Here is a 53,309-nt window from a genome sequence, read left to right on the forward strand (position 1 = left end):
TTGCCAAAGAACGACTTATGAAACATCATGGTGTCTCAAAAGAAAAGTTTCCATTATATTTAAAAGAACTCGAATTCCGTTATAATAATAGAAAAGAATCTATCTTTAATCTGATAACAAAATATATTACAAATTTGGTGCCAAATCTTTTATAATCACCTATTTATTTATTGCCGACCTTACGCCAACTAGTACATTCATGCAATACATGCACAAGGCTGAACATTGCCTTGCCTTTTCCCCCACACTTATTCCTGCCTGTGCAGGCACGGCAGACAGGCTGATGAAGCAATTGCTATCTCTCTATTCACCCCTAAAAAGTACCTGGCATGATTTTTAACTTGATAATTCCCTGTAGTTTGCTACAGGGTTTCCATATGTCATTCCTGCGAAAGCAGGAATCCAGAAAACTAAAAAACTGGATTCCGTGTCAAGCACGGAATGACAGGATACAGCATAGGAAAATTTATAATATTTGACACCTCATAGCTTGCTGCAGGCGGTTTCATTAAAGCTATACAAGCTTTTTAAATGTCATTTTTCTCACGTGTCTTATATTCCGCTGTCTCTTCACGAATTTCAATTTGTTCGGCAGGAATTTTGACGATCTTCCCATCTCGCCAGATCACAATGGGATCTCCCGTGCGTTTGTGATCGGCAATAGCATGAGCCACAGCTTTCTTTAGCGCCTCTTCGGCACGAAACGCCATCGCCTTACCGGACATATTCTTGCCTGATTTCCCTTCTTTCATGGCCTCACCATATTTGCAGATAATTTTGAGAATAAAGCCGGGTCAATAAGTTCCAAGTCTCCAGCTTCTTCATAAGCGATCATTACAGGATCATCCTTTGAATTATCAAAAATTACCCAAAAATCCAGCAGCGGGCGATAAATATTGAAGAGGTTGGAAAGTCCCCTGTTAAAACGGCGGCGAACAATTTTTTCCGGGACATTGTGACCTCCCCTTCTTACCCGATCAGCGATACGTTCAAGGGCAATATCAACATTATCAATCCAAAGAAAATAAAGATAAATTCGGTAGTCTTTGCTTTTCAAATCAGCCAGAAGACGCACATACGATTTTCCGGCCAAAGTTGTTTCAAATCCGAAGTCACTGCTACGGTCTGCCAGCAAATGAATCTGTTCAAGCATCAGTCTCCCGGCCCGAATCGCGGCCTGCTCCGGCGAAAATGGTGATATCCCTTCAGCAATAAGGTCGGCATTTACAAACTCCAGACATTTTACATAATTGGGGAGAAATTCTTTTGCAAAGGTTGTTTTACCCGCGCCATTTGGTCCGGCGACAATGTATACATTTGGGGACATAGAACTGTTTCCATTAGCAATGACACATGTAATGGACGGTGTGATGACCGTTCATGCAATACATGCACAAAACCGAATATTGCCTTGCCTTTTCCTCACCCTTATTCCTGCCTGTGCAGGCACGGCAGACAGGCTGATGAAGAAATTGCCATCCAGTTTAATTAGCTGACCATGCCGATGGGCTAATTGTTTTTCCGGTTCCCGCACTTAAATCGCTCCAGCTTCTGTTTCTCTAAGAGGTAATGCAGTTACTTCCAGACCGGAGACCCTGTCACAAATACCCTGTCATTGGTCAACAACTTTGCGTTTATAGCGATCGCGGTAGCAGCTATGATTGCATTCCCTCACGCATCCTGCGCTGGAAGCTTACCGGATCTTCGCTAAGCTGAATAACACCGATATGCTTGTTGATGCTCATTGTCTCCCGTTTTTTCTGTCCCTCCAGTATCTTTTCAATTTCAAGCCAGTCTTTGTAATTAATTTGCACCGCCACCGGCCTCATGTGCTCGTCATGAACGATTTTTTTTGAGATCGCACGCATAGTTTCCTCCTGAATATATTATCTTATAAAGTTCACAAAAATTAAGTGAGTTTCAATGGCCTTCGGGTGGATTGTTCCTTCGTTTTTCATCGTGCCGGTAATCCCGCACTTTTGAGTTTTTCTTTGCCAAGTTGCTATTTGTCATTTTTATCACGTGTCTTATATTCCGCTGCCTGTTCACGAACTTCGATTTGCTCGGCAGGAATCTTGACGACCTTCCCATCTCGCCAGATTACAATGGGATGCCCTGCTCTCTTGTGAGCTGCTATGGCTTTAGCGACTGCTTTTACAAGAGCCTCCTCAGCTCTAATTTCCAAAGGAATGTCCGTTAGTTTTTCTTCTATTGCTTTCATCAAAAATTAATCCTGGATACCCCGTGCGGAAGCACGGGGTTCTTTACTTAAGTTCCTCCCGAATTTCATATTTACCCTGAGGTGGACGGGTTAAGGGTTCGCCCTGCCAGGCGCCAGCCGTTTTTTCAAAAAAACCCGGAAGCCAGCCTCGTGCTTCGGGTGTGTCTGCCGCCGGTTCGGATTTCAAGCGTGGCTGAACCACCACGATTACATCCACTTCCTGATCTGTTATGTCCAAGGGCATCTGTATCTTCAAAATACCGTCTTTCCCCACATGGGAGGTCAACTCTATACTTTTCATGATCCATCCTCCGTTACGATTGTTTTTAACAACCCTGCCCTAACATTTCAACATTTAGTCCATAAAGAGTCAGGGTATAACATTTTAACCTATCTCATCAGCAACATTCATGCAATATGTGCACAAAACTGAATATTACCTTGCCTTTTTCCCCCATGCTTATTCTGATGAAGCAATTGCCATTCCTCTAACCCCTAAAAAGTCCCTGGCATGATTTTCAATATTAAGCTATACAAGCTTTTTAAACTGAATCCTCACCGTTTTTCCTTCTTTAACGGCTGCCTGATCGCAAGTACAAATACCTTAAAAATGGTGGTTATATTATCCAAAAAGGTCTGAATGTGTACCGGTTCGTGTTAAATAAACGGCGTTGCTATCTGCCTTCCAGATTAGCAACCAATCAGGTTCAATATGACATTCCATATAACCTGAGTATTTGCCTTTCAAGGGATGAGGTTTGTATTCCTGGGGTAGGGTGTCGCCCGATTGAAGCATTTTAATAACTTTTTGAAGGGATTCTAAATTCTGGTTACGCCTTTTTGCTCGATTGACATCCTTAGAGAATCTTTTTGTCCATATCAGTTTCCTGAAACTCATATACCAATCTTTTCTAACATTTCTTCAACGGTATCAGCTGACTCAAGATTACGATTGTTTTCAATGTCATCCATAGCATATAGCGTTTCCTTATTAGGCAGCCGCAAATCAAACGGAATGCCCCTGTAATTGATAACCTGTTTCAAAAAAAGATTAACTGCCGAGGAGATATTTAATCCGAGACCATTTAATACGACCTCTGCACCCCTTTTAATATCCTCGGTTGTTCTAACATTTATATTTGTATTTTTAGCCATAATTCAAACCCTTACCCTATAAATATTAAAAAAGCTGGATCTATATTTGCTATATGCTGTATCTCAAAATTAACGCATTGTCAATACAAACGTTAACAGCATTAAAAGTAATTGTTTTATTAGAGAAATTCCATGTACACCATACTTATTTATTGCCGACCTTACATAAACAGGTACGTTCATGCAATACGTACACAAAATCTAACATTGCCTTGTCTTTTCCCTACTACATAATTTCAAAAAGCTGGTTGATCGAAATAAAGCGCACCAAGAGATCCCCATAACGCCGCTGATAAGAGAATTTAATATTGGGACTCAGCACGTAATTTTCCCCTTCAGGATATAGAGAGCGAAATACAATAAGATTGGCAGGATCAAAGTGATCGGGATTGATTTTGCATTCAATGGCATCTGCTTGTTGCCCTCGACCTTTAATCACAACAAAATCTATCTCTCGTCCGGATTTATCCCTCCAGTAAAGCAAGTTGCGATTATCAACGGCTGTGCGCAGAGTATCGAGCACCAGATGTTCCCACAAAAGACCTCGATCATCTTCCCGAATAGTGTTCCAACCCTTGACAAACGTGACAAAACCTGTATCAAAGGTATAACATTTGGGTCTGCGCGTAATTTCGCGCCGGCCGCCTCCCTGAAATGGAGGAACTAAGAATACCGCATGGGCAATACTCATGGCTTCTACATGCGCTTTTACCGTAGGTCTGCTTAAATCACTTAAACTAGCCAGATTGGTATAGTCTATAAGACTTCCACTTTGCCGTAACAATAAATGCAGTAATCTTATGAAACCAGTACGGTTGCGGATATTAAAAAGTTCCTGGATGTCCCGGGCATAAAAACTATCCATCCATTCCGAAAAAAAGGCTGCATTCTTCGTTTCCGACAGCAAGGGTTCAGGCAACCCTCCATGGAGTAATCGACGGTCCAGTTCTTTTATATTGAAGTTGTCTGTACATTCACTCCAGAGCACCGGCGGTAAATAGATCATCTGCTTTCGTCCCGTCAGACTATCGCGAAATTTTTTAGTAGCTGCCAACGTAGAAGAACCTGTTGCGAGCACTTTCAGGTGAGTATATACATCTGCTGCAATTTTCAATAAACGGCTCGGATCCTCTAAACGGTGGATTTCATCAAAGATAACGATGGTTCCCTTATCGAGGCTGTCATAGAAAGATTCCGGATCAACTAATTGGCGTCCCACCGAAGGCAGATCACAATTTTGATAGACTGCCTTGGGAAACATCTGGGCTAAGGTTGTTTTACCTACCCGGCGAACTCCGGATAGCCACACAACCGGTCGTCTTTCCCAAGCCTGCTGAATTCGTTGCATCCAAAATATACGTTCAATCATGGGAAACATATTTACCATTTAGACGTCTAAATGTCAAGTATAAATACATTTAAAGTAATCTTTTTTCTTTCAACCGGGGGCTATGGGGTCAAATCTCTCTGTGATTCTGCTGTCCGTGTTGTCTTTCTTAGGTAATATTAGAATATCCCGAAAACTTTTTGTTAGATTCTATCATGTATTGCATTGTAAAATATTGTATGGTATTCTTTTATGGTATTTGATATTCACCCCATCCTTATGAAAGGAGGCGAAAAATGAGTAAATTTGGAATGACCGTAACAGAGCACCTCTTGAGCCAGCAGAGGTTACACCCTGATGCTACCGGAGCCTTCACGGTTCTTCTTTCAGAACTGATCGTGGCGGCAAAGATTATTTCAAAAGAAGCAAGAAAGTCGGGTTTAACGGATATTTTAGGGTTTACCGGTGACATAAATGTTCAGGGTGAGGCGGTAAAAAAACTGGATGAATTTGCTAACACCTCAATTATCAGACGAATGTCTCACCTGGGCCAGTTATGTGCCATGGTATCTGAAGAGAGTGCTGACATTATTGAGATACCAAGCAAGTATCAAAAGGGCAATTATGTCTTAATCTTCGATCCATTGGATGGTTCATCAAATATCGATGCCAATGTTAACATAGGTACTATATTTTCCATTTACAAAAAGGTTACCCCTGGTGAACAGGTTGCAAGCGTCGATGTACTTCAACCCGGATACAGACAGGTGGCGGCAGGGTATTTCCTCTATGGTACGAGCACTATGATGGTATATTCAACAGGAGATGGCCTCCATGGGTTTACCCTATACCCTGCTGTAGGGGAATTCTTGCTTTCCCACGAAGATATCAGGATACCTGAAAAGGGGAGCATATTTAGTGTAAACATGGGTTATGCCAGTTATTGGGACGAAAATGTCAGGGCCGTTGTAGATCATTTTACAAAGGCAGACCCGGAAAAAGGTTTGCCATACTCTTTGCGATATATCGGTTCCCTTGTGGCAGATTTTCATCGTACCCTTCTCTACGGCGGTATTTTCATGTATCCTCCTGACAAAAAGGACCCCAAAAAACCCCATGGCAAACTGAGACTGACGTGTGAGTGTGCCCCCCTGGCTATGTTGGTAAAGCAGGCAGGTGGTATGGCCACAGATGGAGAAAGAGACATACTGGAGATCGAGCCAGGAGAAATCCATCAGAGGGTTCCCCTGTATATCGGTTCTGCAAAGGACGTGAAAACAGTTATGGAAATATTGAAAACAGAGAGGAAATAAGCAGCAAATAATGGAAGATGAACTCCGCACAGTAATAGAGATGAGTAATGCTGGTATAGTAATCCTGGATGGGGATTATAATATCAGGTTTGCAAATAAGAGTGCCTCAGAGTTGACTGGCTATCAGGTAGAAGAGTTCCTGGGAATGAACTTCGTGGACCTATTCAGCGCTGAGAATAAAAAGACCATCAAGGATATGTTAGCAGAATATAAGATGGAAGAGAGCATACGTTCATGTTCTGAGTTAGAGATTCTAACAGCCCAGGGCAACAGGAAGGAAACAGAGGTTTGTATTGCAACTACTAAGGGCAGCGATGGAACCAGGAAGATATATGCGTATCTTCGAGATATTTCTGAAAGGAAGAGGTCTGAAGAAAAGCTAAAGATGACTGAGGAGAAATACAGCCTCTTGTTCGAAAGGGTTCAACAGGGTTTGTTCATAAGCAGCAGGGAAGGTAAGTTTATCGAATGCAATCAGGCGATGCTGGATATGTTAGGCTACGGAGACAAAGAGGAGTTTTTGTCCCTTGATATTGCAAGGGATGTGTACGTAAACCCTGAAGATAGAAGGATTTTCCAGGAACTGGTGGAGAGAGATGGTTCTGTCAAGGAATACGAGGTTGAGTTAAAGAGAAAAGATGGGAAGAAGGTTACTATCTTGCTGACGGGTAATATAAAGAGAGATAGGGATGGAGAAATAACCGGGTATGAGGGGATAAACACCGATATTACAGAGAGGAAAAATATAGAGCATGAACTGCGAAAAGCTAATGATTTTTTTAGGAACCTCATCGATAGCTCGGTAGACGGGATAATTGCTGCTGATATAAAGGGGAATATAGTAATCTTTAACAAAGGAACTGAGAAACTGCTGGGATATAAGGCTTCAGAGGTGATTGGAAAGCTGCACATAACAGGGATATACCCTCCTGGTGTTGCCAAAGATATTATGAGAAAGTTAAGAAGCCAGGAATTTGGAGGTGTGGGGAAGTTAGAGACAACTCAGAGTACTCTGGTTGACAAAAATGGAGAACATATACCCATAAACATCTCAGCTGCCATAGTCTATGAGGATGGGAAGGAAGTAGCGACTGTTGGCATATTCACCGACCTGAGAGAAAAATTGAGGATGGAGAGGGAGCTGCAGGATGCCCAATTACAGCTCCTTCAGTCGGATAAGATGTCTTCCCTGGGGAAACTGGCTGCTGGTGTTGCCCATGAAATAAACAACCCTTTAGGTGGGATTCTGATATATTCCAACCTCCTTATAGAAGAGATGGAGGATAGTGATCCAAACAGGGAAGATTTAAAAAGAATAGCTGAGGAGGCCACCCGGTGTAAAGAGATAGTAAAAAGCCTTCTGGAGTTTGCCCGACAGACCGGGCCAAGAATGGAGCCCCTAGATATTAACCGGTCAATCAACGAAGGTCTCTTCTTTCTGGAAAACCAGGCAGCCTTTCTTAATATCGAAATAATAAAAAAATTAGACCCCACACTTCCTCTAATAGAGGGCAATCCCAGCCAATTAAAGCAGGTTTTTATGAATATTATGGTCAATGCTGCTGAGTCTATGGAAGGCAGGGGGACATTAACCGTAACAACAGCTCTGCGGTCCGAAAACAATTCGGTTTTAATTGAATTTTCAGATACCGGGAAAGGGATACCTCCAGAATATATCTCCAAGATATTCGATCCGTTCTTTACCACAAAAGAGGTTGGAAAGGGAACCGGGCTTGGACTTAGTTTATCTTACGGGGTGATAGAACAACACAAGGGAAAGATAGATGTAAAGAGTAAGGTTGGAGGAGGGACCTGTTTTATAATTGAGTTGCCTGTGAAACATGAGGGTTCAGCCAACTAAAAATCTTGACAAAATAATACCTGTATGGTAATCAGTAAAATGAATAATCATTCAGTGAAAAGGCCATCGAACTAAACATTAGAAAGCCCATAGGTTCCGAAGGGAGATCCTAAAGAATCCCTTCCGATAATAATCACTTCATCCCAAAACATGCCTGAATTAAAGGCTCAGATTCGTAGGCAAAAGGTGTTCTACTGCCGCGTAAAATCATCTGGTTCAGAAAGAGTTGGAATTAGCAGTGCATAATGCCTTAGAAAGGTAAATAAGGAGGAATAATGCATTTTCAGGAACTCTTGGATTCTAAAAAATTCTTGGTAATATCAGAGTTACAACCACCAAAAGGTACCGATTTGACTGAATTTTATGATTATGCTGAGAAGATGAGGGGAAGGATCGATGCAGTTAACGTCCCTGACCTTCAAAGCGCGGTAATGAGGTTAGGTTCACTATCTGCTTCTTACCTGTTAAAAGAAAAAGGATTTACCCCGATCTGCAATATGACATGTCGTGACAGGAATCGGCTTGCCTTGCAATCTGACTTGCTCAATATCTCTGTCCTTGGTATTGAGAACATCGTAATCAGCATGGGAGAGGAGCCTTCTTTGGGTGACCACCCCGATGCTAAGCCTGTCTTCGATTTAACCCCTCTTAAATTAATTTCTGCCATAAGGGACTTACAGAAGGGCTATGATATGGCAAAGAGCGACCTGCATGGAACCCCAAAATTCTGTGTTGGCTCTACAGTCAATTCCAGTGCCCAGAGGGGAGCATTAGACCTTGAAATAAAAAAGATGGAAGAAGAGATAATGGCAGGGGTAGACTTTTTCCTTACAACATCTGTATTTGAATTGAATGCCTTCGAAAATTTCATTAAAAAAGTTGAAGGACTCAAGGTACCAATCATTGCAGGGATAATGATTCTCAAATCAGTTGGAATGGCCAGATTTATGAATAAACATGTAGAGGATGTCTTTGTGCCGGAGGTCTTAATTGAAAGACTGATGAAATCAGCAGATAAACCAAAAACCAGTGTGGAGATTGCCTCTGAATTGATCAATGGATTGAAACCCCTCTGTCAGGGGGTTCACCTGGTCCCATTCGGATGGGAAGACAAGGTGCCTGCAATTATAGAGAAGGCGGGGTTGTATTAGATGAAAGATATGCTTGTAAAGACAGATCATCCTCTGGATGTCCTGATTTCCGAAATAGGCAAGACAGATGTGCTGGCATGCTATCAGTGTAAGAAATGCTCAGCCGGGTGCCCTGTAAGCCCTGATATGGACATTCTCCCCCATCAGGTCATAAGAATGATACAGTTTGACATGAGGGAGAGGCTCCTCAACTCCAGGACAATATGGTTATGCGCCTCCTGTGAAACCTGTACCACCAGGTGTCCCAATGACGTGGATCTGGCAAAGGTTATGGATGTGTTAAGGCAGATGGCAATCAATTCCGGTGAACCACTGGGCGACAGCCATGTTCCCTTTTTCCATTCCGCATTCCTTTCATCTATTCGCAAGAGAGGCAGAATATACGAATTGGAAATGATAGCTAAATACAAATTGAAAAACCGAGAATTCAAAAAGGACATAAAACTGGGGATTATGATGTTTCTAAAGGGGAAACTCAAACTATTGTCCCCTAAGATTAGAGGAAGGAAGGAAATCAGGGATATCTTTTCACAGGTAAAGAAGGGAGTGATCGGATGAAGCTCTCTTATTATCCCGGTTGTTCACTCCATGGAACAGCGAAAGAGTACGATGAATCTACCCGCGCCGTGTTTTGTCAACTCGGTATTGAGCTTATTGAATTAGAGGACTGGAATTGTTGCGGCGCATCATCTGCCCACTCTACTGATGAATTCTTGTCTAATGCCCTTCCTGAGAGGAACATCAAAATAGCTGCCAAAGCCGGTCTGGATCTTCTTGTTCCATGTGCTGCCTGTTATAGCAGGATGCTGACAGCAGGAAAAGAAAATCGTTCCTTTAAACCGGCTGTAAAGATCAGAAACCTTCCTGAGCTGTTAAGGGAAGAGGATAATTTTAACAGTATTAAAGAACAGGTTAAAAGGCCTCTCGAAGGCTTGAAGATAGCCTGTTATTATGGTTGTCTTTTGACTCGCCCACCAAAGATAACAGAGGTAAAGGACTATGAAAATCCACAAAGCATGGATGATCTGGTAGGCATTTTGGGTGGAGAAGCTGTTTTCTGGCCGTACAAAACGGAGTGTTGTGGGGGAAGCCTGGCCATCACACATACTGATATAGTGAAAAGACTGACAGGGAAGATAATAGAGATGGCTATGGAGGCAGAAGCAGATTGTCTGGTTACGGCGTGTCCCATGTGTCATGCCAATCTGGATACCAGGCAGGATGAGATCAGCAGAGATGAAGGAAAGAAATACAACCTGCCTATATTTTATATTACCGAGCTGATAGGACTTGCTATAGATGAGAAGAAATCGGGAAGATGGTGGAAAAGGCATTTTGTTAATCCCATGCCTCTTTTGCTTTCAAAGGGGTTAATATAACGGTAAAAAGTGAACAGTAAACGGATAACGGATAAGGGTGAAAAGATAGTCTAAGGGAAAGATAATGAATAAAGAGGACACAGAGAATTCAGCAGCCAACAAAAAGATAGGAGCCGTAATGGTTGTTGGGGGCGGAATTGCAGGAATACAGGCATCCCTTGACCTGGCAAATTCCGGTTACTATGTATACCTGGTGGAAAAATCCCCTTCAATCGGCGGGGTCATGCCTCAACTGGATAAAACATTTCCAACCAACGATTGCTCCATGTGTATCTTGTCTCCAAAGCTGGTGGAATGTGGAAGACATTTCAATATAGAGATACTTACCAATACACAGGTAGAGGAAGTGCTGGGAGAGGCAGGCAACATGGAGGTCTCTCTGATTCGAAGCCCCAGGTTTGTGGACGAAGACAAGTGTGTAGGATGTGGGGTCTGCGCTGAGAAGTGTCCGGTAAAAGTTAAGAATGACTTCAATGAGGGGTTGGGAGAGAGAAAAGCCATATATATTCAATACCCTCAGGCTATACCTCTGGTATATCAAATAGACAAGGACCATTGCCGTTACTTTATCAAAGGAAAATGCAGAATATGTGAGAAGCTCTGCAAAAATGAGGCAGTAAACTTCGAAGACACAGAAAAAAGGTTCACTCTCAAAGTAGGCTCCATAATACTGGCACCTGGATTTGAACTCTTTGATCCCCAGCTGAAAGGAGAATATGGGTACGGGGTGTACGATAATGTTGTAACGAGCAAACAGTTCGAAAGGATACTCAGCGCCTCTGGACCGTCCATGGGACACCTTGAGAGACCAGGAGACAAAAAAGAACCCAAAAAGATAGGCTTTATACAGTGTGTTGGTTCCAGAGACTTACAGGCGGGAAAGGGATACTGTTCGGGTGTGTGTTGCATGTATGCCATAAAGGAAGCGGTTGTAGCGAAAGAGCACTCAGGTGAAGTGGAACCGACCATATTCTTCATGGATATAAGGGCACATGGAAAGGGGTTTGATGATTATTACAAAAGGGCACAGGAGGAATATGGAGTTAGATTCATACGGTGCATGGTATCCAAAATTGTAGAGATGCCCCGAACCAGGAACTTGAGAGTGACTTATATAAATGAGGAAGGCAAGCCTGTAGAAGAGGAATTTGATATGATGGTTCTTTCAGGTGGTCTTACGCCTTCAAAAGATGCCATGGAAATGGGGAAAAGATTAGGAGTCCACCTGAATCAGTACGGTTTTTGTGAAACCTCACAATTCTCGCCTCTGTCTACATCCAGAGCGGGGATTTTTGTAAGTGGTGTATTTCAGGGGCCCAAAGACATTCCGGAAACAGTGGCACAGGCAAGCGGCAGTGTAGCCTGTGCATCGGGTCTTCTTTCAGAAAGCCGCGGAAGCATGGTGAAAGGGAAAGAATATCCGTTGGAAACAGAAGTAAAAGATATCTTCCCGAGGATTGGTGTATTCGTCTGCCATTGCGGTATCAATATAGGAGGGGTTATAGATGTGCCACATGTAAAGGAATATGCAGGGTCTTTGAAGGATGTGGTATATGCTGAGGAGGGACTATATGTATGCTCACAAGATTTCCAGGAACTTATGAAGAATGCCATTTCTGATCACAATCTTAATAGAGTCGTTGTAGCATCATGTTCTCCCAGAACCCACGAACCTCTGTTTCAGGAGACACTACGGGAGACAGGATTGAATAAGTACCTCTTTGAGATGGCGAATATCAGAGACCAATGCAGCTGGGTACATATGAGACAAAAAGAAGATGCCACAAAAAAGGCAAAAGCCCTGGTAAGGATGGCTGTGGAAAATGCAAGACTGATACAACCTTTAGATGAGCTGCCTCTGGAAATAAAAGATAAAGCTCTGGTGATTGGTGGTGGACTTTCAGGAATGACGGCTGCTCTGAGTCTGGCAGACCAGGGGTATGAGGTTTATCTGGTAGAAAAAGAGGCAAAACTAGGGGGAGTGCTGCATGATGTCTATTACACCCTGGAGGGTGACGATGTTCAATCCCATCTCAGAGAGATTATAGAAAGGGTTGAAGCAAATCCCTCCATTCATATATTCAAGGATACCATGGTTGTCGACTTTAGCGGATATAAAGGAAACTTTGAGACGGGCTTAATGGTTGGACCAGGTATGTTCTACAGAAAACTGGAGCATGGTATTGTTATTGTAGCTACAGGGGGAGAAGAGTATAAGCCAGTGGGGGAGTATATGTACGGAGAGGATGAACGGGTTATGACCCAGCTGGAACTGGAGAAAAGAATCGCAGATGGTACCGCCGGGCTTTCAAACATCAGCTCCATAGTTATGATTCAATGTGTGGGTTCGAGAACAGAAGAAAGGCCATACTGCAGCAGGGTGTGTTGCTCTGAGGCTATCAAGAATAGTTTGAGAATGAAGGAACTGAACCCCAATATGAATATCTGTATCCTTTACAGGGATATAAGGTCTTATGGTTTGATGGAGGAGTATTATACCCTTGCAAGAAAGAAAGGGGTAAAATTCATAAGGTATGATCTCGACTCAAAACCAGGAGTAACTGTTGAAGATGGGGCTCTGAAAGTAGATATAAAAGACCCTGCACTGGGAGAAGACCTGTCATTGTCACCTGACTTAATCGTTTTGAGCAGTGCCATCCTACCAAAAGAGAACGATGAATTAGCCACATTACTAAAGGTCCCTCGAACACAGGAAGGCTTTTTTCTTGAAGCTCATATGAAGCTGAGGCCTGTAGATTTCGGGACCGATGGAATATATGTGTGTGGCCTGGCACATTCACCCAAACTCATAAGTGAGTGTATATCCCAGGCATATGCTGCCTCTGCAAGGGCCAGTACTATCCTTTCCCAGGAAAGGATTCATGTAGGTGGCGTAGTTGCTACAGTAAACGGCGATTTATGCGCTGCATGCCTCACGTGTGTCAGGGTATGCCCGTATGACGTCCCTGTGATAAACGAGGAGGGATTTGCAGAGATTAATATGGCTAAATGTCAGGGGTGTGGGACTTGCGCATCTGAGTGTCCGGCGAAGGCTATAGAACTCCAACACTTCAGGGACGAACAGATACTGGCAAAATGTAACGCATTATTAGAAGAGGCTATCTGATGGAAGAGTTTGAACCCATTCTAGTTGCTTTTTGCTGCCATTATTGAGCCTACTCGGCAGCGGACCTGGCAGGTTCTATGAGATTGAACTATCCTCCAAATGTGAAGATAATAAAGGTTCCATGCACCGGCAAAGTGGATGTAATTCATCTCTTACAGGCATTTGAAAGAGGTGCAGACGGAGTGTATATAGCAGGTTGTTTAGAGGGGGACTGTCATTTCTTGCGGGGTAACCTCAGGGCAAGGAAGAGGGTGGAATATACAAAAAGGCTGTTGGATGAAATAGGCATAGGTGGAGAAAGGCTAGAGATGTACAACATGTCAGCAGCACAGGGGCCGCGTTTTGCAGAAGTCGCCAGAGAGATGACAGAAAGGATAATGACACTTGGGCCAAATCCCATAAGAGCAAAAAAAGGAGACACGGGATAGCGATAAAAACAGAGAGTAATTATAGTGAATGTCTTTCATAAATTGTCATATCCCAACGCGTCATTGCGAGCGTTAGCGAAGCAATCTTGAGAGATTGCCATGTTGTTCGCCTCCGGCTAACTCCTCGCAATGACTACTTTCTTTTGATGTTCACTATGGCAATACTGAGGGGGGGAAGGAATGATTGTAGCAGAGAGAAAACCACTGGAACAGATCTTTTCAATGATTGAAAGATATAAAAGGATATTGATTGTTGGCTGTGGGGAGTGTGTTACCGTTTGTTCTGCTGGAGGAAAAAAGGAAGTGGAGATACTGGCTTCTGCCCTTAATATGGTAAGGAGTAAGGAAGGTATACCTGCTGAAATAAGGCAGGAGACTTTGGAGCGGCAGTGTGATGGAGAATACCTGGAGCAGTTGAGGGGATTCATCGGTGAGTATGAGGTGGTGATATCCATGGCCTGTGGGGCAGGAGTCCAATTCATGGCGGAGAAATACAAAAATAGCCTTGTATTACCTGCCCTCAATACCAAATTTATTGGCGTTACAGAAGAACAGGGGGTTTGGTCTGAACGATGCCATGCCTGTGGTGATTGTAAACTCCATTTGACAGGAGGAATCTGTCCCATCGCCAGATGTTCCAAGAGTCTGCTCAATGGTCCTTGTGGTGGTTCAGCAAACGGAAAATGCGAAATCAGTCCCGAGGTGATCTGCGGCTGGCAGCTAATAATAGAAAGGTTGAGTGACCTGGGGCAATTAGAAAAGTATGAAGAGATAATACCTATAAACGATTGGTCCACCAACAGGGATGGGGGGCCTCGTAAGGCTGTAAGAGAGGATTTAAGACTATGAAATCCGAAAGCAAATTGGAACAGATCTTAACAAAGGGGGAATTTGCGGTTACCTCAGAATGTGGGCCGCCTAGAGGAGCCGATGCAGAGGTCATCAAGAAAAAGGGAGAGGTGTTAAAAGGGTTTGTTGATGGTGTGAATGTCACGGATAATCAGACATCAGTTGTCAGGATGTCCAGCATCTCTTCCTGTGTTATCCTGAAGGGGTTAGGGTTGAATCCAATCATGCAGATGGTAACCAGAGACAGAAACAGGATTGCTATTCAGAGCGATATCCTTGGTGCAGCAGCTCTTGGCATCAGTAACATACTCTGTTTGACAGGAGACCATCAAAAATTTGGTGACCATGCCTCTGCAAAAAACGTATTTGATATGGATTCTATACAACTTGTCCAGACGGTCAAATTGATGCGGGACGAGGGTAAATTCCTGGGGGGAGAGGAACTGAAAGGAAGTCCCAGGATGTTTATCGGAGCGGCAGAGAACCCCTTTGCGGACCCGTTTGAGATCAGGGTTCCCAGACTGGCAAAGAAAATAGCTGCTGGTGTAGATTTTATCCAGACTCAGTGTATCTATAATCTGGAGAAATTCGAAAAGTGGATGAAAATGGTGAGGGATAGAGGTTTGCATGAAAGGGTACATATCCTGGGGGGTGTTACCCCCTTCAAGTCGGTGGGAATGGCAAATTATATGAAAAAATCCGTACCGGGTATGGATGTTCCTGATGAATTAATAGAGAGGATGAAGGCAGCCCCAAAGGAGAAAAAGGCAGAGGAAGGCATTAATATATGTATAGAGACTATTCAAAGGTTGCGAGAAATAGAGGGGATTCATGGTGTCCATGTCATGGCAATAGAGTGGGAAGAGATGGTACCGGAGATTGTTAAAAGGGCCGGGCTTTTCCCCAGACCACATATAGAAAGTTAAAGGTAAATGGTGAGATGTGAAAAGAATTGTTTCCACTTACAGTTGGACGCTTATTTAAATAAGGTAACTATTCAGCCTTTATCTGTATTTTAGACAGCCGAGACGGCTGTCCTACGTCGTAAGTGGTTATACAACACAGTAGGACAGGCGTCTCGCCTGTCATGGATGAATAGAGTTACTAACTAGGAAAGGAGGTAAAATAAGATGGGAAAAATGCCCAAGATTTTAGTTGTTGATGATGATCCTGATCTTGTGGAGTCGGTTAAAATTATGCTGGAGAATAGGAATTATGAGGTAATTGCTGCCTATGATGGAATCGAAGGATTACAGAAGACGAAGGAAGAGTCGCCTGATTTGATTATACTGGATGTAATGATGCCAAATAAAGATGGGTATGCTATGTGTGCTGAGCTAAAGGGTGACCCTAAATACAATAGTATACCAATAATTCTTCTAACAGCTGTCGTTTCTCATATACCTACTACAACTTATACCCAAAGGATGGGTATGGAAATAGAGGCAGATGACTATATTGATAAGCCTGTGGAGCCTTCTGAATTGGTGAGACGGGTTGATGTCCTGTTACAAAAAGGGTGAAAGAGTTTAATGGTTTGGTGTTCACGGTTAACGGTGAACACCAGAAGGCTATGGGGAAAGCCATCACATGTTGAAGGATGCAAATGTCCTGGTCATAGATGATGAGGCTGTTATAAGAGATGGATGCTCCCGGATATTGACAAAGGATGGTTGTAGGGTCAAGGGCGTTGAAAACGGGGAGGCAGGTCTTGACCTTATCACCAACAAGGGAGAATCTTTTGACATCCTTTTATTGGATTTGATGATGCCAGGGATCAGCGGCATGGAGGTACTGGATGCTGTACATAGCATTGACCAGTCCCTGATTATAATCGTAATTACTGGATATGCTACTGTAGAGTCGGCGGTAGAGGCGATGAAAAAAGGGGCTTACGACTTTATAGCTAAGCCCTTCACCCCGGATCAATTGAGGATTGTTGTCAGAAGAGGAGTGGAGAAAAGGGCACTTCAAAGGGAAGCAGAAACTTTGCGAAAGGAGAGAGAAAAGAGCCTCAAGGATATTGCATATGAAAAGAGCAGGATCAGCACGATAATTAACTGTATGGTGGATGGCGTACTGGTGACTGACCGTGATAGTCAAATTGTACTCCATAACCCTGCGGCAACAAGATTATTGGAGATCGAGAGTTTACCAATCATAAACAAATCCTTAAGACAGTGTGTTAAGAATGAATATCTTGTCAAGGCAGTGACTACTGCCTTGAGCACTGAAAGGTCAAAATACCTTGAAATATCTCAGGAGATTACCCCTGGCGAAGGATCAGCCAGGGTCTTTTTGAGAGCGGACACTGCTCCTGTCCTTAACGAGGATGGCGAAATAATGGGATCTGTTACAGTTCTACACGATATAACCCAGGAAAAAGAACTAAACCAAATGAAATCTGATTTTCTATCGATGGTCTCCCATGAGCTAAGGGCACCAATTTCAGCGATACAACAGCAGTTATCCGTAATAGAGGGAGGCATGGCTGGCTTGATTACTGAAAAACAGGGGAAAATGTTGACTCGTGCAAAAGAGAGAACAGGAGGACTTCTCGTCCTAATAAATGATCTTCTCAATGTATCCAAAATAGATTCAGGTATAGTAGTTCAACATAAGGAATCCATATTGTTGAAGGAAATAGTAGAGAGAGCCTATCAATTAATGGAGCCTGAAGCAGAAGTCAAAGGTATAAAAATGAGGCTGGAAATAAGCGACTCACTTCCACCTGTAAACGCTGACAGAGAAAACATGGAAGAGGTGTTTACCAATCTTATGAGTAATGCAATCAAGTACAATGTGGAAGGTGGAGGTGTTGTTATAACTCTGAGGAGCGAAGGAGAGTTTATCCGTACTGATGTGGCCGATACCGGTATAGGCATTCCTGAAAAAGATCTTCCAAGAATCTTTGACAGGTTTTATAGAGTTAAGGACTCCCAAACGAGAACAGTGATCGGTACAGGTCTGGGATTATCCATTGCCAAAGGAATAGTAGAGGCTCATCATGGTACGATAAGTATAAAGAGTAAGGAAGGCAAGGGGACTACGGTTACTGTCCTGTTACCCAAGGGATCCGAATAAACCTGCTCCATCCTGGAGAAGAACCGGGAATCTCTATACAAATCAGGTTATGAAGTTAGCTATAACAGGTAAAGGGGGTGTAGGAAAGACCACTATTACTGCATGCCTCTCTAAAAAATTCTATGATGACGGTTATTCTGTACTAGCCATAGATGCAGATCCAAATGCCAACCTGGCTATGGCTCTTGGGTTTCCTAATCCCAATGATATAATACCCATTGCAGAGATGAGTGACCTGATAGAAGATAGAACTGGGGCGAAACCGGGCACGAGTGGTAGTTTTTTTAAGCTAAACCCTAAGGTTGATGATATACCAGAAAAATACTGGGTAGAGCACAAAGGTATACGGTTGATGATTATGGGTACAGTTAAGAAGGGCGGTGGGGGCTGTGTTTGCCCAGAAAGTATACTCCTGAGGACATTAGTCTCTCATCTCTTGCTTGTCAGAAAAGAAGTGGTTATTCTGGACATGGAAGCCGGGGTAGAACATTTGGGCAGAGCAACAGCAAAGGCCGTAGATATGCTGATAGTAGTTGTTGAGCCAGGGAAAAGGAGTATAGAAACTGCCTGGAGAATAAAAGGGTTGTCAAAGGATATTGGTATAGAGAATATAGGAGTAATAGCCAATAAGGTTAGAAGTGAGGCAGACAGAGAATTTATAAGGAGTGAAATGCAGGGCTTTGACATTTTCGGCTCAGTATATTCGGATCCACGGATAGTGGAGGCAGACCTCAAAGGTATTCCCCCCTTTGAACTAAGTCAAGGGATTATGCTGGAAATGGACAAAGTGATGCAGAGGTTAAAAGGTAAATGAGTGGATGGGTTAAAGGGTAGGGACACACCTTCTAATAAATACGAGATGCAATCATGAAGATAGTTATAGTAGGTCCAGGAGCGATGGGAAACCTGTTTGCCTTTTTTCTGTCGAAGACAGGAGAGGAGATATGGCTTCTGGATAAGCAGAAAGGCAGAGCGGATAAGGTCAATAAAAATGGTTTGATTATAGAGGGAATAAGTGGTAATCATAAGGTACACGTAAATCAAACAACCAACCCGGCAGATATAGGAAAAGCAGACATTATAATCATATGTGTCAAGGCATATGATACCGAAAAAGCCACCGAGGATTCACTGTCACTCATAGGGGAAGATACTATACTCCTTACCCTACAGAATGGTTCTGGCAATATAGAGACCATTTCTAGGATTGTTGGAAAAGAAAAGGTTATGGGTGGAACCACCTCTCAGGGGGCTACTGTTCTTGGATTAGGGCACATAAGACACGCTGGCAGAGGGGAAACAACCATCGGAGAACTGGATGGAAGTCTTTCTTCAAGGGTTAAAAGCATCTCCAATATCTTTAATTCGGCAGGCATAGATACAAGGATTACAGACGATGTTGAGGGACTGATATGGAGCAAACTTTTGATTAATGTGGGAATAAATGCCTTGACCGCTGTTCTTAGATTAAAAAATGGAGAATTGGTTGAATACAGTTGGGCAAGGGAGATCTTAAGAATGGCTGTGGAAGAGGCAGTCTTGGTTGTAAAAGCAAGGGGTATCCGATTGACTTATGATGATCCTATAAAGAGGGTAGAAGATGTATGCAGGGCAACAGCAACCAATGTCTCATCTATGCTTCAGGATATCTTGAGGGCAAAAAAAACGGAGATAGACTACATAAACGGAGCTATTGTTAGTGAAGGTGAAAAATTGGAGATATCGGTTCCTGTGAACAAGACCTTAACAGGGATTGTTAAGACTATCGAGATGAGCTATGAAAATAGATTATAGTTTGTGAAAAGGGTTCGAGGATTCTAGGGTTCCAGGGTTCAAGTAGGGGCAGGGTTATCCCTGCCCCTACTCAAAATTCAAAACAGGGAGTAAGTGATGAGTGACATTCTTTTCAGTTCATGGGGGGGAGTTGTTGTAGACAATAGGGGAAAAGAGCCTGAGAATTATGAAAAAGCTGAAAATGTTTCCCTGCCTGCACAGTTTGCACAGGATGAAGACATTAACGCATTGATAGGGTGGTACGGCTTTATATTGGGAGTACGAGATGTGAATATAGTTGACATGTGCCGGGCTTACTTAACAGCGATACAGAATGAATCCTGCGGGAAATGTTTTACCTGTCGTATTGGCACAAAAGTTTTGGCGGATACCTTAACCAGAATCTGCCAGGGAAAAGGCCAGAATGGGGATCTGGAAGTTCTTTCTCGTCTTGCAGAAGTTATTCGGGAAGGTTCAAAATGCAACATTGGGCAATCTGGACCTGTTTCCCTTTTGGATGCGCTGAAGCACTTCGCAAAAGATTTTGAGAAGGCAATACAGGATAAAAACCCGATTCCAGAAGGGAGTTACAGGTACAAGCTTACTGCTCCGTGTATGGATGCCTGCCCTATTCATTTAGACATTCCCGGCTATATAGAATGCATAAAGGAAGGGAAATTCCAGGAGTCTCTGAGTGTGATTACAAACAAACTACCACTTCCTGGAACACTTGGAAGGGTCTGTGTGAGACCGTGTGAAGAACACTGTCGCCGAACGATTCTGGATGAGCCCATCTCTATAAAGCATTTGAAGCGTTTTGTGGCAGATGATAATCTTGAAAGAAATAAGGGAATATCATTCAAACCAACTCCATCTGAGAATACTGGAAAGGTTTCCATTATTGGTGCCGGTCCAGGAGGGCTGACCTGTGCATATCACCTTGCCCTGATGGGACATGAGGTTACTGTTTATGAAAGACACGGAGAGCCTGGCGGGATGGCGGCGATGGGGATCCCTGATTATCGTTTGCCCAGGGATATACTTGGTTTTGAGGTAGATCAGATACAAAAAATCGGGGTTACTATAAAATACAATACTATTGTTGGAAAAGACGTTAAATTCTCTGACATAGAGAGAGAAAATGATGCTGTGTTTATTGCCATTGGGGCACAAACGAACACAGAAATGGGTATTAAAGGAGAGGATAAGGGGTATAAAGGATTTATTCCTGGTGTCCAGTATCTTCAGGAAGTTAACATGGGAACTGACCCATATCCTGAGGGGAAAAAAGTACTTGTGGTAGGTGGCGGGAATGTTGCCATCGATTGTGTGCGCTGTTCATTTCGAATTGGTAAGGATGATGTAAACCTGGTATATCGCAGGACAAAAAAGGAAATGCCAGCGGATCATGTTGAGATTAGAGATGCAGAAGAAGAAGGTGTAAAATTTCACTATCTAACCAATCCAACTAGAATCCTTACAAAAAAGGGAAAGGTTATAGGTGTTGAGTGTATTCAGATGGAACTGGGAGAACCGGATGAAAGCGGACGCAGGCGTCCTGTTCCTGTTGAGGGGTCTGAATTTGTTATAGACTGTGATATTTTGGTTCCAGCCATAGGGCAGGCGATTGACCTGAAACTGCTGGAGGGTGAGGATAAAGTAGAGACAACCAGAAGAAACACTCTGGCTGTAAACGAATTTACAATGCAGACAAACAATCCAAAAATATTTTCAGCAGGAGACTGCGTAACGGGACCATCAACACTGATTCGTGCCTGTGCAGGCGGTAGAAAAGCGGCAATAAATATAGACCGTTTAATAAATAACAAGGAATTAAAGGTAACCTATGAGGACTGTTTTGATAAATTATTTGAGAAGGTTAAAGTCTTTGATCCCAGAGAAAAGATAGGATTTTTAGGAGGCAGAAAGAGGCTGCATCTGGAAATGCTTTCCCCTGATGAAAGAAAACAGACTTTTGAGGAAGTTGAAAAAGGATATAATCATCTTGAGGCAATGGGTGAAGCAGACCGGTGTCTGAGATGTTATAGAGTTGGAATGGTGGCAGTTTAGTAAAAAACGTAATCGCTTACTGTTTCCCGTTCGCTGACCGACAACCTGTCCACCGCTCACCCCTAACAAACAGCGGACAATTACAACGGTTACAAAAAACATAGAAAGAGGAGTAAGAATGGTTAATTTAACGATTGACGGGAAAGAGCTTACAGTAGAAGAAGGTACTACAATTCTAAAGGCTGCAAGGTTTGCAGGAATCGAGATTCCTACCCTTTGTTATCATGAAAGATTGAATCCCATAGGTTCATGCAGGATGTGTGTGGTGGAGATCGAGGGTTTACCCCATCCAATGACAGCCTGTAATACTCCTGTTACAGAGGGGATTGTAGTGATAACGAATTCTCCCCGGCTTCAAAAAATGAGAATGGAAACCCTTAAATTGCTTTTGGTGAAACATCCCCTGGACTGTCCTGTCTGTGATAAAGGGGGTGAATGTAGCCTTCAGGATATGGTACACCAGTTTGAGGTAGAAGGTGCAGTATACCAAGCTGAAAGAGAAAAGAGAGAGCTTCAATATGCTACTCCCCTTATTTATTACTGGCCAGACAGGTGTATAATGTGTCTGCGCTGTGCTACCGCCTGCAGGGAGATAAAAGGGTTAGGAGCAATCGATATCGATGGTTCAGGTTTTAACACGAGTATAACCGCCGTAAACCCGGATAAGTGCGAATCCTGTGGTGAATGTATTAAGGTATGCCCTACAGGTGCTTTGACAGAAAATTTAAGTGGATATAAAGGGCGTCCCTGGATGCTAAATCGGGTTATGACTACATGTACCTATTGTGGATGTGGGTGTCAGCTTGAGATCAATGTGTTTAATAACAGGATAGTGGGTATAACAACAAAAGATGATATTGGTGTAAATAAAGGCAGTTTATGCGTAAAAGGGCGTTTTGGGTATGAATTTATAGAGAGTGAAGAACGACTTACCAAGCCCCTCATAAAAAAGGATGGAAAGTTTCATGAGACAAGCTGGGATGAGGCACTCGGTCTTATTGCTGAAAAACTCAAAGGGATTAAAGCCTCTCATGGGGCTGATGCCATTGCAGGCCTTTCTTCTGCCCGCTGCACAAATGAAGAGAACTATCTGATGCAGAAGTTCATGAGAGCAGTTATAGGGACAAACAACATAGACCACTGCGCTAGGCTTTGACACTCCTCTACCGTGGCAGGTCTTGCCACAGCATTTGGTAGCGGGGCAATGACAAATCCCATTGCTGACGTTTTTAAATCAGAGGTCATATTGGTAACAGGAAGCAACACTACAGAAAATCATCCAATCTTTGCAAACTACATTAAAGAAGCTGTTTTAAAAAAAGGGGCTAAATTGATAGTTGTTGATCCCAGGAAGATTGATCTGGTTGATTATGCAAGTATCTGGCTTAGACCAAAACCTGGTACTGATGTTGCCTGGATTAATGGGTTACTCCATGTTATCATCAAGGAAAATTTGCATGATGCAGAATATATCAAAGAGAGAACTGAAGGGTTTGAGGAACTCAGGGCTTGTATTGAAAAATATAACCCCGAGTATGTTTCAGAACTAACAGGTATACCATCCTCAGATCTGATTAATGCGGCTCTTACCTATGGAAAGGCAAAACCTACCTCAATAATGTATGCTATGGGTATTACCCAGCATATAACAGGAACTGATAATGTAAAGTCCCTGGCAAACCTTGCGATGCTATGTGGTAACATTGGTATTGAAGGAGGAGGTGTTAACCCCTTACGGGGTCAGAATAATGTTCAGGGGGCTTGTGACCTCGGTGCCTTGCCAAATGTTTTCACAGGGTATCAACCGGTTACCGATGATGAAGTCAGACAAAAATTTGAAAAGACATGGGGGGTAGATAGCTTACAGAGTATAGCCGGGCTTACAGTCACTGAGATGTTTAATGCTGCAGAGGAAGGAAAAGTAAAGGCAATTTACATTATGGGTGAGAACCCCCTGCTCAGCGATCCTGATGTTAATCACATAGCGTACTGCATAAAATCATTGGAATTTTTAGTAGTCCAGGACATATTTTTAACAGAAACTGCAGAGTATGCTGACGTGGTTCTCCCAGGTGTATCTTTTGCCGAAAAGGATGGGACATTTACAAATTCTGAAAGAAGGGTCCAACGGGTAAGGAGAGCAATTCAACCACGAGAAAATGCCAGAGAAGACTACTGGATAATATGTGAATTATCTAAGAGGATGGGATACCACATGGATTATGATAACCCGAGGGAGATTATGGAGGAGATACGCACAGTAACCCCCAGCTATGCAGGCATAACTTATGAACGAATTGAAAAAGAAGGTATTTCCTGGCCCTGTCCGGGTGAAAACCATCCTGGAACGCCAATCCTGCATTTAGAAAAGTTTGCAAGGGGTAAAGGGTTATTTTCTGCCATCGATTACAAAAAACCCGCAGAATTGCCAGATAGGGAATATCCGTTTTTACTTACTACAGGAAGGGTATTAGAGCACTACCATACAGGTACAATGACCCGTAGAGGAAAAGGGCTTAATATGCTTTATCCTGAACTTCTGGCAGAAATAAATCCAGAAGATGCTGTGGGTTTGGGTATCGAATCCGGTGATTTTGTTACTGTAAAATCCCGTCGTGGGGATATTAAGGTAAAAACAATAATTAGTAAACGCCCTGATAGGGGAGTCATATTTGTTCCCTTCCATTTCAAAGAGTCGCCAGCAAATATATTGACAATAAATGCTGTTGATCCTATTGCGAAGATACCGGAATACAAGGTATGTGCTGTTAGGGTTGAGAAGGTTAGTTGAAAAACAACAAAAACAACAAAAACTCTTGACAGCAGATTGCCCGTATGCTAAATTGAATGAACAATCATTCATAATTTCATGAGGATTCAATTGGTCAAGGGGTAGGGGCAATCCCTTGTGGTTGCCAAGTAGGGGCAGGGATAACCCTGCCCCTACTTGAATCCTTTTTTACCATAAGCGGGATCTAAAATCCGAGAGATTAAATGACCGAATTACCAACAAAGGCAGAGGACAAACATAAAAGAATTCTCCAGGCAGCCATTAAGGTATTTGCAGAGAATGGTTTTTATAGTTCAAAGGTTTCGGAAATTGCTCAGGAAGCAGGGGTTGCAGATGGAACGATCTACCTCTATTTTAAGAACAAGGATGACATACTTATTTCCCTCTTTGAAGAAGAGATGGAAAAAATTATACAGAATATGAAACAGGAGATCGATAAAGAGGAGGACCTTTTAAAAAAGTTGAAGAGGTTTGCCGTTGTGCAATTGAATTCCAAAAAGGAAAATCCAGATCTAGCAGCCATCATGGAGGTGGAGCTAAGGCAGAGCAGTAAGTTTATGAAAGAATATGTGAATATGAAATTTATTGAATATTTAAAGATTGTTTCTTCCATAATAAAGGAAGGACAGAAGAAAGGGATAATTAAGAAGGAGTTAGACCCTACCATTGTGAGCAGGGCATTCTGGGGGGCATTGGACGAAGTAGCCAGGTTTTGGGTATTATCCCCCAGGAAGAAGGTCAGTTTATCTAATTCTGCTGAGTTGATAAGTGATATCTTTATCAAGGGGATGGTTGAAGACGCTAATCGTAACTCGTGAATTGTAAGTCGGAAGTCGTAAATAAATAAATAGAGTCTGGTTACGACTTACGTCTTACGATTAAATAGAGAGGGGGTGGAAGTTTAGCAAGAAAGGGAATTTCCAACCGTGTTTAAATACGAAATAGAAAAGGAGGGATTAAAGTGAATGTAGTTGTGTGTGTAAAACAAGTTCCGGATACCGAATCAGTAATAAAGGTTAAACCAGATGGTTCAGATATCATTAAAGATGATTTGAAGTATGTTATGAATCCCTATGATGAATATGGTATAGAAGAGGCATTGCAGATTAAGGAGAAATTTGGTGGGGTAGTTACCATTCTGTGTATAGGGGGAGGAAGGGCTGTAGAGACGATAAGAACAGGCCTGGCTATGGGAGCAGACCAGGCCGTGCAACTTGACGATCCTGCTTTCGAAGGAGGCGATGCTTTTGCAACTGCCAAGGCATTAGCAGAGGCATTGAAGGGCATAGAATACGATCTGGTCTTTTGCGGGAAACAGGCTATTGATGATGATTTATCACAGGTAGGTGCAACCCTGGCAGAGTTATTAAATCTTCCCCAGGTCTCATTAATCCAGAAACTGGAGATTGCAGCTGATAAAAAATCCGCAACGGTACACCGTCAGGTGGAAGGGGGAATTGAGATACTGAAGGTGTCTTTACCGGCAGTTTTAACAACACAGAAGGGTCTTAATGAACCAAGATATGCCTCGTTGCCCGGAATAATGAAAGCCAAAAAGAAGCCCCTTGATGTAAAGAACCTTGCAACATTGGGGTTGAGTTCAGACAGTGTGGGTTGTGCCGGTTCAAAGTCGATAATAACAAAGTATACTCCTCCTCCTGCGCGTGCCGCTGGCAAAATTATAGAAGGAGAAGGACCACAGGAAACTGTACCCAAACTGGTTAAACTTCTAAGAGAAGAAGCAAAGATGATTTGAGGAGGGAGGGGTAAGAATGGCTAATAGTGTATGGGTATTTACAGAAGTTAAAGACGGTAAGATAAAAAAGGTCGTATTCGAGATGTTGAGTGAAGGCAAGAAGATGGCAGAGAAACTGGGAGGAGATCTTTCAGCTATACTCCTGGGCCAAAATGTAGGTCCCCTGGCGGAACAACTCGGTCACTATGGTGCTGACAAGGTATATCTGGCTGAACATGAAGCATTAAAGGAGTATACAACCGATGCCTATAGTAAGGTAATTGCTGAATTGATAAAGGCAAATGGACCGTCTATAGTCCTTTATGGTGCTACGGTTTTAGGTAAAGATCTCTCTCCGCGGGTTGCTGCCCGTGTCGAGGCTGGACTGGCAACAGACTGTACAGGGATAGGTCTGGATGACAATGGTAAGCTTACCGCAATAAGACCGATGTTTGCTGGCAAGGTATACGCCGATGTATCATTTTCCGATAACAAGCCAAATATGGCATCTATAAGACCAAATGCCTTGCCTGTCAGTCCACCGGATGAATCGAAAAAGGGAGAGCTGATAAAGGTAGATGTAAATATTAATCCTGGCGATATCCGAACCACCATCCAGGAGTTTATAAAGACTGCCGGTGAAAGACCTGATCTTACCGAAGCAGAGATTATCGTTTCGGGTGGCAGGGGTATGAAAGGACCGGAAAACTTCAAAATGTTAGAAGAATTAGCCGATGTTCTGGGAGCAACTGTGGGGGCTTCCAGGGCTGCTGTTGATGCCGGATGGAGAAATGTATCAGACCAGGTAGGGCAAACCGGCAAAGTCGTTTCCCCAAACCTCTATATAGCCTGCGGTATTTCTGGAGCCATTCAGCATCTGGCAGGTATGAGTACATCTAAGTATATAGTTGCCATAAATAAAGATCCAGAGGCACCTATATTCCAAAAAGCCGATTATGGCATAGTTGACGACCTGTTTAAAGTGTTGCCTGTTCTTACAGAAGAGATGAAGAAATTAAAGGCAGAAGGTTAGAAGAGTATTTGGGGTTTGACCCGATCCGCCTCTGGCGGACTATGGGTCTGGCCCCAAATCCACACCCGATAGGAGGTTTACATGAATGTAGCCACTTATACAATCATGGGTATCCCAAATTTTGTTCTGTTAGCTATTGTGATAATAGCAGCCCTGGTATTTTTTGTAAACAGGGTCAGGTATCTATATATTATTCTCCGCCTTGGAAAAGAAGACAACAGATTCAAAGAAATAGGCAAAAGAATAAATATCACTCTAAAAAGGATCCTTTTACAGATATGCGTTCTAAAAGATGTCAGGGCTGGGGATTTGGCTGGTCTCGGTCATGCAATGATATTCTATGGATTCCTGTGTTTTGCATTCAGTTATATATTCATGTTTGGCAGAGGCTTTATCCCCGGCCTTTCCTTTCATATCTTGGGGGCTTCTTTTGCCCAATATTTCCCATTGATTCTGGACATAGCTGCATTAATGGTTATGACAGCAATCATCTGGGCATTACTGAGAAGATATGTATTAAGACCTCCAAGGTTAGAAATCACTGGGGAAGCCGGGATTATATTGGGCATAATATTTTTTTTGATGGTTTTTCATTTCCTCATGGAGGGTTTTGAGATAAATATAGATTCTCACGAAACGGCGACCATTGCGGTTGTTGGGGCAGCATTTGCCAGTTTTTTTAACAATGTGGGTTTTGAAAAAACAACCCAGGAAGCTCTCTTTATTGCCTCATGGTGGGTTCACATCCTTCTTGTCCTTGGGTTCCTGGTTCTTATCCCGTATTCAAAACATCTTCATCTTATACTTGCTCCCTTTAACATCTTCTTCAAATCGCTAGATCCGAGAGGGGCACTCATACCAATATTGAACATGGAGGAGGCTGAGACATTTGGTGTGTCTAATATAGAGGAATTTACCTGGAAGCAGCTACTCGATCTATACACCTGTGCCGAATGTGGCAGGTGTGAAATTAACTGTCCGGCCCACCTCTCTGAAAAACCTCTTTCTCCAAGGCATTTGATCCACGACCTTAAAGTACACCTTCTGGAAAAGGGTTCTAACTTGCTTAAAAGTAAGAATGGAGGAGATGGAAAGGCAGAAACAGAAGCAGCATCAGGAGAGGGTTATGAGGGTAAGAGCCTTATAGGGGATGTGGTATCCGAGGATAAGATTTGGTCTTGTGTAACTTGCGGTTCATGTATGGAACAGTGCCCTGTATGCAATGAGCATGTAGATAAGATAGTAGATATGCGGCGTTATCTGGTACTTATGGAGAGTAAGTTTCCTTCTGAGGTTCAGGTTGTCTTTAGAAATATGGAGAACAACAGCAATCCCTGGGGCATAGGATGGGCAACAAGAGCTGATTGGGCCAAGGACCTTGGAGTAAAAATTATGGCTGAGGACAGCAACGTTGACATACTCTACTGGGTAGGTTGTGCAGGGTCTTTTGATGACCGTAATAAGAAAATATCAACTGCACTTGTCAACATATTTAATAAAGCAGGGGTAAACTTTGGTATATTGGGTGCAGAAGAGAAATGCTGTGGCGATTCTGCAAGAAGGATTGGAAATGAATATCTTTTCCAGATGCTTGCTGCAGAAACAATAGAGATTTTAAAAAATTATAACGTAAAAAGGATTGTAACCCAATGTCCCCACTGCTTTAACACTTTAAAGAACGAATATTCCCAATTCGACGGGGAGTTTGAGGTTTTGCATTATACAGAATTCATTACAGAACTGATTGCAAAGGGCAAACTTAAACTGACTAAACCGATAAACAAAACCATCTCTTACCATGATTCTTGCTATCTGGGAAGATACAATACAATATATGATGCCCCAAGGAAGATATTAAAGAGTATTCCGGGGGTTAAATTGGTTGAAATGCTAAGAAACAAGGCAAAGAGTATATGTTGTGGTGCTGGCGGTGGTCGGATGTGGATGGAAGAGCATTTGGGAAAAAGGATAAATGAGATGAGGCTGCAAGATGCCCTTGATGTAAATCCAGACGTGGTATCAACCGTGTGTCCCTATTGTCTGACCATGTTTGAGGATGCCATTAAAGAAAGGGATGTGCAAGAATCTTTAAAAAGTAAGGATATAGCTGAACTGGTAGAAGAAGCAATGGGATAGAATCCAGGAGTCAGAATGGAGATAATTTTCTTCTGGACTCTGACTTCTGATTCCTGATTACGCCCCCATCATATTTTCCAATTCTATTAAATCCTTTTTTTCGCCAAGGGCAACGACGGTATCACCCAACTCAATCTTAGATTCCGATGAAGGGTTAAAGACCATCTGTCCGGTAGCCTTCTTTATAGCCACAATAATTAACCCCATATCCTGTCTTATTGCACAATCTTTTAAAGAAACACCGATAAGCCTGGAAGCCTTCCGTACTGTAATCTCTTCCAGTTGAAGCTCCATGCTCTGCTTGTGGGTCGCCAATTCAATAAAGTCTACAACAGTAGGTCGTAGAATGGCATGTGCCATGCGTATTCCCCCAATAACATAGGGCGAAATAACCTTGTCTGCTCCTGCTCTTAAAAGCTTTTTCTCTGCCCCTTCATATGACGCTCTGGCCAAAATAAAGATTTTAGGGTTTAACTCTCTGGCGGTTAGGGTTATGTATACATTATCTGAATCAGAGGAAACTACAGTTACTAATCCTCTGGCATCCTTTATTCCGGCTTTAATTAAGATGTCTTCGTCTATAGAGTTGCCCTGTATATATAGATAGTTTTCACTTTCAATCTTCTCTATAACTTTGGGATCATTGTCGATGGCCACAAATGGTAATGGTTTAGCAGATGTGGCGAGCTCTTTGCAGATTAAACTCCCGATTCGACCACAACCGCATATAATGTAATGATTCTTAAGTGCCTGAATCTGCTTTTCCAATTTTCTCCTCCCTAAGATTCTTATTATCTCTCCTTCAACCATCATTTTAGAAATACTTCCAACTATATAAGCGGCGATTCCGACTCCGCCGATTATCAATACAATAGTAAAGATTTTACCTGGCGCGCCCAGTTTAGAAACCTCCCCATACCCTACAGTGGTGATGGTTATAATAGTCATATAGAGGGAATCCAGGATATCCCACTTTTGTATCAACGTATAACCGATCGTACCTATAAAGAGAATAATGATCAGGGATATAATAGCGAAAATTAAGTTTCTAGTTGATTCCAAATTGATGCCTCTCTAGCTCCTGATTTCTGACCACGCTAACACGAAATTCCTTCAGGCCCTCTGGTAAGTCAAAGAAGACAACCATAAAAGGAATAGATTTTTGTGGTGGAACATTCTGGTTTATTGAGAACTCTCCCGCAGGATTGTTCAGACAGGAGTCGATTTGATCCGCTTCCAGTTTCATCAATTCTTCTTTAGAAAGGATGTTACCACAGAATACTTCTCTTTCAGCTAGCTTATTACCCATGCTATCAAAGAGTGCTCCTTTTACCTTGATAAAACCCTTTGCCTCCGAAGAGTTATTTATAGCCTTACCTTCTATTACAAAGATCCTACCTACATTGATATTATCGATATAATATCCACGGATTTGGAATTTGGGCAAGATAGTATTTTCATCAGGGGATATCCTTGAACCAAGATAATCTCTGAGGTTGGACATGCTGAATATCTTCCAGTTTATTTCTACCAATTTATCCCAATAGAGGAATACTCCTCCACCAACTACGACAAACAGGACTAATAGAGCTACCATGCTTTTTAAAGGAAATCTCCCCGATTTAACCCCTTCATTTTCTCCTTTTAATTGCCCTGTGGTTCCAATACCCGGTGTTGTTGTAGGTTTTACGATCGCAAATGTATGTTGACATTTTGAACACCTTGCTTTAGCTCCTCCTTCTGGTACCCTTTCATCATCGAGTTTAAATTTTGTCTGACATCTTTCACACTGAACTATCATAATATCCTAAACTCCCCTATGCTGGAAGAGTGGTTCTTACTCCTCAACTAATCAACTATCCTGTAAATCTCAGGCAAGTACCTATATCTTTCATCAAAATCTAATCCATAACCAACAATGAAACCCTCTTCTAGTATAAAGCCAACATAATCGGCTTCAATATTTACCTCTCGTCTTTCTTTTTTCTCTATTAATACGCATAATCTCAGAGAATTTGGGTTTTTTGCCTTGAGCCTCTCAATAAGGTAGGAGGTGGTTAACCCAGTATCGACGATATCCTCCACAACAAGCACATTCTTTCCTTCAATTGACAACTCGATATCCTTGGTGATATTTATATCTCCTAATGACCGAGTTTGTGATCCATAGCTGGCAAGCCTGACAAAGTCAATCTTCAACGGTATCCGGAGGTTTCTAATAAGGTCTGCGAGGAAGACGAAAGCCCCCTTTAGAATACAGATCAGTATAACTTCTTTGCCATCATAGTCTTTCGAGATTTGGTTGGCAATATCTTTTACCTTTCGGACAATCTCCTCTCTAGAGTAAAGCAGTACAAGTTTTTCCTCTTTCATTATGGGTTCCCTTTGCTGTCTGGAGAATAAGAATGAGTTCTCTCTTTCTATAGTCTAACAGAGTTTATCTGTCAACAGCTTTTATTACAATCCATTTTTTTTTAAAAAACTCTTGACAAGGCTATATTAAAGGTGTTATTTTAGCATCTAAAAAAGTAATAAGAGACGGATTATATTGATAATAAACGGGTTTAGAGGTACAGGGTGTTTGCTGCTTCTAAGAGAAAGTGTATTAAATTAATTACAGTAAAGAAAGGCGGGTGATGCGATGGGATGAACGAATAGAGGCAATTCTGCTTGACAAGAGAGAAGAGTGAAAGAGATCGTGAAGCAAAAGAGTTTTTAGGTTTTTTTGCTTAAGATGAAGAAAAGGGTGGATATTAAACAGGTAAAAGAAAAAAATCTAAAAAGGAAATGTTTGTTACTATAAACAGGAGGTATAAGTAATGAAAAAGTTTGTAATGCTAACCATGGCAGTGGCATTGATAGCATTTTTTGCAATGCCAAAAGGAGCCTATGCTGCCGCAAATATTATCTTTTCGGGTGACTATCAGGTTGTGGGTATAGCATCTAACAATGTCAGTGATCGCAATAGCGATACGGATGACGGTGCAGCCTTTGTTGAGCAAAGATTCCGCCTGACCCAGATTGCTGCTGTGGAAAACGTAAAAGGCGTACTTGGCATCGAAATAGGCTGGGATGAATGGGGCAAGAGCTATGACCCTAACAGTGGTGGTGTTGGCAGTATCATAAACCAGGGTGGCGATAGCGGTATGACATGGGATACACCTGCTACCAACATGGAGGTAAGGATAGCATACATTGATTTTAATGTTCCTGGTACACCCCTTAATGTGGTAGCCGGTAAGCAGTTCCTTCTGACCCATAATCAGGCAATACTTAGTGCTGCGTCAACTTCTCCGGGTCTCAAGTTTGACTACAAGATTGCCGATGGGTCCAAGTTGTCCCTATGGTGGACAAAGATATCAGAGGGTAATCTGAGTAACAATACGCTCAGAGGCAACGGCGACAGCGACTCTGATATGTATTGTCTTGAGTTCAGCCAGAAAACCCAGGCTTTCGAGGTTGGCGTTTATGGTGTGTACAACAGAGACCACAGGGAAACGCTTGTTTCTGCCGCCAGTACAGCAACCAGTACATCACAGCAGCTATACAATGATGACATTTACTGGGCAGGGTTGTGGACTGGTTTCAATGCAGGGCCTGTAAAGCTTGGTATTGATGCGATCTATTCATTTGGGAAACGGGCGTATCAGGCTATACCTGCCGGGCAGACTGACTATGATTACAGCGGGTACTACCTCAGGGCAGATGCTTCTATGAACATGGGTGCGTTTATACTTGATTTCATGAGTGTGTACGCTTCTGGTGATAATGATTCAACTGATGATAAGATGAAGAATTTTGCATATGCAAATGCGAATTCTAGATATCCGGCTACAGGGCTGCTCCTGCCGGGTCCAAACCTCTTATACTGGGGTAATGGTGTTGGGGTAGAGGAGTATGCACAGATATGCCTGCCGGTGTCCGGTTATAGTGCCTATGACGGCGGTTATTCTCTGGGCAGGTGGTTTACCATGGTTGGTGCTACTATCCCTGTGGACAAACTGAAGTTTATAGCCAAATACTGGTATCTCCAGACCGCTGCAGGTTTTCCTTCAACTATTACATACAGAGACAAGGATATGGGGCATGAGTTTGATCTCGAGGCACATTACCAGCTGACCCCTAATTTAACAGTGGCAGTGGAAGGTGACTACCTATTTGCTGGAAAGTATTTCGATTCTTCGACCAAGACTGCTGATAATGCATGGAAAATGGCTTGGAACATTAAACTAGTATTCTAAATTGAGAGATAAAAATATTCTTTCTTGCACAGAACCTCAGAGGGATTACCCTCTGAGGTTCTGTTTTTTGGCTCTTTCTCATCTTGAGTATGTTTTTTTCAACAGCGAGACTCAATAGAACAGCAGGACTCAACAGCAGGGTTCAACAGCGGGCTTAAGCCCGCTGTTATTATTATATGTGTGCTATTTACTGTTCAGGGGTATTGGGTGTCCCAATATCTGCAAGGTTTGTTATATTAATCATTATGGGGCCCAGAGGGTTATCATCAAATAGGGTACGATCCACCTCTTTATCGGATGCCTTTGAGGCAAACCTTAACTCAAAGGTTTTCTCATTGCTCTTATGTCCCGCCTTGTCAATTATATAAAGAGACAATTCAATATGAATACCCCATAGATCCTGAGGGGTATGGGTGGTTAAGTACAAGTAACCGGAAAGTTTCTTACTTTGCTCCGGTTTAATCCCAATTAAGTCAAAAGGATACGGATGCCTGCCGTCCTGAAGTGCAGAGCAAACGAATCTAGCCATATCACCGTCTACATCTGAAGCGTTAACATAAATCTTCCAGGTGTCCCCAGAAACAATCCTGTCCTTCGCAAAAGTAACATTAATAACAGGAGGGTTGGAACCATATCTGGCTTCTTGATCCTGTAGTGTTGCACAACCAATGGTCAAGAAGGCGATACCTATTGCAGATATCCAAAACTTTTTCAACCTTAAAAAAATATCCATATTAACCTCCTTATGGTGTTAGTTTTCTATGTTCAGTAAGCTTCAAAGAACCTTCAGTTTATGATGAAAACCCCCCCTTTTTTTAGTTTTCCAAACAAACTGCCATCAGGGGTTAATCTGTAAGGTTTAAGTTGCTGCTTTAAGTATAGTTGTAGCTGTACCTTTGAAAATATATAACCTCATCTGAATAATGTCAAGTCTTGCCATGAGTATTTAGCTATAACGTCTTGACATAAGGGGGATTATATATAGAATATACAATAATCCACGTTAAATCCCGAATGCGATATCGTCTTTTTTAAGGAGGTATAATATGAAGAAGCTGACGTTATTAACTCTTATTTTTCTCGTAGTCGTTGTATCTTTCTCACTGACACACGCAGGAGAAAGGCTGAGGCTCTCTACAACCACCAGCACCGAGAACTCTGGACTGCTCCATGCCCTTCTTCCACCTTTTGAAGAGATGTTCAATGTAAAGGTGGATGTCATTCCGGTAGGGACAGGACAGGCACTGAAGCTGGCAGAGAATGGGGATGTTGATATTACTCTGGTTCATGCCCGGCATCTGGAAGACAGATTTATAAGAGAGGGTTACGGTGTAAACCGCAGGGATGTAATGTACAACGACTTTGTTATTATTGGACCGGAGTCCGACCCTGCAGGGGTCAGGAAAGCAAAAACTGCTGCTGATGCCTTTAAAAAGATTGCCCTTAAACGAGGCACTTTTATATCCAGAGGGGATAATTCGGGTACACATGTAAAAGAGATGGAGATATGGAAAACAACCGGGAAGAAGTCTTCGGGAAGTTGGTACCTGGAGGCAGGAAAGGGAATGGGAACGGTATTGACTATGGCTTATGAAAAAAGGGCGTATACCCTGGCCGACCGGGGCACCTATCTAGCCTTTTTAGGAAAAAAGAAAATAGACCTCCCTGTCCTCTTTGAAGGTGATCCGGTACTTTTTAATCCATATGGGATCATTGCCGTCAACCCGGCAAGGCATCCTCATATAGACTACGTAAAGGCTATGGCATTAATTGGTTGGGTAACGTCCAAACAAGGGCAAAAGATCATCAAAGAATTTGGAAAAGATAGGTTTGGACAGCCCCTGTTCATTCCAGTAGCTGTGCCTAACCCTTAGATGGGTTGAAGAGTTAAATAGTTGAAGAGTTGAAACTAGTGGGTATGGGTTATGGACTATATATCAGATGCCATTTTGAATGCCTTGTGGTTGATACTTTCCTTGGACAGAGAAGTATTTGGCATAACCTTACTCTCCTTAAGGGTTTCTGCTACGGCTACTGTTTTTGCCTCTTTAGTGGGGATACCCATAGGCTTTATTATTGGTACAGGGGATTTTTGGGGGAAGAGGCCATTAATTACCCTGTTCAATACTCTAATGGCATTCCCTACTGTGGTAGTGGGGCTATTGCTCTATTCCTTTATTTCAAGGCAGGGGCCATTGGGACATTTAGGACTTCTTTTTACCCCCTGGGCTATGGTAATAGGTCAGTTTGTCCTGGCAACACCTATTATAGTTGCCCTTAACATCTCTGCCACCCAGGGCATAGACCCCAGGGTGAGGCTTACAGCCCTTTCAATGGGGGCAAATACCTTACAGACTGCAATAACAGTACTTTCCGAGGCAAGGTTCGCCTTGATCTCTGCAGTGATTGCCGGGTTTGGCAGGGTAATTACAGAGGTAGGCTGTGCTTTGATGGTTGGTGGAAACATAAGGGGCTACACCCGAATATTGACTACTGCAATTGCCTTAGAAACGACAAAGGGTGAGTTTGCATTTAGTTTGGCACTGGGATTTATCCTCCTTGCCGTAGCCTTTTTGGTTAATATCTTCTTTCACTGGTTGCAGGTAAGGAGAGAGTGAGAGATTTGAAGATTCACGACTTACAGTTTTTGATCCGCAATAGGTAGATTTTTTCTCAGGGGACTTCTTCAAAGCTCTTTACAGATTGTGTAAAGGTCTAGAGGGTAATGAATAAATATCAGTTTACAGTTAAAGGTTTGACAAAATTCTATAATGGAAAGAAGGTATTAGACATACCCTACTTGATAATCAAAAAGGGAACGGTCCACGGAGTGATGGGACCCAATGGGTCAGGAAAGACCACCCTCCTTTCCATCTTATCCCTTCTCGTAAAGCCTACCTCAGGAAGAATCTATTTTGATGGATTGGAGATTGATAGCCGGGATAATGATGATTATATATTAAGACGACAGATGGCTATGGTTCTTCAGAATCCTTTCCTCCTCAATTCGACTGTGGAAAAAAACGTTGCCTACGGTTTGAGGATCCGTGGTTTGAGTAAAAGAGAGCAAAAACAAAAGGTTGAAGAATGCCTGGATTTGGTGGGACTAACAGGTTTCGAAAAAAGAAGAGCACAGGAGCTTTCCGGAGGAGAAGCCCAGAGGGTTGCAATTGCCAGAGGAATCGCTGTAACGCCAAAGGTTTTGTTCCTTGATGAACCAACTGCAAACGTGGATAAAATCCATATAGATGTATTGGAAAACATTGTTAAGGAGTTGAACCGCAGGTATAAAACCACTATTATATTTACTACCCATGATTTAAATCAGGCATGCCGACTGGCATCTGAGATTGTTGTTCTCTCTGAAGGGAAAATCAAGGAAATTCTGACTCCTGACCTTTCTGCAAAATAAACTAATCTATTTTATCTTTAAAGACTGCCCCTGTACTGGCTGATGTTACCAGTTTCGAATATCTATAAAGATAGCCTTCTTTTATTTTAGGCTCTGGTGGTTTCCAGCCTCTTTTCCGTTTTTCAATCTCTCCATCACTTACTTTCAGGGTGAGCCGTTTCTTTGGTATGTCTATTTCTATCCTATCTCCGTTCTCTACAAATGCCAAAAGACCACCTTCTGCAGCCTCAGGGGATATATGCCCAATAGCAGCCCCCCTTGTCCCTCCGCTAAATCTACCGTCTGTTATAAGGGCTACATCTTTATCCAACCCCATACCTGCTATAGCAGATGTGGGTGTAAGCATCTCCCTCATTCCTGGTCCTCCCTTGGGCCCTTCGTATCTTATCACCACCACATCGCCAGGCTTTATTTTCTTAGCCAAGATGGATTCTACAGCTTCTTCTTCTGAGTCGAACACCCTGGCTTTCCCCTGGCTTTTCAACATTTCTGGCGCAACAGCGGACTGTTTCACTACTGCCCCATCAGGTGCCAGGTTACCTCTCAGAATGGCGATACCTCCCTCTTTATGATATGGGTTGTCTATAGGTCTTATAACATTTTTATCTATTATTTCCACACCGTTCAGGTTTTCTCTCAGGTTTTTGCAGGTAACGGTCATAATATACTGATCTATCAAGCCCAGTTTCGTGAGTTCTGCCATAACGGCTGCTACACCACCTGCCTCATTCAGATCCTGCATACGGTGAGGACCTGCAGGACTCAGACTGCACAGATGCGGGGTTTTTTTGCTCGTCTCATTGAATATCTCTAAGTCTAAGTTCAGCTTGGCTTCATGGGCTAGGGCAGGGACATGCAAAACAGTATTGGTAGAGCAACCCAAAGCCATATCTACCGCAATAGCATTCCTGAAGGCTGATATATTAGCTATGTCCCTGGGTCTTATGTTTTTTTCAAGGAGTTCCATTATCTTTTTGCCGGCAAGCTTTGCAAGTCTCCGCCTCGCTGCATAAACTGCCGGAATAGTACCATTTCCTGGAAGTCCCAATCCTAAGGCTTCTGTTAAACAGTTCATGGAGTTGGCAGTAAACATTCCTGCACATGAACCGCAACCTGGGCATGCCATATCCTCCAGTTCCTTTAGCTCATTTTCACTCATTTTGCCTGATTTAACCGCTCCAACCCCCTCGAAGAGTGTGATGAGATCAATATATTGTCCCTGTTTCTTTCCTGTAAGCATTGGACCACCACTGATTACTATAGCTGGAATATTGAGCCTCAATGCAGCCATTAACATCCCCGGTACAATTTTATCACAGTTGGGTATCATAACCAATGCGTCAAAGGGATGGGCACATGCCATGATCTCTATAGAGTCTGCAATAAGTTCCCTGCTGGCAAGGGAGTATTTCATGCCCTGATGGTTCATGGCTATACCATCGCATACACCGATAGTAGAGAACTCCACCGGGGTTCCTCCAGCCGATCTGATACCTGCTTTCACCGATTCGGCAATATCTCTGAGATGTATATGTCCAGGTATGATCTCGCTTTGAGAATTTGCGACTCCAATAATAGGATGTGTGATTTCCTCATCAGTGTAACCCATAGCCTTAAAAAGAGAACGATGGGGAGCTTTTTCTAATCCTTTCTTCATTAAGTCGCTTCGCATTGCTTCCTCCTGTTTTATTTTTTTTCTTTGTGCCTTCGCTCCTCTGTGCCTACCTGAATATACTAACGAACTATACTGTTGGTTGTCAACATCTTTTAAGGTTCTTTCTCATCTTGAGTGCGTTTTTTCCAACAGCGGACACAACAGAGGGCACAACAGCGGGCTTAAGCCCGCTATTGTATGTGCAAAAAAGCCTTCCATCAAGGGTGGACTTACTACCTGAAATGATAAAAGACCATTTTTAACCAACCGGGAAAAAGATGAAAGATGCTTGTTGTACTGGCTACAGGCTACTGATATTGTTAAAAAATTGTTGACAAATTCTAAATATTCAATAAAATTACAGCATATCTAGAATTAAAACATTGATATAGTGAGCGGGCATAGCTCAGCAGGTAGAGTACAAGCTTCCCAAGCTTGGTGTCGCGGGTTCGAACCCCGTTGCCCGCTCCACTTTTAATCAAAGAGGAAACCGAATAAGATATGGTTTCATTTCTTAAACCCAATATTTTTTTCTTGCAACTTATGGAATTTCGTGTTATATTTTGAACATCATTTATTGAAGTTCACTAAAAGTGGGCTTAAAGCCCACTTTTTTATTTAGAAGGGGTTTTATTTGACTCCAACCCCCCCCGATGAACTGATAATGTCTGCTGATATTCTGGAATCTGTAAGAGAGATAATAGAGCCAATTGTTATAGCTGAGGGTATGGAACTTGTGCACATAGAGTACAGGAGAGAAAGAAGAGGGTGGGTCTTAAGGCTTTATATCGATAAAGAGGAAGGAGTAACAATAGATGATTGTTCTAATATTAGTGGACAGGTAAGTCACATGATGGATATAGACGAGCTGATTCCGCATTCCTATGTGTTGGAGGTTTCTTCTCCTGGGCTCGGCAGACCATTGAAAAGGGAAGAGGATTTTATAAAACATAAAGACAGACTGGTTAGGTTTAAATTAGACGATCCAATAGGTAGATGGAAGAATTTTAAAGGTAGACTTTTGGATTATAAAGATGGGGTGGTAAAAATTAAGGTTGGAGATGAGATTATCAGTTTGCCTTTCAATAAAATATCGGGTGCCAATTTGGTATATAAGTTTTAATCTATACTTAAATGCCCCAAAATAAGGGAGATTAAAAAGTGATTTCGGATCTGACCCGTTTGATTGATGAAGTTGGAAAAAGCAAGGGAATTAACAGAGAAATACTTATAGAAGCTTTGGAATCTGCTATGTTGACAGCCGCCAAAAAGAAATTTGGTCCCTATCAAGACATTGAAGCCAATTTTAATGAAGAACTAGGCGAAGTTGAACTATTTGAATTTAAGACTGTGGTGAATGAGGTTAAAGACCTACGTGTAGAAATATCTTTTGAAGAAGCTGTTGAACTGGATCCTGGAGTTGAGGTTGGTGATAGCCTTGGTATAAAAATGGATGTAGGTACATTTGGCAGGATATCAGCTCAAACTGCCAAGCAGGTTATAATCCAAAAGGTTAGGGATGCCGAGAGAGAGAATGTTTATAACGACTACAAGGATCGTAAGGGGGAACTGGTTAATGGTATTATCCATCGTATTGACAGGAACAACATAATTGTTAACTTGGGAAGAGCAGAGGCTGTTCTTCCCCCCCATGAGCAGGTCTCAAAAGAGACCTATACCCAGGGGAACAGAATTAAAGCCTATATCCTGGACATTCTCAAGTCTTCCAAGGGTCCACAGATCATCCTTTCGAGGACCCACCCAGGATTGCTTATAAGGCTATTTGAGGTTGAAGTTCCAGAGATTTCTGAGGAAATTGTGAAGATTAAAGGTGCTGTGAGGGAGCCGGGTAGCAGAGCTAAAATAGCGGTTTACTCGGAGGATTTGGATGTTGATCCAGTCGGTGCTTGCGTAGGTATGAAGGGTTCTCGAGTACGAAGTGTTGTACAAGAATTGTATGGAGAGAAGATAGATATAGTTCCATGGAGTGATGATCCAGCTAAATTTGTATGTAATGCTTTGTCTCCTGCAGAGATTTCTGAAGTGGTAATTGATGATGTAGGGAGGACAATGGAGGTCATTGTTGCTGATGATCAGTTATCTTTGGCTATTGGGAAGAAAGGACAAAATGTACGCTTGGCTGCCAGACTTACAGGTTGGAAGATAGACATCAAGAGTGAATCAAAAGTTGCTGGAATTTCAGAAGATATACATAAGGCACTTGTCGATATTCCCGGGATAGGCTATTCTACAGCAGGTGCTTTGTTTAATAAGGGGTTTTTTTCAGCATATGACATTTTTAGTGCAAGTATTGAGGAACTTACCAGGGTAGAGGGCATAGGCGAGAAAAAAGCTGATAGGCTTAAAAAAACCGTTGAAGAATACTTGAAACAAAAGGACTTAGAAAAAAGCGGTGAGAACTCGACAAAGGATATATCGGTAGCAAGCGGAGAGGAAAATAAGGCGAAATAAAATTATATTCCTTTTGGGGGGATAGAATGGTTAGAGTGTATGAGTTGGCTCAAGAATTGGGGATGACAAACAATGAATTCATTGATGAACTCGAAAAGCTAGGTATAGAGGCTAAGAGCCACATGAGTTCTATCGAGGAAGAAAAAGTTGAAGTGATTAAAAATCGTCTTACTAGAGCTAAAGCTCAGGAACTTGTTGAAAAGAGGGTAAGGCCTACGGTTATTCGGAGAAGGATGAAGAAGATAGAACCAGATATTGAAACGGCGGATGCCGAGCCTTTGAAAGCTGAATTACCGGAGGTTGAAGAACCTGTACTGCATATACAGAAAGAAGAGGAAGAAAAACCCTTAGTAGAAAAAGAGATAGCCACTCCTTCGAGTGCACCAGAAGAAATTGTCGAAAAAAGGGAAAAACCTATTGAACAAAAAGCGGTTGAACCAGAGAAAGTGGTACCTGAATCTGTTAGCATTGTGACAAAGCATCCTAAGGAAAAGAAGCATTTAAAAAGACTTGCTGAAATAGAAGAGGATGAAGATCAGGAGAAGTTAAAACCTGGCAAAAAAGTTACAAGAAAAGATACCGAAGACTCAATAAAGCTAAGGCCATCCAGAAGGAAGGTAATTTATAAGAAGAAGGAAGACCATACAACGAGAGATTTATATGAAAAGGAAGATATTCTTGGACCTTCTAGGGGTCCAGCTGTAAAGAAAGGACCACCTAAAAGGATAAAGAAGAAGACAGAGATTACTATTCCAAAGGCAATTAAGAGAAAGATAAAGATATTAGAGACTATTACAGTTAATGAACTGGCTAAGAAGATGGGAATTAAAGTAGGTAATGTGATAAAAAAGTTATTGGACCTGGGAGTTGTTGCAACGATTAATCAACCTTTGGATATTGATACCGCGTCCTTAATTGCCAGTGATTTTTCTTACGCCGTTGAGAGTATACCAATAGAGGAAGATATTTTGGGAAAAGATGAAGATGCCCCTGAGGAATTAGTACATAGGCCACCTGTGGTTACTGTAATGGGGCACGTAGATCATGGGAAAACCTCTCTTTTAGACGCTATACGTGAGACTAATGTCATAGGGAAAGAAGCAGGCGGTATTACACAGCATATAGGAGCATATCACGTAAGTCTTCCAAAAGGTGACATAGTATTTTTAGATACCCCGGGCCACGAAGCCTTTACAGCTATGAGGGCCAGAGGGGCGCAAGTTACCGATATTGTAGTTCTGGTAGTGGCGGCGGATGATGGTGTTATGTCTCAGACAGTTGAGGCTATAAACCATGCAAAGGCTGCAGGTGTAACATTGATGGTGGCCATTAATAAAATTGACAAACCCAATGCAGACATTGAGAAAGTGAAGAGAAGCCTCATGGAATATGGACTTGTCCCAGAAGAGCTGGGGGGAGATACCGTCTTCGTGGAGGTTTCTGCCAAGAAAAAACAGGGTATAAATGATATCCTGGAGCTTATCCTGTTACAAGCTGAACTGTTAGAATTAAAAGCCAATCCTAACAAGGCAGCCAAGGGAGTTGTTGTTGAGGCGAAACTGGATAAAGGTAGGGGGCCGGTAGCTACTGTACTTATCAAAGAAGGTACCTTAAAGGTCAGTGATCCCTTTGTAGTTGGAGTAAAATTTGGGAAGATAAGAGCACTGATTAATGAAAATGGAGAAAAGGTAACACAGGTGGGTCCGGCTATGCCCATAGAAATTATCGGACTTTCTGGAGTGCCCGAGGCAGGAGATAGCTTCATTGTAGTTGATGACGAAAAGAAAACAAGGCAAGTTGCATTGTTCAGACAGCAAAAGAAAAGGGAGTCTGAACTTGTAAAGACGAGCAAAATTGCGTTAGAGAACCTTTATGATAAGATTCAAGAGGGGTATGTAAAAGAACTGAATATAATTGTCAAGGCAGATGTACAGGGTTCGATAGAGGCTCTTCTAAAGGCATTAAATGAACTGAGTACTGATTCTATAAAGTTACATGTTATTCATGCCTCCGTTGGCGGTATAGTAGAATCTGATGTAATGTTAGCCTCTGCTTCAAATGCAATAATCATTGGTTTTAACGTTAAATCGGATACAAAGGTTCAGCAGATTGCTGAACAGGAAAAAGTGAGTATCAGGTTTTATACTATTATATATGATGTAATATCCGACATGAAAAAAGCCATGGAGGGCTTATTAGAGCCAACCCTTGAGGAGAAGACGTTAGGAAGGGCAGAGGTAAGAAGCACATTTAATATATCCAGGACTGGCACTATAGCTGGTAGTTTTGTTCTGAATGGAAAGATTGTAAAGGGTGAACATGCTCGTTTATTAAGGGATAATGTAGTAATTCACGATGGAAAGATATATTCATTAAAGAGATTTAAGGACGATGTAAAAGAGGTTGAATCTGGCTATGAATGCGGTATAGGAATAGAAAATTTTAATGATTTGAAGGTAGACGATATTATTGAATCCTATACTTATGAAAAGGTTTTAGCAACCCTGTAATTTGGATTCGCTGGTTACCATCTATTTTTTTGATTAATTATCAAGCCTGCAACTATAAACTGTGAATTCTAAACGAAACAGGATGATTATTGGTGTTTGCCACTTGGATCTTATAATAGAAGGTAACTCCTCCTTAAAAGGGAAGCGCCAGGTTTTAAAAAGGGTCATTGGTAGGGTTAAACAAAAGTTCAATGTATCTATAGCAGAGGTAGGGGAAAACGATAAGTGGCAAAGAGTGCAGGTAGCTTTTTGTGTGGTGGGTAATGATAAAAAATATGTCAATTCTTCTTTAGACAAGATAACTAACTTCATCGATGACCTAAGAGTTGTTGATATACTCAACTCAGAGATAGAGATACTTGACTATTAATATATAACACCCTAGCACTGGAGACTTATGATGGACTACAAAAGAGCTGATAGGGTTTCTGATCTCCTTAAAGAAGAGATCGCTCAAATGTTATTAAAAGATATTAAAGACCCCAGGATTGGTTTTGTGACAATTACTGGCGTTGAAGTAACTGATGACCTTCGCCAAGCAAGGGTATTCTTCAGTATGGTTGATAGTGATAGAGAATTAGAAAAGACTACCAGGGGGTTAAATAGCGCATCCAGTTATATTAAAAAGAAATTGGGAAAGAGGTTGAGAATGCGTTATATTCCAGATATTGTCTTTAAATTTGATGGTTCATTAAGATACGGAAGCCATATCGATAGTATCCTTGAAGGCTTAAAAAGGGCAGTCTCTGACTGATGAAATGGAAGCGAGAATAATCGAAGAAATAAAGAGTAACAAAGCCTTTCTGATTGCCTCCCATATTAATCCAGAAGGCGATGCCATAGGTTCAGCCCTCGCCCTGGCAATTTCCTTGAACAATATTGGCAAAGAGGTAACGGTTTTTAATCAGGGCCCCATCCCCCGGAATCTCCAATTTCTGCCCATGAGTGCAGAGATTGTTCATAACCCCGATAAAATCGGGGTTAATTTTGATGTCGCTTTTGTTTTAGACTGTGGCGATCTTGATAGAGTAGGAAATGGAATTGAGAAGATAAGAAAAATAAGAAAAATAATAAATATAGATCACCATATAACTAATAGTAAATTTGGTGATGTAATATTAGTTGATTCAGAATCCAGCTCTACTGCAGAACTCATATATAACGTTCTAAAGGAGATTCCCATTGAGGTTACATATGAGATTGCTCTTAACATCTATACTGCCATATTAACAGATACTGGTGCCTTTTGCAATTCTAATACAACTGAGGGGGCTTTTCATATTGCGAGTGAGATGGTTAAAATGGGGGTCAATCCGTCTAGCGTGGCTGAGAAGATTTATAAACAAATGCCTGTTTCCAGGCTAAAATTATTGGGGCTGGTGTTAAATACATTAGAGATTTTAGACAATGGAAGGATAGCTTCCGTAGTGGCAAAGCTTTCACTGTTAAAAAAAACAGGGGCTACGCCAGAACTCACAGAAGATATAGTGAACTACCCTAGGTCTATTTCGGGTGTAAAAGTAGCAGTCTTGTTCAAAGAGGTATCCAAGAATCATTATAAGATTAGCCTCCGGTCCAATAAAGATGTTGATGTTGCTGATATAGCCAGGGAATTCGGAGGAGGTGGCCACCCTAATGCTTCGGGTGGAAATGTCGGAGGCAGCCTGTTAGAAGTAAAGAGAAAGGTTTTTGAGGCTATTAGTAAAAGGTTGAGTTAGTGAATGGTATATTAGTTATTGATAAACCCTCTGGGGTTACTTCTCATGATGTTGTGAAGAGGGTGAAAAGGTTGCTTAAGGTTCATAAAGCAGGGCATACAGGCACCTTGGACCCTCTGGCTACCGGCGTTCTTCCTGTTTGCATAAATGAAGCGACCAAGATAGTTCAATTTTTAATAAATGATGATAAAGAATACGAGGCAGATTTAAAGCTGGGTAGAGAAACGGATACACAGGATCTGTTTGGTAGAGTAATTAGAGAATCTTATCAGATTCCGGGAGATCACAATAAGATAATTGATACCTTTATAAGTTTTGAAGGTAATATTAAGCAAAAGCCGCCAGTATTTTCAGCCTTAAAGTATCAAGGGGCTCCCCTTTATAAATTGGCAAGAAGAGGTATATATGTTGATACTCCAGAGAGGGAGATAAACATCTTCAAAATTAATGTTACCAAGATTGATCTTCCCTATGTTTCATTCAATGTGTCCTGTTCTAAAGGTACCTATATTAGAACATTATGTGCTGATATTGGTAAGAAATTAGGTTGTGGTGCCCACCTGGTTAGGCTGAGAAGGATAAGAAGTGGTGGCTTTTATATCAAAGATTCTCATTCTTTGGATGAATTAGAGTGCCTGTTCAAAAATGGGGCAGTAAAAGACAAAGTAATCCCATTAGATAGAGCTTTAAATAACTTGCCTCAAATAAGGGTGAGTGACGATCTGGCAAAAAGGGTTAGGCATGGTAAACAGATCATAATCGACGATCTGAAAGGCATTTGTCTGTCACATATTAAGACAGGAGAAAGGCTGAGGATTACTTCCTTAAAAGATGATCTAATCGCTGTAGGCGAGTCTTTGATAACTTCTCCATTAACTGACAAGGAAGAAGGGTGGGATATGGTTTGTAGATTGATTCGAGTTTTTAACACTTAATTGATACATCAAGAACATTCTTTACAAAGAAAGGTATGTATGATAAAGATCGGTTAGATAATTTCTTGGAAAGGAGTATTAGAGATAATGTTAGATACTCAGAAAAAGGAAAAATTGATAGGAGAACACAGAGTTCACGATAAAGATACTGGATCACCAGAAGTCCAGATTGCCCTGTTGAGTGAGCGGATAAATTATCTCACGGAGCATTTTAAGGTACATAAAAAGGACCATCATTCACGCCGTGGGTTAATGAGACTCGTAGGCCAAAGAAGGCGATTGTTGGATTACCTGAAAAGAAAAGATACTGATCGGTATCGAAGTATCATTGGTAAACTTGGTATAAGAAAATGAGGCTATTTAGTTGAGTCCATTATTAAAGGATTTGGGTCTGATCTCAAATCCGTAAAGGAGATATGATTGGAAATGATAGAAAGAGTCAGTGTAGATGTAAATGGAAGGCCCCTCTCTATTGAGACAGGAAAATTAGCAAAGCAAGCAAATGGATCGGTGCTTGTAACGTATGGGGAGACAGTAGTATTGGTAACTGTTGTAGCAGACAAAAAGATTAGGGAGGGAGTTGATTTTCTGCCATTAACAGTGGACTATCAAGAGATGAATTATGCCGCTGGCAAAATCCCTGGTGGTTTCTTCAAACGTGAAGGCCGTTCCAGTGAAAAGGAAATACTTACTTCAAGATTTATCGACAGACCTATACGGCCTCTCTTTCCAGATGGATATTTTTATGAAACTCAGATTATTGCGACGGTCTTATCCGCAGATCAAGAAAATGAATCAGATACACTGGCAATGATTGGTGCTTCTGCTGCTTTGGAGATTTCTGATATCCCCTTTACAGGTCCGTTGGCAGGGGTAAGGATAGGCAGGATTGATGGTGAGCTTATATGTAATCCAACAAATTCACAGCTAAAGAACAGTGACCTTGATCTTCTCGTATCGGGGACACGGGATGCAGTAGTTATGGTGGAAGGTGGAGCGAATATCCTTCCCGAGGATGTGATGCTGGATGCTATATGGTATGCGCACGAATCCATGCAGCCAATCCTGACAATTCAGGAAGAACTGAAAAGAATTGTAGGAAAACCGAAGAGGGAGATTACAGTAAAGGTAATAGAACCTGAATTCAAAGAGAAGGTTGAGAATTTGGCTCATGAAAAGCTCACTAAGGCGATAAGAATACCTGCGAAGCTTGAAAGATACAAGATGTTTGATGAGGTCAAACAACAGATCATAGAGGAACTCTTGCCAGCGCACGAAGGAAGAGAAGAAGAAATAAAAGAACTTATTGAGAAGTTAAAGAAGAAACTGGTACGAGAAATGTATATATCGGAGAAAAAACGAATCGATGGCAGAGGCTTTAATGATATAAGGCCCATTACCTGTGAGGTGGGAGTCTTACCGCGAACCCATGGTTCTGCTTTGTTCACCAGGGGTGAAACGCAGGTAATGGCAGCTACAACTCTTGGGACAGCATCAGATGAAAAGAAGATAGAATCCATTTTTGGAGACAGCTACAAGTCTTTCATGCTGCATTATAATTTTCCGCCTTTTTCCGTAGGAGAGGTTAAGTTCTTGAGGGGCCCCGGCAGAAGAGAGATTGGACATGGCGCTTTAGCTGAGAGGGCAATTGTCAGGGTATTGCCTTCCAATGAGGATTTTCCATATACAATTAGACTTGTTTCTGATGTTTTAGAATCAAATGGTTCTTCTTCTATGGCTACCGTATGTGGAGGAATACTTTCCCTGATGGACGCTGGAGTTCCCATAAAAACCCATGTGGCGGGGATAGCCATGGGTTTGATGAAAGAAAATGAAGATGTTATTGTATTGTCAGATATCCTGGGAGATGAAGACCATATAGGTGATATGGACTTTAAAGTTACTGGTACTGAGGATGGTGTTACCGCCCTTCAGATGGATATAAAGATTAAAGGGGTTACTAAAGATATACTCGAAAAGGCTCTTTATCAAGCTAAAGAGGGCCGACTCTATATATTAGATAAGATGAAAGCCACAATTTCTAAGCCCAGAGAGTCTTTATCCATCTATGCCCCAAGGATTATTACTATGGAGATTAATCCAGATAAGATTCGAGATGTAATTGGTCCTGGTGGAAAGGTTATCAGAAATATAGTTGAGAAAACAGGAGCAAAGATAGACATTGATGACTCAGGTAAGATAAATATAGCATCAGCCGATAGCAGAGCTGGTGATAAGGCAATTGAGATGATTAAAGAGATATGTCAAGAGGTTCAGGTGGAAGAGATTTATATGGGAAAAGTTAAGAAAATCATGAACTTTGGGGCATTTGTTGAGATTCTTCCTGGAGTTGATGGTTTGGTCCATATATCTCAGTTGTCAACAGAGCGGGTCAAGGATGTAAGGGATGTGCTTAAGGAGGGTGATGAGGTTTTAGTTAAAGTTTTAGGTATCGATGAGGCCGGAAGGATCAAACTCAGTCGCAAAGAAGCGTTAGGAATGACTCGTAAAGAGTAATGGATTGAAAGGTTCTTTGAATTAGAAAACAGGACAAGATGTATCAAAAGACTACCTTAGACAATGGGATTAGGATAGTAACTGAAGATGTACCGTACGTTAATTCCGTTTCTATTGGTGTTTGGGTTGTCCTTGGGTCCCGCGACGAAAAGAGGAATGAGAATGGCATATCCCATTTTATTGAACATATGCTCTTTAAAGGGACCAAAAATAGGACAGCAATGCAGATTGCAAAAGAGATAGACTCTGTTGGTGGCATATTAAATGCCTGTACCAGTAAGGAATATACGAGTTTTTATGCAAAAGTATTGACTAAAGACCTTCCTCTTGCCATAGACCTCCTCTCCGATATCCTTCTTAAATCCACCTTTGATCCTAAAGAGATTGATAAAGAAAGACAGGTAATACTTCAGGAAATCTGTATGGTAGAAGATACTCCAGATGAGTATATCCAGGAACTATTTAACAGGGTATTTTTTCGTGAACATCCCTTGGGTTATCCAGTCATTGGAGAGCCAGAGACAGTTGGCACTATAGATAGGGACAGGATGATCAATTTTTTCAAAGAGTATTATACCTCCAACAGAATAATCATCGCAGTTTGCGGGAATGTTAAGCATGACGAAGTTGTTAGGATGATCGAGGATGACTTTGGTAGCCTACCGAAAAAGGATGGATATACAGCCAAAGATTTACCAAATCCAATTTCTCAAGTCTTGATTCAAGAAAAAGAACTTGAACAAATTCATATCTGTCTTGGAAGCAAAGGGCCTTCACAAACTCATCCACTGAGATATGCAAGCTATATTCTGAATGCTGTGCTGGGTGGAGGGATGAGTTCACGTTTATTCCAAGAAATAAGGGAAAAAAGAGGGTTAGTTTATTCAGTGTATTCTTATATGTCAGCATATTTTGATACGGGGCTGTTCACAATATACGCTGGTACCGATGGAGATGCCTTAAGGAAGGTGATTAAATTGGTTATAAAGGAACTTAAGGGGCTTAAAATCAATGCCCTGAAAAAAAGGCAACTACAAATGGCAAAAGAACAACTTAAAGGAAATCTGATACTAGCGTGTGAAAATATTGATAACAGGATGAGCAGGCTTGCCAAGAGTGAGATATATTTCGGGAAGTTTATTACCGTAGATGAGATAATCAATGGTATTGAAAAGGTGACTTCAGAGGAGATTACCCACTTGGCAGAGGAGATCTTTAATAAGGACTACCTCTCACTGGCCGTTCTTGGGCATATGAAAGAAAAGGATTTTACAAACGACCTATTGGAGGTTTGACGGGTTACTTTCCGCTTAATTCTACCCCGAACTATCGTTTGAAGATAAATGTGTCTAAATATATTCGTGAAACAACCTTTCTGCGTTTTTATAAAATATTTTCTCGTAAAATGAATAGTCCATCCCCCGTTCTAACCACCCTAAGACACTATTTCGGTAATCATAAGGGATATTCGGAAAATCACTCCCAAACAGGATACGGTCCGAAATCTCATAGAGTCTTTCGTTGCTCACAGAGCGCATTTTATCATCAAAGACAGTATTGTTCTTGACGCATATCATCGCACTGTCGAAATAGAGGTTCGGATACTCTTTTGTGAGAGACCACATCGCTTCATACTCGTCAGTACCCATATGGGGAACAACTACCTTCATTTCAGGATACTCTTCCATTAGATGTTCCAAATATTTAACACCCGTATAAGGGCTTTGCAAATTTGTTTCAGGAAAGTAATTTGTATACGTCGGTCCCGTACCTACGTGGATCAACAACACTTTGTCATATTCTATTATTTTATCATAAATGGGTTTCATTCGTTGGTCATATACATAGAAGTCCGTTACCATAAGTTGGAGTTTAATGCCCTCAAAGCCTAATTCACCTAGTATCCGGTCTGTCTCTTCCACCCTGTCTTCATCACCAGGGTGGATTGTTCCGAAAGGGATAGCTATGCCTTTCAATTGAGGAGACGAACAGAAGGAATATGTCCAGTCATTCATTGAACGAGCGACGCCACGTTTGTGGGCATAATTGAGCGTTAAAAAGTGTTTGACCTTAAAGTCTGATACCAGTTTAAAAGCGAGATTTTCAGCCGTGTCTTTAAGGTAAATCGGCCAATAGTAATCCTCGAAGTACTTCCAAATAGAATCTAATAAATTTCGAGGGAAAAAATGCACATGGACATCGAAATATTGAAAATCGTCATATTGTATCATTTTTATCTACCGTTATCGGGTTCTCTCCGGTTTAAAAGATAGTTTTAGAAAAGTATCCCTAATAGCGAATTCATAAATTATAAATCTATCTTTTCCAAGACGGCTGCCGCTAAGAGAGGGACCATTATTTCATGGTGTCCGATTAGGGAGTATCCCATGCCAACCCCTAATGTTGGTCTTTTTACCACATTAGTTAAAGGGCGGTAGTGTTGGATAAAGTCCATATTAACAGTGGTAAAGTCCTTTACATTAAAACCGAGATTACGAACCAAGGTCAAAGCTTTCAAGAATACCTCCGGCAATATTACTGAGGAACCTATATTTAAATAGATCCCCTTTTCTATGCTGGATATTATGGAAGAAAATAGACGAAAGTCCAGGTGAGAGCCTTTCCCAATAGCGGCACCGTTGCAAGAGGGATGCATGTGGATTATATCCGTTCCAATGGCTACGTGAACCGTGATAGGCACCCTTAATCTGATGCCAGAAGCCAGGATACTCAAGTTATTATATGGGAGATCAAGTTCCATTAGTTTTTTTCCTACTGACTCTCCAATTCCCCAACCTTTTTCTGCACCCTGAGAAATGGCACCATTTATTACTGTAGCTGTCTCATCTGCCATGCCGAAAGAGCCTTCTCTTAAACCGTTACTCACATCTTCTGAGGTTTTGCCTGTCATAGCAATCTCTGAGTCGTGAATGACCCCAGCTCCATTTAAGGCAATGGAGCTTATTATCCCTTTTTCCATAAGATCTATAATGACAGGGTTTAGCCCAACCTTTATAACATGGGCTCCAAGGGCAAAGACTATTATACTTTGATTCTTATATGCTGCTGTAATTCTAGAAACAACCTCCTTTAAGTCCTTGGCAGCCAGAATATCAGGGAGGCCCTCCATAAATTCGCTGAAACTGCCATGCCTGGCAAAAACCTTCCCGAAATCTTCGGTAATTACCTTGCTTTTTCTCTCTTTTATTGAATAGCTTTTAACCTTGTCCAGTTTTATATATCTAAACTCATTCTTCATTTTATCTCCCCACCGCCATTATATAGATCACCGTTTCTTCTTTTCCATCTAACATTAAAAGCCTGTTTACTTCTTCATCAAATAGGGCGCCTACTGCACAGCAACCAACATTAAGCCCCTCTGCAGCAAGGGTGACATTTTCTCCTATATGACCAGCGTCAAGGTATATATAGCGGTAGGCTCGCTGTCTATACTTCCATTTACAACGATAGGTAACAGCGGTAAAAATAAATACTACACTTGCCAAAGCAAGCATATTCTGCTCTAGCCCCGCCCTTGCTATCTGGGACCCAAAATTTCCCTTTTGCAGTAACTCCAAATAGTGTTTCCTTATATTGTAATGATAAATTCCCTGTTCTATCCTATCCACGTAGTTAACCACCGGGTATGTCTCAATAGGATAAAGGGCACCGGCAGAAGGAGAGGAACGGAGTTGATATGCTCCAATATCGGCAGTTATCCCCTGGGCAGACCAAAGGAGCTGAGAGAGTTCAGAGGTAGATATGGGAGTGCCGTTGAAATCCCTAAAGGATCTGCGTCGGGCTAATATCTCCCATAAGCCTTTACCACCGTCTGTTTCGGGGTTAGGAAGCTGTACATGGAGACAATCAGGGTATTCTTTGTATATATCAGGTTTAAAACCGAAGTCCAGATGTCCACCGGTCATCCGATCTCGATGATATTTGGTGATCTCTTGAAAGAGGTCTCCTATCCTATCCTTCAGGCTATTATCAATTTCAGAATCTTTTTTCATTTGAAAATGCACCTATTTCTGTCATTGCGAACCCGCCAGAGGCGGATAAAGCAATCCCAGCCTTTACAACAGCACACTTAAGTGTGCTGTTGTAAAGGCGCTCGCCTATTGCAAACTCCTCGCAAAGACATTTTCCTTATTCTTTGTGTCTCTTTGAGGCATGTAAGTTTCATTTGATTAATAGGCTTATACCCGATTTGTTTATAAGCATATTAACTTTAAGGTCTGGTAACATATTTTCAAAAAACAGTTAAAAAGTCAAGTCATAACAAAGAGCCTGTCAGAAACAAATAAACTGTCCTGTATTGTAGCACATAATCTGTCCGGTTTACAATGGTCACCAGTGGAGGTGACGTATGGGACGGACAGAGATATTACAGGAGGTTCGGAAGATGCGATTTGAA

General features: G+C 41.9%; 50 protein-coding genes and 1 tRNA gene. 34 read left to right on the forward strand and 17 right to left on the reverse strand.

The genetic code is table 11. From position 1 onward, the window contains the following. Window positions 1-527: 527 nt before the first annotated feature. The 9 genes from AB1401_12815 to AB1401_12855 form a co-directional block, all read right to left on the reverse strand. Window positions 528-752: a hypothetical protein gene (locus AB1401_12815; protein ID MEW6616329.1), complete on the reverse strand. Its 225-nt coding sequence runs from the start codon at window positions 750-752 to the stop codon at window positions 528-530. Continuing rightward, complete coding sequence (locus tag AB1401_12820) at window positions 749-1,327, reverse strand: zeta toxin family protein (protein MEW6616330.1); 579 nt, start codon at window positions 1,325-1,327, stop codon at window positions 749-751. Before AB1401_12820 ends, AB1401_12815 begins: the two co-directional genes overlap by 4 nt. A gap of 51 nt (window positions 1,328-1,378) precedes the next feature. Further along, entirely contained in the window at window positions 1,379-1,534 is a 156-nt protein-coding gene (locus AB1401_12825) for a hypothetical protein (protein ID MEW6616331.1), read from the reverse strand. Between the two features lie 121 nt (window positions 1,535-1,655). After that, window positions 1,656-1,868, reverse strand: coding sequence for a hypothetical protein (locus tag AB1401_12830; protein MEW6616332.1), 213 nt, complete (start codon window positions 1,866-1,868; stop codon window positions 1,656-1,658). A gap of 134 nt (window positions 1,869-2,002) precedes the next feature. Continuing rightward, window positions 2,003-2,221, reverse strand: coding sequence for a hypothetical protein (locus AB1401_12835; GenBank protein MEW6616333.1), 219 nt, complete (start codon window positions 2,219-2,221; stop codon window positions 2,003-2,005). A 43-nt stretch (window positions 2,222-2,264) separates the two neighbouring features. Continuing rightward, window positions 2,265-2,522 carry a hypothetical protein gene (locus AB1401_12840; GenBank protein ID MEW6616334.1) on the reverse strand — a complete coding sequence of 86 codons (258 nt, stop codon included), beginning with the start codon at window positions 2,520-2,522 and terminating at the stop codon, window positions 2,265-2,267. A gap of 321 nt (window positions 2,523-2,843) precedes the next feature. Then, window positions 2,844-3,119, reverse strand: coding sequence for a type II toxin-antitoxin system YafQ family toxin (locus tag AB1401_12845; protein ID MEW6616335.1), 276 nt, complete (start codon window positions 3,117-3,119; stop codon window positions 2,844-2,846). Next, window positions 3,116-3,376 carry a type II toxin-antitoxin system RelB/DinJ family antitoxin gene (locus AB1401_12850; GenBank protein MEW6616336.1) on the reverse strand — a complete coding sequence of 87 codons (261 nt, stop codon included), beginning with the start codon at window positions 3,374-3,376 and terminating at the stop codon, window positions 3,116-3,118. Before AB1401_12850 ends, AB1401_12845 begins: the two co-directional genes overlap by 4 nt. Before the next feature lie 226 nt (window positions 3,377-3,602). Further along, a complete protein-coding gene (locus AB1401_12855; GenBank protein ID MEW6616337.1) occupies window positions 3,603-4,763 on the reverse strand; it encodes an ATP-binding protein in 1,161 nt (386 codons plus the stop codon). 236 nt (window positions 4,764-4,999) lie between these two features. Here AB1401_12855 and fbp point away from each other — a divergent pair, with 236 nt between their 5' ends. The 19 genes from fbp to AB1401_12950 all read left to right on the forward strand — a co-directional run bounded on the left by fbp (window position 5,000) and on the right by AB1401_12950 (window position 29,433). Further along, a complete protein-coding gene (fbp, locus tag AB1401_12860) occupies window positions 5,000-6,016 on the forward strand; it encodes a class 1 fructose-bisphosphatase (protein MEW6616338.1) in 1,017 nt (338 codons plus the stop codon). A 10-nt stretch (window positions 6,017-6,026) separates the two neighbouring features. Then, the gene (locus AB1401_12865; GenBank protein MEW6616339.1) at window positions 6,027-7,877 is read left to right on the forward strand and encodes a PAS domain S-box protein; all 1,851 of its coding nucleotides are present in this window, start codon (window positions 6,027-6,029) and stop codon (window positions 7,875-7,877) included. A gap of 275 nt (window positions 7,878-8,152) precedes the next feature. Continuing rightward, a complete protein-coding gene (locus AB1401_12870; GenBank protein ID MEW6616340.1) occupies window positions 8,153-9,028 on the forward strand; it encodes a methylenetetrahydrofolate reductase in 876 nt (291 codons plus the stop codon). Continuing rightward, window positions 9,029-9,586: a 4Fe-4S dicluster domain-containing protein gene (locus AB1401_12875; GenBank protein MEW6616341.1), complete on the forward strand. Its 558-nt coding sequence runs from the start codon at window positions 9,029-9,031 to the stop codon at window positions 9,584-9,586. Continuing rightward, window positions 9,583-10,407, forward strand: coding sequence for a CoB--CoM heterodisulfide reductase iron-sulfur subunit B family protein (locus AB1401_12880; GenBank protein MEW6616342.1), 825 nt, complete (start codon window positions 9,583-9,585; stop codon window positions 10,405-10,407). The genes AB1401_12875 and AB1401_12880 overlap by 4 nt, the downstream gene beginning before the upstream one ends. Window positions 10,408-10,471: 64 nt before the next feature. After that, a complete protein-coding gene (locus AB1401_12885) occupies window positions 10,472-13,534 on the forward strand; it encodes a CoB--CoM heterodisulfide reductase iron-sulfur subunit A family protein (GenBank protein ID MEW6616343.1) in 3,063 nt (1,020 codons plus the stop codon). Next, a complete protein-coding gene (locus AB1401_12890) occupies window positions 13,534-13,962 on the forward strand; it encodes a hydrogenase iron-sulfur subunit (protein MEW6616344.1) in 429 nt (142 codons plus the stop codon). The genes AB1401_12885 and AB1401_12890 overlap by 1 nt, the downstream gene beginning before the upstream one ends. Window positions 13,963-14,142: 180 nt before the next feature. Next, complete coding sequence (locus AB1401_12895; GenBank protein MEW6616345.1) at window positions 14,143-14,811, forward strand: methylenetetrahydrofolate reductase C-terminal domain-containing protein; 669 nt, start codon at window positions 14,143-14,145, stop codon at window positions 14,809-14,811. Further along, on the forward strand, window positions 14,808-15,737 hold the full coding sequence (locus AB1401_12900; GenBank protein ID MEW6616346.1) for a methylenetetrahydrofolate reductase: 930 nt from the start codon (window positions 14,808-14,810) through the stop codon (window positions 15,735-15,737). The genes AB1401_12895 and AB1401_12900 overlap by 4 nt, the downstream gene beginning before the upstream one ends. Before the next feature lie 204 nt (window positions 15,738-15,941). Then, the gene (locus AB1401_12905) at window positions 15,942-16,334 is read left to right on the forward strand and encodes a response regulator (protein MEW6616347.1); all 393 of its coding nucleotides are present in this window, start codon (window positions 15,942-15,944) and stop codon (window positions 16,332-16,334) included. Between the two features lie 67 nt (window positions 16,335-16,401). Then, entirely contained in the window at window positions 16,402-17,895 is a 1,494-nt protein-coding gene (locus tag AB1401_12910) for an ATP-binding protein (protein MEW6616348.1), read from the forward strand. A gap of 49 nt (window positions 17,896-17,944) precedes the next feature. Beyond that, a complete protein-coding gene (locus tag AB1401_12915) occupies window positions 17,945-18,709 on the forward strand; it encodes a carbon monoxide dehydrogenase accessory protein CooC (GenBank protein MEW6616349.1) in 765 nt (254 codons plus the stop codon). 53 nt (window positions 18,710-18,762) lie between these two features. Beyond that, the gene (locus AB1401_12920) at window positions 18,763-19,689 is read left to right on the forward strand and encodes a 2-dehydropantoate 2-reductase (GenBank protein ID MEW6616350.1); all 927 of its coding nucleotides are present in this window, start codon (window positions 18,763-18,765) and stop codon (window positions 19,687-19,689) included. A gap of 96 nt (window positions 19,690-19,785) precedes the next feature. Next, window positions 19,786-21,738 (forward strand): FAD-dependent oxidoreductase, encoded by a 1,953-nt coding sequence (locus AB1401_12925; GenBank protein MEW6616351.1) that lies wholly within the window; start codon window positions 19,786-19,788, stop codon window positions 21,736-21,738. A gap of 118 nt (window positions 21,739-21,856) precedes the next feature. After that, on the forward strand, window positions 21,857-24,529 hold the full coding sequence (fdhF, locus tag AB1401_12930; protein MEW6616352.1) for a formate dehydrogenase subunit alpha: 2,673 nt from the start codon (window positions 21,857-21,859) through the stop codon (window positions 24,527-24,529). Window positions 24,530-24,732: 203 nt separating this feature from the next. Continuing rightward, entirely contained in the window at window positions 24,733-25,347 is a 615-nt protein-coding gene (locus AB1401_12935; protein ID MEW6616353.1) for a TetR/AcrR family transcriptional regulator, read from the forward strand. A gap of 143 nt (window positions 25,348-25,490) precedes the next feature. Further along, window positions 25,491-26,285, forward strand: coding sequence for an electron transfer flavoprotein subunit beta/FixA family protein (locus tag AB1401_12940; GenBank protein MEW6616354.1), 795 nt, complete (start codon window positions 25,491-25,493; stop codon window positions 26,283-26,285). Between the two features lie 16 nt (window positions 26,286-26,301). Beyond that, window positions 26,302-27,297, forward strand: coding sequence for an electron transfer flavoprotein subunit alpha/FixB family protein (locus AB1401_12945; GenBank protein MEW6616355.1), 996 nt, complete (start codon window positions 26,302-26,304; stop codon window positions 27,295-27,297). 81 nt (window positions 27,298-27,378) lie between these two features. Further along, window positions 27,379-29,433 (forward strand): heterodisulfide reductase-related iron-sulfur binding cluster, encoded by a 2,055-nt coding sequence (locus AB1401_12950; protein MEW6616356.1) that lies wholly within the window; start codon window positions 27,379-27,381, stop codon window positions 29,431-29,433. A 57-nt stretch (window positions 29,434-29,490) separates the two neighbouring features. On the opposite strand, the gene AB1401_12955 is transcribed toward AB1401_12950, so the two are convergent. The 3 genes from AB1401_12955 to hpt are packed head-to-tail and all read right to left on the reverse strand — an operon-like array spanning window position 29,491 to window position 31,806. Next, complete coding sequence (locus AB1401_12955; GenBank protein MEW6616357.1) at window positions 29,491-30,495, reverse strand: potassium channel protein; 1,005 nt, start codon at window positions 30,493-30,495, stop codon at window positions 29,491-29,493. Beyond that, the gene (locus tag AB1401_12960; protein ID MEW6616358.1) at window positions 30,482-31,234 is read right to left on the reverse strand and encodes a DUF3426 domain-containing protein; all 753 of its coding nucleotides are present in this window, start codon (window positions 31,232-31,234) and stop codon (window positions 30,482-30,484) included. The genes AB1401_12955 and AB1401_12960 overlap by 14 nt, the downstream gene beginning before the upstream one ends. Window positions 31,235-31,281: 47 nt before the next feature. Next, window positions 31,282-31,806 carry a hypoxanthine phosphoribosyltransferase gene (gene hpt / locus AB1401_12965; protein ID MEW6616359.1) on the reverse strand — a complete coding sequence of 175 codons (525 nt, stop codon included), beginning with the start codon at window positions 31,804-31,806 and terminating at the stop codon, window positions 31,282-31,284. A gap of 446 nt (window positions 31,807-32,252) precedes the next feature. Here hpt and AB1401_12970 point away from each other — a divergent pair, with 446 nt between their 5' ends. Further along, entirely contained in the window at window positions 32,253-33,674 is a 1,422-nt protein-coding gene (locus AB1401_12970; protein MEW6616360.1) for a hypothetical protein, read from the forward strand. Between the two features lie 187 nt (window positions 33,675-33,861). Here the strand turns inward: AB1401_12970 and AB1401_12975 are convergent, their stop codons facing one another. Continuing rightward, window positions 33,862-34,407 (reverse strand): hypothetical protein, encoded by a 546-nt coding sequence (locus tag AB1401_12975; protein MEW6616361.1) that lies wholly within the window; start codon window positions 34,405-34,407, stop codon window positions 33,862-33,864. A 313-nt stretch (window positions 34,408-34,720) separates the two neighbouring features. Here AB1401_12975 and AB1401_12980 point away from each other — a divergent pair, with 313 nt between their 5' ends. The 3 genes from AB1401_12980 to AB1401_12990 all read left to right on the forward strand — a co-directional run bounded on the left by AB1401_12980 (window position 34,721) and on the right by AB1401_12990 (window position 37,086). After that, window positions 34,721-35,548: a substrate-binding domain-containing protein gene (locus AB1401_12980; GenBank protein ID MEW6616362.1), complete on the forward strand. Its 828-nt coding sequence runs from the start codon at window positions 34,721-34,723 to the stop codon at window positions 35,546-35,548. A gap of 51 nt (window positions 35,549-35,599) precedes the next feature. After that, the gene (locus AB1401_12985) at window positions 35,600-36,292 is read left to right on the forward strand and encodes an ABC transporter permease (protein ID MEW6616363.1); all 693 of its coding nucleotides are present in this window, start codon (window positions 35,600-35,602) and stop codon (window positions 36,290-36,292) included. A gap of 107 nt (window positions 36,293-36,399) precedes the next feature. Continuing rightward, window positions 36,400-37,086 carry a phosphate ABC transporter ATP-binding protein gene (locus AB1401_12990; protein MEW6616364.1) on the forward strand — a complete coding sequence of 229 codons (687 nt, stop codon included), beginning with the start codon at window positions 36,400-36,402 and terminating at the stop codon, window positions 37,084-37,086. A 1-nt stretch (window position 37,087) separates the two neighbouring features. On the opposite strand, the gene ilvD is transcribed toward AB1401_12990, so the two are convergent. Then, window positions 37,088-38,758, reverse strand: a complete 1,671-nt coding sequence (gene ilvD / locus AB1401_12995; GenBank protein ID MEW6616365.1) for a dihydroxy-acid dehydratase — start codon at window positions 38,756-38,758, stop codon at window positions 37,088-37,090. A gap of 377 nt (window positions 38,759-39,135) precedes the next feature. On the opposite strand from ilvD, the gene AB1401_13000 reads away from it, so the two are divergent. The 11 genes from AB1401_13000 to AB1401_13050 all read left to right on the forward strand — a co-directional run bounded on the left by AB1401_13000 (window position 39,136) and on the right by AB1401_13050 (window position 50,187). Continuing rightward, window positions 39,136-39,211: transfer RNA gene (locus tag AB1401_13000), tRNA-Gly, on the forward strand. 163 nt (window positions 39,212-39,374) lie between these two features. Then, window positions 39,375-39,863: a ribosome maturation factor RimP gene (gene rimP / locus AB1401_13005; protein MEW6616366.1), complete on the forward strand. Its 489-nt coding sequence runs from the start codon at window positions 39,375-39,377 to the stop codon at window positions 39,861-39,863. Window positions 39,864-39,901: 38 nt separating this feature from the next. After that, the gene (gene nusA / locus AB1401_13010; GenBank protein ID MEW6616367.1) at window positions 39,902-41,212 is read left to right on the forward strand and encodes a transcription termination factor NusA; all 1,311 of its coding nucleotides are present in this window, start codon (window positions 39,902-39,904) and stop codon (window positions 41,210-41,212) included. A gap of 26 nt (window positions 41,213-41,238) precedes the next feature. Further along, a complete protein-coding gene (gene infB, locus AB1401_13015; protein MEW6616368.1) occupies window positions 41,239-43,722 on the forward strand; it encodes a translation initiation factor IF-2 in 2,484 nt (827 codons plus the stop codon). An 82-nt stretch (window positions 43,723-43,804) separates the two neighbouring features. Next, entirely contained in the window at window positions 43,805-44,092 is a 288-nt protein-coding gene (locus AB1401_13020) for a DUF503 domain-containing protein (GenBank protein ID MEW6616369.1), read from the forward strand. A 27-nt stretch (window positions 44,093-44,119) separates the two neighbouring features. After that, complete coding sequence (rbfA, locus tag AB1401_13025) at window positions 44,120-44,476, forward strand: 30S ribosome-binding factor RbfA (protein ID MEW6616370.1); 357 nt, start codon at window positions 44,120-44,122, stop codon at window positions 44,474-44,476. A 4-nt stretch (window positions 44,477-44,480) separates the two neighbouring features. Next, on the forward strand, window positions 44,481-45,440 hold the full coding sequence (locus tag AB1401_13030; protein MEW6616371.1) for a bifunctional oligoribonuclease/PAP phosphatase NrnA: 960 nt from the start codon (window positions 44,481-44,483) through the stop codon (window positions 45,438-45,440). Beyond that, a complete protein-coding gene (gene truB, locus AB1401_13035; protein MEW6616372.1) occupies window positions 45,440-46,375 on the forward strand; it encodes a tRNA pseudouridine(55) synthase TruB in 936 nt (311 codons plus the stop codon). Before AB1401_13030 ends, truB begins: the two co-directional genes overlap by 1 nt. A gap of 87 nt (window positions 46,376-46,462) precedes the next feature. Then, window positions 46,463-46,729, forward strand: coding sequence for a 30S ribosomal protein S15 (gene rpsO, locus AB1401_13040; protein ID MEW6616373.1), 267 nt, complete (start codon window positions 46,463-46,465; stop codon window positions 46,727-46,729). Window positions 46,730-46,801: 72 nt separating this feature from the next. After that, the gene (gene pnp / locus AB1401_13045; protein ID MEW6616374.1) at window positions 46,802-48,892 is read left to right on the forward strand and encodes a polyribonucleotide nucleotidyltransferase; all 2,091 of its coding nucleotides are present in this window, start codon (window positions 46,802-46,804) and stop codon (window positions 48,890-48,892) included. 38 nt (window positions 48,893-48,930) lie between these two features. Beyond that, window positions 48,931-50,187 (forward strand): pitrilysin family protein, encoded by a 1,257-nt coding sequence (locus AB1401_13050; protein MEW6616375.1) that lies wholly within the window; start codon window positions 48,931-48,933, stop codon window positions 50,185-50,187. Between the two features lie 54 nt (window positions 50,188-50,241). Here the strand turns inward: AB1401_13050 and AB1401_13055 are convergent, their stop codons facing one another. From AB1401_13055 to AB1401_13065, 3 genes are all read right to left on the reverse strand, one after another. Further along, a complete protein-coding gene (locus AB1401_13055; GenBank protein MEW6616376.1) occupies window positions 50,242-51,123 on the reverse strand; it encodes an amidohydrolase family protein in 882 nt (293 codons plus the stop codon). 77 nt (window positions 51,124-51,200) lie between these two features. Continuing rightward, entirely contained in the window at window positions 51,201-52,151 is a 951-nt protein-coding gene (locus AB1401_13060) for a hypothetical protein (GenBank protein MEW6616377.1), read from the reverse strand. A 1-nt stretch (window position 52,152) separates the two neighbouring features. Further along, on the reverse strand, window positions 52,153-52,905 hold the full coding sequence (locus AB1401_13065) for a SagB/ThcOx family dehydrogenase (GenBank protein MEW6616378.1): 753 nt from the start codon (window positions 52,903-52,905) through the stop codon (window positions 52,153-52,155). Between the last annotated feature and the right edge of the window lie 404 nt (window positions 52,906-53,309).

Source organism: Thermodesulfobacteriota bacterium (genome assembly GCA_040757775.1).
Lineage (GTDB): Bacteria > Desulfobacterota > UBA8473 > UBA8473 > UBA8473 > UBA8473.

Coding starts and splice junctions, on each gene's coding strand:
- AB1401_12815 (MEW6616329.1), bottom strand. CDS start 752: ATGAAAGAAGGGAAATCAGGCAAGAATATGTCCGGTAAGGCGATGGCG.
- AB1401_12820 (MEW6616330.1), bottom strand. CDS start 1,327: ATGTCCCCAAATGTATACATTGTCGCCGGACCAAATGGCGCGGGTAAA.
- AB1401_12830 (MEW6616332.1), bottom strand. CDS start 1,868: ATGCGTGCGATCTCAAAAAAAATCGTTCATGACGAGCACATGAGGCCG.
- AB1401_12835 (MEW6616333.1), bottom strand. CDS start 2,221: ATGAAAGCAATAGAAGAAAAACTAACGGACATTCCTTTGGAAATTAGA.
- AB1401_12840 (MEW6616334.1), bottom strand. CDS start 2,522: ATGAAAAGTATAGAGTTGACCTCCCATGTGGGGAAAGACGGTATTTTG.
- AB1401_12845 (MEW6616335.1), bottom strand. CDS start 3,119: ATGAGTTTCAGGAAACTGATATGGACAAAAAGATTCTCTAAGGATGTC.
- AB1401_12850 (MEW6616336.1), bottom strand. CDS start 3,376: ATGGCTAAAAATACAAATATAAATGTTAGAACAACCGAGGATATTAAA.
- AB1401_12855 (MEW6616337.1), bottom strand. CDS start 4,763: ATGGTAAATATGTTTCCCATGATTGAACGTATATTTTGGATGCAACGA.
- fbp (MEW6616338.1), top strand. CDS start 5,000: ATGAGTAAATTTGGAATGACCGTAACAGAGCACCTCTTGAGCCAGCAG.
- AB1401_12865 (MEW6616339.1), top strand. CDS start 6,027: ATGGAAGATGAACTCCGCACAGTAATAGAGATGAGTAATGCTGGTATA.
- AB1401_12870 (MEW6616340.1), top strand. CDS start 8,153: ATGCATTTTCAGGAACTCTTGGATTCTAAAAAATTCTTGGTAATATCA.
- AB1401_12875 (MEW6616341.1), top strand. CDS start 9,029: ATGAAAGATATGCTTGTAAAGACAGATCATCCTCTGGATGTCCTGATT.
- AB1401_12880 (MEW6616342.1), top strand. CDS start 9,583: ATGAAGCTCTCTTATTATCCCGGTTGTTCACTCCATGGAACAGCGAAA.
- AB1401_12885 (MEW6616343.1), top strand. CDS start 10,472: ATGAATAAAGAGGACACAGAGAATTCAGCAGCCAACAAAAAGATAGGA.
- AB1401_12895 (MEW6616345.1), top strand. CDS start 14,143: ATGATTGTAGCAGAGAGAAAACCACTGGAACAGATCTTTTCAATGATT.
- AB1401_12900 (MEW6616346.1), top strand. CDS start 14,808: ATGAAATCCGAAAGCAAATTGGAACAGATCTTAACAAAGGGGGAATTT.
- AB1401_12905 (MEW6616347.1), top strand. CDS start 15,942: ATGGGAAAAATGCCCAAGATTTTAGTTGTTGATGATGATCCTGATCTT.
- AB1401_12910 (MEW6616348.1), top strand. CDS start 16,402: ATGTTGAAGGATGCAAATGTCCTGGTCATAGATGATGAGGCTGTTATA.
- AB1401_12915 (MEW6616349.1), top strand. CDS start 17,945: ATGAAGTTAGCTATAACAGGTAAAGGGGGTGTAGGAAAGACCACTATT.
- AB1401_12920 (MEW6616350.1), top strand. CDS start 18,763: ATGAAGATAGTTATAGTAGGTCCAGGAGCGATGGGAAACCTGTTTGCC.
- AB1401_12925 (MEW6616351.1), top strand. CDS start 19,786: ATGAGTGACATTCTTTTCAGTTCATGGGGGGGAGTTGTTGTAGACAAT.
- AB1401_12935 (MEW6616353.1), top strand. CDS start 24,733: ATGACCGAATTACCAACAAAGGCAGAGGACAAACATAAAAGAATTCTC.
- AB1401_12945 (MEW6616355.1), top strand. CDS start 26,302: ATGGCTAATAGTGTATGGGTATTTACAGAAGTTAAAGACGGTAAGATA.
- AB1401_12950 (MEW6616356.1), top strand. CDS start 27,379: ATGAATGTAGCCACTTATACAATCATGGGTATCCCAAATTTTGTTCTG.
- AB1401_12960 (MEW6616358.1), bottom strand. CDS start 31,234: ATGATAGTTCAGTGTGAAAGATGTCAGACAAAATTTAAACTCGATGAT.
- hpt (MEW6616359.1), bottom strand. CDS start 31,806: ATGAAAGAGGAAAAACTTGTACTGCTTTACTCTAGAGAGGAGATTGTC.
- AB1401_12970 (MEW6616360.1), top strand. CDS start 32,253: ATGAAAAAGTTTGTAATGCTAACCATGGCAGTGGCATTGATAGCATTT.
- AB1401_12975 (MEW6616361.1), bottom strand. CDS start 34,407: ATGGATATTTTTTTAAGGTTGAAAAAGTTTTGGATATCTGCAATAGGT.
- AB1401_12980 (MEW6616362.1), top strand. CDS start 34,721: ATGAAGAAGCTGACGTTATTAACTCTTATTTTTCTCGTAGTCGTTGTA.
- AB1401_12985 (MEW6616363.1), top strand. CDS start 35,600: ATGGACTATATATCAGATGCCATTTTGAATGCCTTGTGGTTGATACTT.
- AB1401_12990 (MEW6616364.1), top strand. CDS start 36,400: ATGAATAAATATCAGTTTACAGTTAAAGGTTTGACAAAATTCTATAAT.
- ilvD (MEW6616365.1), bottom strand. CDS start 38,758: ATGCGAAGCGACTTAATGAAGAAAGGATTAGAAAAAGCTCCCCATCGT.
- infB (MEW6616368.1), top strand. CDS start 41,239: ATGGTTAGAGTGTATGAGTTGGCTCAAGAATTGGGGATGACAAACAAT.
- AB1401_13020 (MEW6616369.1), top strand. CDS start 43,805: ATGATTATTGGTGTTTGCCACTTGGATCTTATAATAGAAGGTAACTCC.
- rbfA (MEW6616370.1), top strand. CDS start 44,120: ATGATGGACTACAAAAGAGCTGATAGGGTTTCTGATCTCCTTAAAGAA.
- AB1401_13030 (MEW6616371.1), top strand. CDS start 44,481: ATGGAAGCGAGAATAATCGAAGAAATAAAGAGTAACAAAGCCTTTCTG.
- rpsO (MEW6616373.1), top strand. CDS start 46,463: ATGTTAGATACTCAGAAAAAGGAAAAATTGATAGGAGAACACAGAGTT.
- pnp (MEW6616374.1), top strand. CDS start 46,802: ATGATAGAAAGAGTCAGTGTAGATGTAAATGGAAGGCCCCTCTCTATT.
- AB1401_13050 (MEW6616375.1), top strand. CDS start 48,931: ATGTATCAAAAGACTACCTTAGACAATGGGATTAGGATAGTAACTGAA.
- AB1401_13055 (MEW6616376.1), bottom strand. CDS start 51,123: ATGATACAATATGACGATTTTCAATATTTCGATGTCCATGTGCATTTT.
- AB1401_13060 (MEW6616377.1), bottom strand. CDS start 52,151: ATGAAGAATGAGTTTAGATATATAAAACTGGACAAGGTTAAAAGCTAT.
- AB1401_13065 (MEW6616378.1), bottom strand. CDS start 52,905: ATGAAAAAAGATTCTGAAATTGATAATAGCCTGAAGGATAGGATAGGA.